Raw genomic sequence first — 42,200 nt, 5'->3', positions numbered from 1 at the left:
CGCCCAGTAATCACACTCGCGATCTGCCAGCAGCTCAGGGATGCGGCTCTCCCAGAAACCATGTATACCATGTTGCCCTGTAAGCTGACCATTGTGATTGGAGCTTACATGCAGGGGTACATGCGCATCTGCGACATAATGCCCCAGCTCTGCAGATACCTGCAGAATACGCTGTTGATCCTTATCACGGAAGGCCCGTGTAAGTATCGCCAGCATTTTTTCCAGGTGCCAGGGCAATATGCCGTTCCGGTTCAGTGAGTCTGCACCATACTTGTCAAGCGCCTCCTGCCAGCTGTGTGGAATATTGCTGTAAGGGGGCGTGTCGAAAATATCAATATCGATGTAATGTCTTGCGCCTTCCGCTGCCACCACATATCTTCTTTTATCGGGATCTGTGGCATGCACGGTTATATACTCCAGGTGAGGCTTATACAGCTGCATCATCTCCGGAGGGAGACAAAACACTGCCAGTCTGTTGATTCGCTGATGGGCAAAAAATCCCCATCCGTGAACATCTTCGCTTATAAGTATAAATGCAAGAAATACGAAAATTCGTATGTGGGTTCGGGTTAACATGACATATATTTTTTGGGGACGATGAATCTACGAATATTTAGGGATTTTTTTATGTAGTTATTTTTTTATTTAAAATGCAGCGGAGATCAGCAGGTGTTGCAGTACATAATCTGCATTGACTGGTCTCCGCTGCATTTTAAATAAAAAAATAACTACATAAAAAAATCCCTAAATATTTGTGACTCCACCGCTGACAGCAAACTTCATAGCTTCGCCTGCTGATATATTCTCCAGTGGTTTTACTCTCTCTTTGGGAACCATAAATACTTTACCGGTGATAGCATAAGCATGCGGTACATATACAGCCATATAACCCTCCAGTCCGAAATTGCTCACATCAGCCTGCGTGATAAATCCCATTTCCCAGACATCCACGCCATAGACCTGCACCAGTACAGGGTGATCAAACTTTTTCTTTTCACCCACAAACGCATCAAAAACATCCTTGATGGAAGTGTAAATGTATTTAATGAATGGTGTGCGCTCCAGCAAACGGTCGAACATATCAAAAATACGACCGATGATAAACGAAGAGCTCAGGTACCCAACCGCAACAACCAACAGCAATACCAGCAGAAATCCTACGCCCTTATATTTTAAAAAATTGAAAGAATTATCTGAGGGGATCAGCTCCTTCGGGATCAGGTTGTCTATTGTAACAAATGCCCAATACAGCGTAAATGCTGTAATGCCAATAGGGGCAAGGATTAGCAGACCCTGGAAGAAATACCGCAGCACGCGGGAAGCAAACGCTTTGAATTTAAGCTTAGGCGACATGGTATATGTATATAAGAATGCAAATTACTCAATGTTTCGCGTTTCTCGCAGGATACATGGGATTGCCGGTGTATATCGGGATTTATTTTGTTGAATGATACTTGCTTAAAGCGATTTTAAGTTTTAATTTAACCTTAAAACAATATTGAAAAACCAGGCGCGAGATTCTTCACATCCGTCCAGACAGTTTTCTACATAAAATACATGTTCCTACATGTAAAAAAATATTACTGGAAACTTTGGTGGTTTAAAAAGTTTCCATAGTTTTGTTGTCGTATAGCAAACAATGTTATAGCTGAAAACCATATGGAACCACAGGAACGTATTATGGACACGGCTTTCGGACTGTTTCGCCAATATGGAACGCGGTCGATTACTATGGACGACATAGCTGAAAGAATGGGCGTTTCAAAGAAAACACTCTACGCGCATTTCACCGACAAAGATGATATGGTATTGCATACCATGACCCGCTTTGTGAACCTGGTGCATGCGGAGTGTCAGGCTGATCACGCTAAATCCCGCGATGCCATAGAAGAACTGTTCCTGGTAATGGAGATGCTGGACAGGAGGATGAGGAACATGAATCCCGTTATGCTCCTGGATCTTCAGAAATTTCACCAGAAGGCGTACCAGGTATTCATGGAATACAGGAATACACACCTTGCCAATATGATCCGCGAAAACCTGGAGCGTGGCATCAAAGAAGGACTTTACCGACCGGATATCGACATCAAAATCTTAACACTGTACCGCGTTTACGGATGTATGCTGTGCTTTCAGCCAGAAGCCTTCCCGGGTGTCTCAGATATGCCAAAAGTGCAGAATGTATTGCTAGAAAATTTTTTATATGGGGTGGCCTCGGCAAAGGGATACAAACTCATAGAAAAATATAAACAACTATCGCAAAACAGGTAATATTATGCAACTAATCAGACAGCTCACCGGAGTAACCTTAACGGTAGGGCTGCTTTCACTGGCCGGAGTATCCCGTGCCCAGCAAACGGCTGTGCAGGAACCTATCCGGCTTTCGGCCAGAGAAGCAGTGAACTACGCATTGGCTAACCAGGCTGCCGTAAAATCAGCCAAACTGGATGAGCTCATCCAGCTGGCGAAAAACAAGGAAGTAAGTGGACTGGCGCTGCCTTCTGTGAACGGTACCGGCTCCTATCAGTATAATCCTATTCTTCAAAAGCAGATGTTCAACATGAGGAACTTTGGCTTGCCCAAAGATTCCTTTACAGTTGTTACATTCCAGCTGCCACATAATCTCGTGGGGGAGGTAAAGGTCACACAAACGCTCTTCGATCCGAGCGTACTCGTTGCTTTACAAGCCCGCAAAACACTGGAAGAGCTGGCAGCGCAGAGTGTCGCCAAAACTGAGGTAGATGTAAAAGTCAATGTATATAAAGCGTACTACAACGTACTCTCTGCGCGAAAAGCCCTGACCATACTCGATGGTAACATCTCCACTATGGAGAAGCTGCTCAGCGATACCAAAGAGATTTATAAAAATGGCCTTGTGGAAAAGCTTGATGTAGACAGGCTTACTGTACAATACACCAACCTTCAGTCAGAACAGACGAAGCTCCGGAACCTCATTGAGGTGGGATTGGCGGCCCTCAAATACCAGATGGGTATGCCGCTCCGGCAGGGTGTAACGTTAACGGATACACTCTCTACTGCGGAAATCGCTTCCAATGTATTGGACCTGGACAAATTTGACTACGCACAGCGTATAGAATACAGGTTGTTACAATCAAAAAAGAAGGCCAACGAATACGACCTGAAAAGATATAAACTGAAAGGATTGCCTTCTCTCCAGATCTTTGGCTCTACGGGAGCGCTGAGAGGAAGTGATCGTTTCGATTATTTCAAAACCCAGATGTGGTACGGCTATGTGAACACAGGATTGAACCTCTCTCTCCCTATCTTCACCGGATTCCAGCGCAAACGCCAGGTGGATCAAGCGTTTCTCGCTGTGAAGAAAAGCGAGATAGAACTCGAAAATCTCAAGTTGGGTATAGATGTTGAAAGAGAACAATCAGCCTCCACTTTCAAAAACAACGTACTGACGCTTGAAGCGCAGGAGAAGAATATGCAGCTGGCACAGGATGTACACAATCTCACACAGGTGAAATACAAAGAGGGTGTGGGCTCCAGCCTGGAGATGTCTACCGCTGAAAATGATCTGCTCACTGCTCAGAACAATTATTTCACAGCACTATATAATGCTATCGTCGCCAAGATTGATCTGCTTAAAGCATACGGCAAATTATAGTGTAAAAAATTCCAATCACCATTCACTGCTATTTATATGAATAAAAGATATTTCATCATTCCTGCATTCACTGTATTATTCGCTGCCTGCGGTGGCGGCGGCGGAAACAAATCCGAACAGCTGCAAAAACTCAAACAGGAGAAAGCCAAGTATAATGAAGATGCCGACAAAAAAATAGCTGCGCTGGAAAAAGAACTGGGCAAAACAGATTCTACAGCCGCCAAGATGAAAGATGTAACAGTAGCGGAAGTGAGGGATACTGTATTCGAACATTACATTGATGTACAGGGAAGTGTGGATGCCCGCGAAAATGTAAACGTATCTGCCCGCGTGCCAGGTGTAGTAACTGCTATCTATGTGAAGGAAGGTCAGCATGTAAGCCAGGGACAAACACTGGCGCAGGTGGAAGACCAGGTGCTGAAAGCTAACGTAGCAGAGCTACGCACACAGATGGATCTCGCCAATACGCTCTTTGAAAAACAGAAAAACCTATGGTCTCAGAAAATAGGATCTGAAGTACAATACCTGAATGCCAAAAACCAGAAGGAAAGCCTGGAAAGAAAGACGGCTACCCTGCAGGATCAGCTGGCCCAGACCCGAATCATCTCTCCGATCAGCGGCACAGTAGATGCTGTGATTGTGAAGCTGGGGGACAATGCTATGCCAGGTTTTCCAGCCTTCCGTGTGGTAAATGCCAACAACCTGAAGGTAACGGCGAATATAGCTGAAACCTATGCCGGGCTGGTGAAAACAGGGGATCGCGTGCTGATCGCTTTCCCGGATATCAATCGCCAGATTATTGCCAACATCAGCTTCGCTTCCCGCACTATCGATCCGCTTAGTCGTACCATCAAGGTCGAAGTGCCGCTGAAGGCAGACAATGCGCTGCGCCCGAACATGATCGCACATATCAAAATAGTGGATTACACAGCCAGCAATGCTATCGTGATCCCCGTAAATGTAATACAGTACTCTTCCGGTAAACCCTACGTGCTGGTTGCTCAGAATGCTAACGGCAAACAGGTGGCTGTAAGAAAAACCGTTGAGCTCGGACGCACGTACAACGACAGGGCAGAAATCAAAAGCGGCCTGCAAAAAGGCGACGTCATCATTACTACCGGATTTCAGGGACTGAATGATAATGATCTGATCAAATCGTAAGGCTTTCAGCAAAAGCTAACAGCTAAAATCAAGATTATGCAAGACAATCTCAATAAAGAGTTTAAGCCTACCAGTTGGTCCATCGATAATAAAGTGAGCATATATGTAGCCACTCTTATCGTGGCTATTGCAGGTATACTTTCCTATATCAATCTGCCCAAGGAACAGTTTCCGGAAGTAGTGTTCCCACAATTCTATATCAATACGATCTACGCCGGTACTTCCCCGGAAGATATGGAAACACTGGTGACCAAGCCGATTGAAAAACAGCTCAACGGTATCTCCGGTGTGAAGAAGATCAAGAGCACGTCCATGCAGGACTTCTCTGCTATCACGATAGAGTTCAACGCCAATGAGGATATTGAAGCAGCCAGGCAACAGGTGCGTGAAAAAGTGGATGATGCGAAGAAAGACCTGCCGAAAGATCTCACTCAGGAGCCGCAGATCGTGAAGATAGACGTATCACAGATACCCATCATGAACGTGAATCTCTCCGGCGACTTCGACCTGCAGACGCTGAAACGCTATGCAGATGATATGAAGGACCGTATCGAGGCGCTCAATGAAATCACTCGTGTGGACTTAGTTGGAGAGCTGGAGCGCGAGATCCAGATTAATGTCGACAAATACAAGATGGATGCCGCCAAAATCAGCTTCGAGGATATCATCGGTGCTATCCAGGGTGAAAATATTACCATCTCCGGCGGTCTGGTATCTATGGACGGGCAGAAACGCACGCTCAGTGTGAAAGGTGAGTACAAGGATCCTTCCCGCATCGGTAATATCATTGTACGCGGCCAGTCTGGCGCCACTGTTTACCTCAAGGATATCGCCAATGTGGTGGATGGCTTCCTGGAACAGGAAAGCTATGCACGTCTGGCTGGAAAGAATGTAATCACGCTCAACGTTATCAAACAGAGTGGTAAAAACCTGATCGACGCATCCGATAAGATACAAGCCATCAAAGATGACATGGTGGCTAACTATTTCCCGAAAGGGCTGAATGTTACCATTACTGCGGATCAGTCTAAATCCACACGCGTTACCCTGCATGACCTCATCAATACCATTATCATCGGATTTATCCTGGTAACCCTGATCCTGATGTTCTTCATGGGGGCTGTGAACGCCATATTCGTGGCGCTTTCAGTTCCAATATCCATGTTCATTGCCTTCCTCCTGATGCCGATGTACGGCTTCACACTGAATATGATGGTGTTGTTCTCTTTCCTGCTGGCCCTGGGTATTGTGGTGGATGATGCGATTGTGGTGATAGAGAACGTGCATCGTATTTTTAATGAGCGAAGGGACCTGGGTATCGTGAAGGCCGCGAAAATAGCAGCGGGAGAAGTGTTTCTGCCGGTGTTGTCGGGAACGCTCACCGTGTTGGCGCCGTTTGTGCCATTGCTGTTCTGGCCCGGTGTGATTGGTAAATTCATGTTCTATCTGCCGGTAACACTGATTACAACACTGGGTGCTTCGTTGCTGGTGGCCTATATCATCAACCCGGTATTTGCTGTGGATTTCATGGACAGACATGAAGGCGAACATCATCCCAAACCTAAGTTTGACAAGAAATTTAAAATACTTACAGCAGCATTCGCGCTGCTGGCGCTGATTGGTTATGCCAATGGCAGCAGAGGTGTGGGCAACTTTGTGATATTCCTTTACCTCCTGATCGTGCTGGAACGTTTCTGGCTGGGTGGCGTGGCCCGCCGTTTCCAGCTTGGATTCTGGCCTAAAGTGCAGGAGCGTTACAAGCTGGTGCTGAAATGGTGTCTTGTTGGCTGGCGCCCGATATGGATTCTGGTGGCCACTTTCGTTCTGCTCATTTTCAGTATCGTACTTACCGGTATCAGGAATCCGAAAGTGGTGTTCTTCCCGACAGCGGATCCCAACTTCATCTATACTTACATCGAACTGCCTAACGGTACGGATCAAAAGTATACAGATTCTATCACGCACATCGTGGAAAACCGCATCACCAAAGTGGTTGGCGCTAATAATCCGATTGTGGAATCCATCATCTCCAATGTGGCCAAAGGTGCCGGCGACCCATCACAGATGGATCTGAGTACACAGCCGCAGAAGGGTAAGGTAACTGTTGCCTTTGTAGAATTTGGTGCCAGGAATGGGCAATCAACGGTACTGTACCTCGAGAAGATCAGGAATGCTGTGAAAGGAATCCCGGGTACCAATATTACTGTTGAACAGGAGCAGGGTGGCCCCCCAACAGGTAAGCCGATTAACATCGAGATTACTGGCGATAATTTTGATGACCTTACCAATTCTTCTTTCGGCCTGAAACGTTATCTCGATTCACTGCAGATAGGAGGCGTGGAAGAGCTGAAGAGTGATTTTGAAGCTAATAAGCCGGAGATCGTAGTGAATATCGACAGGGAGAGGGCCAATAATGAGGGTATCTCCACCCGCCAGATCGGTGGTGCGCTGCGTACCGCGCTCTTCGGGTTTGAAGCCTCAAAGATCCGCGATGCGAAAGATGAATACAAAATCATGGTGCGACTGAATGAAGATCAGCGCAATAATATTGATAATCTGATGAACCTGAACCTGGTGTACAGGGATATGAACATGGGTGGCGCAATCCGTCAGGTGCCGTTGTCGGCCGTTGCTGATATTCATTACTCAAACACCTATGCCGGTATCAAACGTATCGACCAGAAACGTGTAATCACATTGTATTCCAACGTATTGACGGGATATAATGCCAACGAGGTGGTGCAAAATATCGAAGGTGCCATCCGCAATTTCTCTCATCCAAATTCAGTGACGATCAAAATGACCGGAGAGCAGGAAGACCAGCAGGAGACAATGAATTTCCTGTTAGTAGCCATGCTTGGGGCATTTGGATTGATCTTAATGATCATGGTTACCCAGTTTAACTCCATAGGGCGTCCGCTGGTTATTTTCATGGAGATCCTCTTCAGTATTATTGGGGTGTTCCTTGGATTTGCCACTTTCAAAATGGACATCTCCATTGTGATGACGGGTGTGGGTATTATGGCGTTGGCGGGTATTGTGGTGAGAAATGGCATCGTGCTGGTGGAATTCACTGACCTGCTGATAAAACAGAATATGCCAGTTTATGATGCTGTGGTGGAAGCAGGCAAAACCCGTATGACACCTGTGTTACTGACTGCGATAGCCGCTATCCTTGGTCTGATCCCGCTGGCAGTGGGGCTGAATATAGATTTCGCCACCCTTTTCAGCGATTTTCAGCCGCATATCTTCTTCGGAGGCGACAGTGTTGCCTTCTGGGGACCACTGGCCTGGACCATGGTGTTTGGTTTGATCTTCGCTACCTTCCTCACGCTGATCCTGGTACCTGTGATGTACGCTATGAACAAGCGTTCCATCGATGTGCTGGATAGGTATGGCTGGCCCCGTGGGCTGAAGTATGTGCCTTTCCTGGTGCTGGTCCTGAAACTGTTTATGAAGAGGGACGCGGTCAGGAAACTCCACGATCCGGAATATGTATCGCCCAAACCGTATGAGTTCTTCCCGGAGCCTGGGCAGGAAAATAACGGGGTGGTGCATGCAGGAAGGAAAGTTGAAGGGGTAGGCGTCAATTAAGGGGTCAACAAGAAAACTTCAAGTTTTTACTTATACAGTGTAACAGTTGTAGGTTAACAGTCTCCGTCCCGATTCTTCGGGACGGATTTTTTTTGTATATTGTGGACGAAACCATATTTTTAATTGCATTAACAAATTTTAACAAACAAGATGCTGGGCATTTGAGTAGCCTTTATTACTTTTGATTCTTCAGATAGTTCACGTTACTAACCATATACAGCCTTAGTCTTATATGCCTTATGATATAGAGAAGTAATTTTAGAATAAAACAATCTGATTTAAACAGTTATATAGGTTTGCCTGTTTTATAGTTATGAGGAAATAAGAATTACAGCAGTTAACAGGAGGTGCCATTAAAAGAAAAGTCAGGCAATTGATTGGAAGACCATGGAGTACGTAGCAACACTAGCGTTTGCTAAAGAGCAGGACCAACAGGATCCACTAAATAAATTCAGGGAGCAGTTTTATTTTCCACAGAGAAAAGGGAAGGATGCAATTTATTTATGCGGCAATTCACTTGGATTACAGCCTAAAAATGTTAAGGCAGCCATCGAGCAGGAGTTAGCAGATTGGCAGCAATGTGCAGTGGAGGGATATTGGGCAGCTAAAAATCCCTGGCTGTATTACCAGCAATACTGCAGTAAACCCCTGACAGCTATTCTGGGCGCAAGCCAGCAGGAGCTAACGGTAATGAATACACTTACCGTGAACCTGCACCTGATGATGTTAAGCTTTTACAAGCCAACCAAACAACGGTTTAAAGTGTTAATGGAGGCAGGAGCATTTCCCAGCGATCAGTATGCAGTTGAGACGCAGGTTAAATTTCATGGTTTTAATCCGGAAGATGCGATCATAGAGGTTTCCCCAAGAACCGGCGAAAATTTGATAAGAATAGAAGATATTTTAGAGATAATTAACAGAGAAAGTGATAGCTTAGCATTAGTTTTATTCGGAGGGATTAATTACTATACCGGACAGTTTTTTGATATACCAGCTATTACTGCTGCAACACACAGTGTAGGCGCTTATGCAGGTTTTGACCTGGCGCACGTGGCAGGAAATATTCCGGTAAGTTTGCACAATTGGGAAGTAGATTTTGCCGTTTGGTGCTCATATAAGTACCTGAATGGCGGTCCCGGCGCGGTAGGAGGCGCATTTGTGCATGAAAAGCATGCCAGCAACCGCGGATTTCTCCGCTTGGGTGGCTGGTGGGGGAACGAAGAGAGTGCACGTTTTAAAATGGAAAAAGGGTTTGTGCCTAAAAAAGAAGCCGAAGGTTGGCAGCAAAGCACCGCTCAGGTGTTTAACATGGTAAGCCTGAAAGCATCCCTTGAATTATTTGAGGCCGCCGGTATCGGCGCTTTACGTAGTAAAAGCATGGCGCTGACCAACTACCTGGAATTCCTGCTACAACAGGTGAAAGGTATTGACTTTGAAATTATTACACCTAAAAATTGTAATGAACGTGGTGCTCAGCTATCTTTGCGATTTTTTAACAGAGGTAAGGAGATACATCAGCAAATGACGGATGCCGGTATAATCGTTGATTGGAGAGAACCCGGAGTCATCAGGGTTTCACCGGCACCCTTGTATAACTCTTATCAGGACGTATTTCATTTTTATGAAATCATAGCAAATATTGCTTCAAACGCTTAATTAAGTAAGATGAATTTTGAGAGAAACGAACGCCCCCGCAGGCCCTACTCTTCTGATACCAACAAAGAGAACGATCCCAGTAAGGAGAGAGGTGACTTTAAACCCAACTTAAACAGTGAGCGGGAGGGTGGAAAACCCGACTACAACAGTGGAGACCGGGAAGGTCGTCCAGCTTACAACAGAGATCGTGAAGGCGGATATCGCCCACGTACAGACTATAACCGTGATGGAGGCTATGACCGCGGCAGCGGTGGTGGTTATGACCGCGGCGGCGGTGGTGGCTACGACCGTGGCGGTGGTGGTGGTTATGACCGCGGCGGCGGTGGTGGTGGTTACGACCGTGGCAGCGGTGGTGGTGGTTACGACCGCGGAGGCGGTGGTGGTTACGACCGTGGCGGCGGTGGTGGTTACGACCGCGGTAGCGGCGGTGGTTACGACCGTGGCGGTGGCGGCTATGACCGCGGCGGCGGTGGTGGTGGCTACAATCGCGGTGGCGGTGGTGGTGGTTATGACCGTGGTGGCGGTGGTGGTTACGACCGTGGCGGCGGCGGTGGCGGCTATGACCGTGGTGGCGGCGGTGGTTACAATCGCGGCGGCGGCGGTGGTGGTTATGACCGTGGCGGTGGCGGCGGCGGTTACAATCGCGGCGGTGGTGGTGGTGGCTACAATCGCGGTGGCGGTGGTGGCGGCTATAACCGCGGAGGTGGACGCCCTAGCCCAGGACGTAGACCCGGACGCATGGAACCCAAGCCTGACAACAAAATTTACTTTATCGCGCTGCTGCCTACCGCAGAAGTGGGTAAGGAAATCATAAAGATCAAACAGGAATTTGCTGAACAATACGGACCAATGTATGCATTGAAAGTATTGCCTCACATTACCCTGCAGGTTCCGTTCACAGCTGATCCGGCGCTGGAAAAGGCCTTCTGCGATGAGCTTACAGAGTTCGCAAAAACACAGGCTCCTTTCGAAGTATCCCTGAACGGATTCGGAACCTTCCCGAACAAACAAAACCGTGTACTGTTCATTAACGTGGAAAAGAGCGAAACCATGTCTACAATGCATCGTCAGCTGATCAACTTCCTGCGTAAGGAATTTGGCTTCAGTACTATGCTGGCACGCACAGGCTTCACTCCACACGTTACCGTGGCCTTCAAAGACCTGGAAGATGATCAGTTCAATAAGGCATGGCCTGAGTACGAAAACAAAGAGTACACAGCTACCTTTAAGGTAAATAACCTGTACTTCCTCCGCCATAATGGCAAGTCATGGGAAGTGCTGCAGAAATGCAAACTGGGCGGCGCCTGATAACGCACGCTTATAAAATACCGAAAGGCCGCCTGCATTCCGCGGGCGGCCTTTACATTTGAAATATAAAACACAGAACAACAGTGTAGATTATACGAAAACCCGTAGTATCATATCTTTATCAGTCTCCCCGTCCCTCTGATTTCACTATGCAGCTCGGGATTTCCCGAATACGTCACATTACCACTGCCATAGATACCAACATTCAGCAGCTTATCCACATGAAGCGAATGACCGCCTGTGCCACGGATAGTAATATCGGCACGCTGCACTGACATCTCTGTACCATAAACAGCACCATTGCCGTTTATATCGCTGTCAATTGTATCACTGTGCCCCTTGATGAAAATATTGCCTGAACCGTTGATCGTCGTTTTCAGGGTACCTGATGATAACAGTAGTGAGGCATCTCCACTACCATTCTGTTCATATGTAAGCAGTGGGCATAGTAAGGTGTCCTTACTATATAAATCTCCGGTGCCATAGAAGGCGATCCGCTGAAAAATACGACTGTGCACATATACCTGTATAGGCATATGCCTACTGAGTTCCACGTCTTTTTTGATGCGTATGCATAATGTATTTCGCCGCGTATCCGTTTCAACTGCATCAATGATATTGTCCTCCGCCATTATCTCCACCAGACCGCTGAGATCCTGTGCCAGATGCACTTCAAACGGACCTGATATCTCCACATCTGTGAATGGGGAAATGCTACGTTTCACCGCGATCACATTGCCGGAGCCTGAAAGTTTCTCCTTGGTACAGCTGCCAAGAATAAGGCTGAAAATAACAAGCATGAGTAACAGCCATCCAACGCTCAGGCTCGTATACGTGATTACAACTTGCTTCTTCTTCATGGTCATTTCATGGGATGGTTCATGAAGATGACGGCTCCAAAAGAAGTTACCCCTATATAGTTGATAAATTGAAATGAAAAAATAAGGTGGGAAAAGCACAGTACTAACAGGAATAAGAGCCCGCATAAAAAAATAAGCCGGCCGTACAGACGTACGGAACCGGCTTTTGATTAACCCCTATGAAAACCAACTATTGCGCTTATTTAATGTGTCAATTTAATTTCTCCAAGATCAGTAGATCTTCCATCTTCCACTTTAACATCTGTAACAGTTGCAGGCTTAAATGGAACTTTCGCTCCTATTATAACGGTATAAATACCTGCTTTCGCATTTTGGAAACTGAATGCACCATCAGAAACCGGAACTTTCAATGTATCGGTTCCCTGAACAGCCCATGCTTCAGTGGCACCATCTGCAGGTGTTACTTTCCCTGTTATAATGCCTCCGTCGATGTTTCTGAATGCAAGGGCGGCAGACATAACGGCCGCAAGCGCCAATATACTTACCCTCATCTTTTTCATAGCATTCGTTTTATACGGTTTACAACAAAATTTATGACAGATAATGAGTCAGCATCCGTTTCAGATATCAATTCAATAACAAAAGAACTTTCTCTTTTTCTGATGGATGATTTTGCAATTACGGTGCCATAAAACTTCGGCATACAATGCTTTAACAATTATTTGGGAAGACGTTAACAAAATAAAAAAGCCGCCTCCGGAGAAGCGGCCTTTCATAAAACTATATCAGTAGTTATCTTTTGTTCAGTTTACTTAACAGACGCAGTATTTCGAGGTACAGCCATACCAGTGTTACCAGCAGACCAAAAGAACCATACCATTCAAAATATTTGGGCGCACCCTGTGCTGCTCCCTGCTCGATCATATCAAAATCCAGAATCAGGTTCAGCGCAGCAATACACACCACTACCAGCGAGAAACCAATACCAATAATACCACCACCATTGATGAATGGTATATCAATGTGGAATAAACGCAGTACCAATGTAATTAAGTAGAAAACACCAATACCCAGTGTTGCTGTCATTACGATGGATTTAAAGCGCTCTGTTGCGCGGATCACACCAGCACGGTATAATACCAGCATTGCAATGAAAGTACCGAAAGTAAGCCCCACAGCCTGGATCACAATGCCCTGGTACTTCGCATTGAACATCGCAGAAATAGCGCCCAGAAACAGACCTTCCGCAATAGCGTAAGCTGGCGTCAGGTATGGAGACCATTCCTTCTTAAAGATGATCACCAACGCCAGTATAAATCCGCCAATCGCACCGCCAAAAACCAGCGGTACCACAGTGGAGTTGCCTTTCAGAAATTCACCGTAAGAAAAAATTGCGGCTGCCATCAGCATCACCAGCAGAAAAGCCATTTTGTTAACAGTACCACGGATGGTCATGGTTTCGCCAGAAGTCTGGGCCACTTTGTCAAAAACACTTTGTTTCAGTACAGGGTTGTTCGATTGAAATAGTGCCATAAAGTATAGTTTAAAAAATTCGGCTTAAAAATACGATTTGATTTGACACAAAGCTATTACCCGCCTGCTTTTTGTATTAAAATTAGCATTTACCTTTGAATAACTTCAGGTTATGACCTATAACCAGAAGTAATAAGAATAAGGCTTTGAACCGATAATAGTCTACTTACTTTGTGTACTTTTGTGCGGGATAATAATCAATCTGGCAGCGAAATAATGTTACTACCTGCTGATTGACTAAATTTACACCCTGAACAAGATTATCTTACAGAACAATAATAAATAATAGATGCCTAATACTTCGATACAACAGCTGGAAGATGTAGTGATAAAATTTGCAGGCGACAGTGGAGACGGGATGCAGTTAACAGGCAGCCAGTTTTCCAATAATACCGCCCTGATAGGTAATGACCTTAGTACTTTCCCTGACTTCCCCGCCGAAATACGCGCACCCCAGGGTACTTTGCCCGGTGTGAGCGGGTTTCAGCTGCACTTTTCCTCTAACAGGATATTTACTCCCGGTGATGCCTGCGATGTACTGGTGGCTATGAACGCCGCCGCTCTCAAAGCCAACCTGAAAGGACTCAAGAAAGGCGGTATTATCATCGCCAATACTGACGGCTTCGATGCCAAAAACCTCCGTCTTGCTAACTATCCGGAAGGCATAAACCCACTGGAAGACGGTTCCCTGGCTAATTATCAGCTGCATACTATGGATGTCACCAAAATGACCCGTGAAGCGCTGAAAGACATCAACATGGGTATGAAAGAGAAAGACCGTGCAAAAAATATGTTTGTACTGGGCTTCCTCTACTGGCTCTATGACCGCAACATGGAGAACACCGAAAACTTCCTGAAAGACAAATTCGGTAAGAAACCAGAGATACTTGAAAGTAACCTGAAAGCATTACATGCTGGTTATAACTTTGCTGACACGGTGGAAGCATTCACTACCCGTTTCCGTGTGGAAACAGCACGCATGGAACCAGGTACTTACCGCAGCATCACCGGCAATACTGCCCTGTCATATGGTCTGGTGGCCGCTTCACAGAAGGCCAACCTGCCGATTTTCCTGGGTACCTACCCAATCACACCTGCTTCCGACATACTACATGAACTGAGCCGCCTTAAGAACTTCGGCATCCGCACCTTCCAGGCGGAAGATGAGATTGCTGGTATCACATCAGCTATAGGTGCTTCCTACGGCGGATTTATGGGTATCACCACTACATCCGGCCCCGGTATGGCGTTGAAGGGTGAGGCAATGGGACTGGCTGTAATGCTGGAAATTCCACTGCTGATAGTGGATATTCAGCGTGGAGGACCTTCTACAGGTCTGCCTACGAAAACAGAACAATCTGATCTCCTGCAGGCTTACTATGGCCGTAACGGGGAATGCCCCATGCCGGTTATATCTGCTTCTACTCCGGCAGACTGTTTCGAGGCTGTATTTGAGGCGTTCCGCATCGCTGTGAAACATATGACACCGGTTATATTCCTGAGTGACGGCTACATTGCCAATGGTGCAGAGCCCTGGCGTTTCCCTAAGAGCACTGACCTGCCAACCATTGAAGTGAAATTCAAAAAAGGTCTCGATGAAGGCGAAGAACAATTCCTGCCATATCATCGTGATGAAAACCTGGTACGCCCTTGGGCAGTGCCTGGTACTCCAGGTCTGGAACACCGCATCGGTGGCCTGGAAAAGCAAAATATCACCGGTAACGTAAGCTACGATCCGGAGAACCATCAGTTGATGGTGAAGATCCGCCAGGAGAAAGTAGATAAGATCGCGGAGCATATTCCGCAGCAGAAAATAGAAGTAGGTCCTGAAAAAGGTAAGGTATTGGTACTTGGCTGGGGCTCTACCTATGGCGCAATCAAGAGTGCTGTACTGGAGCTGTTGGCAGAAGGTCACGAAGTGGCACATGCCCACATCCGCCACCTCAGGCCCTTCCCGAAAAATCTCGGCGAGATCCTGCACAGCTACGATAAAGTGCTGATCCCTGAAATCAATAACGGTCAGCTGATCAAGATAATCCGTGATCAGTTCCTTATTGATGCCAAAGGTTACCATAAAATAATGGGTGTACCCATCACCAAAGGTGAGCTGGTAACGCATATCAGAGAGATGCTGGCATAATGCAGTACATCAATATGATTTTGTTAAACAATAAAAAAACCTGTCCACTGTGACAGGTTTTTTCGTACTTTCCCTATACGGGGACTATTACAGCTACCTCCCCGTGTGTTTAACATTATCTAGTTTTAAGTCAGCTATTATGAGCCTTTTTCGAGTATTGTTTAGCTTGCTAACGGTTGCTGTATTGTTTGTGCAGGCAAACGCCCAGACCAACACATTTGAAGTAAGGGTAGCCAATCATGCCATCGGCACAATCGAAGCACAACGAAAAATCAATGGAGCAGCCAAGAGCATTATTATCAAAACACGTATTCAGACCATTCTGTCGAAAGTAAACAGTGACATCATCAACGAATACAACAATAATGTATTGACCATGGCTCGTTCCACCCGCATTTCCGGGAAGAACGGCGACGACAAGGAAACAACTACGAGTCGTAACGGTAACAACTATATGATTGTACTGAATGGTACCCGTTCCGTAATAGATAATACTGAAATCAGTCATTGTGTAGGCGATCTCTATTTCGCAGAGCCTAAGCAGGTGACGCGTATCTTTTCTGAAACGCTGGGGCGCTTCCTGGCCCTGAAGCCGATTGGTAACGGAGCATATGAGCTGTTACTGCCTGAAGGGAAAAAGAATATCTATAAATATGAGAACGGTACGCTGGTACAGGTGGAAGTAAATCATACACTGGGGAAAGCGATTTTTGTTAAAAACGGATAACGATGGCAGCAGACCTCTCCGCTATCTACAGCACACTACATGGGCTCATTAGCAGCTATACGCCTCCGCTCACCGCCAAGATTGAAGAGGATAGCCGTTATGAGGTATATTCTCTCAAGCCGGTGGAATTGGCAGGCAGACCAATCCCTGAGCTTTTCTTTGCGGGATTGGGACGCCGCAGCAATTATGTAGGGCTGTACTTTTTCCCGATATACACACATCCGGAAGAATTCACAGGTATATCTGCCATATTGAAAAAATGTCTCAAAGGCAAGTCGTGTTTTCATATTAAAACGCTGGAAGGCGCTATGCTGAAGGATATAGAGAAGATGTTGCGGGATGGATATGATTTTTATAAAGAGAAAAAATTGATTTAAAATAAAAAGAAAAACGGTCCCATCACGGGACCGTTTTTCTTTCCATAAAATAATCAATACAAAAATAGGATCCACCTGTCGGCATCATCAGGAAATCCACATAATCACAGTGTCTTTTCAATGATCTGACCGGACACTTTATCTTTCAGGATAAGTTTCTTCGCGCCAAAGTGCGTCATCTCTTCTTTTACCAGATAATATTGATCGTCATAATCATTCAGTGTTTTGGCTTTGGCAACGCCTTCCTGCCCACGCCAGATCTCGAGTTGCACCGGCTCCCACTGCTTACTGGCAGCACTCTTGTAAGCAGCGTCAAGAATAGCATTTACTACATACCCATCATAGAATGTTTCGCGTGCAGCTTTGCCGCTTTCCATCGCATTGAACATATCGGTGAACATGTGGTTGTAACCCAGTTCGTTGAGCTCATCGCCAACGGGGAAGAGCCAACCGGTGTTGCTTTCTGCTTTTTCAGCAACATAGTCAGCGCCTTTGCCAGTAGTGAACATATCAAAGCCGGTACGCAGGAAGCTATTGAGCCAGATGGTACCTTCAGTGCCCATTACTTCGTCGCGGAGATCGAGGCCACCGCGGAAAGTCCAGCTTACTTCAAACTGGCCGATAGCACCGTTTTCATACTTCACAAGGCCAATAGCGTGATCCTCTGCGTCGATAGGTTTCACCTGGGTGTCAGCCCAGCACATTACTTCCACTGGTTTGATATCCTTGCCGATGAAGCTGCGTGCTATTTCCACACAATGGCAGCCAAGGTCGAGGATACAGCCGCCGCCGGCTTGCTCTTTGTCCCAAAACCATTCACTGTGCGGGCCAGGGTGGGTTTCGCGGGACTTGGCCCAGAGGATCCGACCTAATGCACCCGCCTGTACACTATCGAGCGCTTTCAGAAATTTGGGCGTATATACCAGGTCTTCCAGGTAACCGTGGAAGATGCCGGCTTTTTCTACCGCTTCCAGCATGCGTTTAGCCTCCTGGGCATTGCGGCCCAATGGCTTCGTGCAGATCACCGCTTTCTTGTGTTTACAGCACAGATTAACGGCAGCTTCATGCAGGTTATTCGGGAGGGACACGCATACCACTTCCACTTCCGGGTGCGATACAGCAGCTTCTATGTCTGTAGTCCAGTGCGCCACGTTATAATCGGCTGCAAAACTGGTTGCGCTTTCTTCACGACGCGAATAAATACTTACGATCTTGTCACGGCTTCTTTGTCCCTGCAGAGAATCTGCGTAGAACCGGCCAATGAAGCCAGAGCCGAGCATTGCAATCTTTGCCATACAAAACAGGTTAATAAACTAAAAAATAAAAGCTTAATTGGTGGCAGCTTTTGTGGTTCCGTTCGTATCCTTGAACAATAACAGAAACAGTACCAGCACTACTGCGGCAATGCCGGCAGGAATGAGCCAGATGCTGTGCCAGTTATGAAGTTGATCTGCGGTTTTGTAAGATTCAACAATGGGACCAGATATCAGGAATCCTATCAACATACCCACACCATAGGTGGCCAGCGTAACAAAGCCCTGTGCAGAGCTTTTGAATTCTTCGCCTGCGAGTTTATCGGTGTAGATCTGTCCTGTTACGAAGAAGAAGTCGTAACAGATACCATGAAGTATAATACCTGCTATCAGCATCCAGTAATTGCTGTCCACATTACCATACGCAAACAGTACATATCTCAGTACCCATGCAAACATGCCCAGTGCCAGCATTTTCTTTACACCCAGTCTGGCGAAGAACAGGGGCATTACCAGCATGAAAATAAACTCTGACATCTGTCCCAGTGATTGTTTACCAGCGGCAGCGGTCATACCTATTTCGTTGAGGAAGGGGTTAGTGAAGTTATAATAGAACGCCAGTGGTATACAGATAGCGATAGAAGCGAGGAAGAACAGGAGATAAGACCTGTTTTTCAGCATCCTGATAGCATCCAGGCCAAGGATTTCCTTTACAGAAATCTGTGTGCCTTTTTTCAGTGGTGGTGTTTTAGGCAGTGTAAAGCTGAAGACACCCAGTAGGAGAGAGGCAGCAGCGGCCATTTTAAAGGTGAGATCCAGCGAGTTGCTTTTTTCCCAGTTCAGCCAGCCGATCAGGAGTCCCGCAATGATCCAGCCTATGGTACCAAATACACGGATAGAAGAGAAGTCTTTGCTGGGGTCGCTCATCTGCCGGAAGGAGATCGAGTTTACCAGTGCCAGTGTCGGCATATATAGGATCATGTAAACCAGCAGCACCGGATAGAAGCTGTCGAAACTGGTCATGCCGGAGCAGGTCCACAGTAATGCTGCGCCTATGAGGTGAATAGCGCCCAGGATGACCTGTGCGGAAATAAAACGATCTGCAATGATTCCTACAATAAACGGTGCGATCACTGCGCCTATGGATTGTGTAAGGAATGCCACACTCACCTGGTTGGCATTGGTATTCTGCAGGTTTTTCAGAACAAAGGTACCTAACGTCACAAACCATGCTCCCCAAATGAAGAATTCCAGGAACATCATGAATGACAATTGTACTCTAACGGCTGCTTTCATAACGGTAGTTAAATTGCTTTATAAATTGAATCTTAAAGAACTGTTTAAGATAATAAAATTTAATAAATGCAAATGAAATTAATGATGGAAGAAATAAACTTCCCTGGTTCTACCGGTACAGCCGTAATGTTTTAATTCTCTTTGATCAGCTTCGCATAATACTTGCAGGCAGGCCGCAGGCTGCATTCTCCGCATTTGGGACTACGTGCCACGCAGATATATCTTCCATGTAATATCAGCCAGTGATGAGCGATATGAACCTTTTCTGTGGGAATATGCTTTAGTAGTTGCTGCTCTGTTTGCAGTGGTGTTTTTGCATTGGTGGTAAGGCCAATGCGGGCTGAAACCCTGAATACATGTGTGTCTACGGCCATATTGGGTTGCTGGTGTACTACAGATGTGATCACATTGGCAGTCTTACGGCCTACTCCGGGTAGCTTCACCAACTCCTGCACAGTGGAAGGAATTTCGCCATTGAATTCTTCCACTACCTGCTCCGCCATCCCAATGAGATGTTTGGTTTTGTTGTTAGGATAACTGATACTGCGAATGAGCGGGAAAAGGTCGTCGAATGTAGCTTTGCTCAGTGCATAAACATCGGGATATTTTTCGAAGATGACCGGAGTGGTCATGTTCACCCTTTTGTCTGTGCATTGCGCAGAGAGTATCACCGCTACCAGCAACTGGTATGGATTATCGTAAATCAGTTCTGTTTCTGCATTCGGTGCGTGCTTCTCAAAATAATTGAGCACAAACGCATAGCGCTCTTTTATGGTCATACCGTAAAGATAATAAAAGAGTGCTTCCGCAGTCCGTTGTCAGTAATGGAATTTATTCAGACGGTTGCCTGTTGGAGGCGTAGTCGAAGATCAGCTGCAGTGTGGCTTTCCGGGGAGACTGACGTAGCAGGTCAAGGGCTGCTTTGGTATCCTCCAGGCAAGCCTGCTCTTCCTTGTTTAAAGAAAGCTCTTCCTGAAGAGGTTTGATGTCGCTACCAGTAACAAGACACAGTGTAGAAAGAGAAGTTAGTGTAAAATTACCCATGCAAGGACGGTTTAATGAAAAAGAATTGTGTTCAGGAATATAACGACGGAAAGGTCATATGTATTGTTAAATTAACATAAATTTTTGATAACAGCAAGGGGGCTACTGTTGTGGGGCAGGGGCTACAATGAAGAGGTCTTCATTATCTTTTTTCATATAATACTTTTCCCGGGCGAATTTCTCCAGTTTCTCGGGACTGGACAGCAGCTCCTGCTGTTCTTCGCGGGTTTGCCTGATCTCTTTGATAAAGAATTCCTTCTGGTTTTCCAGCTTGTTCACTTCAGACTGGAACTGGTACTGGTACATCAGGTTGGTCTTGTCCAGGAATGCGAGCCATATTACGAACGCAACGCTGGCAATAAAGAACTTGTTCTTTACAAAAGCGGGCAGTTTTATGGATCTCAGTGATGGCATACTGCAAATTACGAATTAACCGGTAAAAACAAAACCCATTCCTGGCAGTGGAATGGGTTTTGTTTTATGATATTATCAGCGGATTATTTCTTTACATTGATGGCGTTGGTAGGATAGATCGCTACTTCGCCCAGTTCTTCCTCGATACGGAGCAGCTGGTTGTATTTGGCCATACGGTCAGTGCGGGAAGCCGAACCGGTTTTGATCTGGCCGCAGTTCAGTGCTACAGCGAGGTCAGCGATGGTAGTATCCTCAGTTTCGCCGGAGCGGTGGCTCATGATGGAAGTATAACCGGCTTTGTGTGCCATGTTTACGGCATCGATGGTTTCAGTTACAGTACCGATCTGGTTTACTTTGATCAGGATGCTGTTACCAATGTGCTGGTCAATACCCTGTTTCAGGCGTTTTACGTTGGTTACGAACAGATCGTCGCCAACCAGCTGTACGCGGTCGCCAACAGCTTCGGTGAGCTTTTTCCAGCCAGCCCAGTCATCTTCAGCCATACCGTCTTCAATAGAAACGATAGGGTATTTATTGCACCACTCAGCCCAGAACGCAACCATTTCATCGCTGCTGATTACTTTCTGTGAGCTTTTGTAGAATTTGTAAGTGTTGTCTTTTTCGTTGTACATTTCGCTGCTGGCAGCATCCAGTGCGATAGCAATCTGTTCGCCTGGTTTGTAACCTGCTGCGGAAATGGCTTCCAGTACAGTTTCGATAGCCTCTTCGTTGCTCTGGATTTCAGGAGCGAATCCGCCTTCGTCACCCACGTTGGTGCTGTAACCTTTCTTTTTCAGTACTGATTTCAGGTGGTGGAACACTTCCACACCCCAACGCAGTGCTTCAGAAAAAGTAGACGCGCCTACAGGAACGATCATGAATTCCTGGAAATCGATCTTGTTATCAGCGTGCACACCACCGTTGATGATGTTCATCAGGGGAATAGGCAGTGTGAATGCGTTTACGCCACCCAGATAGCGATACAGCGGCTGGTTGCTCTGCTCAGCGGCAGCTTTGGCCACGGCCATGCTCACAGCCAGGGTTGCGTTAGCTCCCAGTTTGGCTTTATTCGGAGTTCCGTCGAGCGCAATCAGGTGTTTATCTATGCCGGCCTGGTCAGTAACTTCCCAGCCTATCAGTTCTTCTGAAATAATTTCATTTACATTTTTAACGGCTTCCAGTACGCCTTTACCCATGTAAACGCTCTTGTCGTTGTCGCGCAGCTCTACTGCTTCGTGCTTGCCTGTAGAGGCACCGGAAGGAACAGCGGCACGACCGAAATGACCATCTTCTGTGGTAACATCTACTTCAATAGTAGGATTCCCGCGGCTGTCGAGGATCTGTCTGGCATGGATCTCTGAAATTGTACTCATAATTCGAAATGTTATAATTGTTAGCTGTTAGCAGTGGAGCCCTTCGTTATTTCCCTGAAAATAGTTTCCAGGCTTTGCGAATTGCTCTGCAAAGAAAGTATGTTCCGGTTATTAATCAAAGCAAATTGTAACAGGTTTTTTCTGACCTGATCTACCTCATTGGTATACAATTGCCAACTGTTATTGTCAACGGCCGATACGCGGGTGACACCGTCTATTGCCAGCAGCTCGCTTTCAACGGCAGGCTCTCCGAATGTAACCTGGATATAGCCGTTGCCGGTACTGTGCTGCTGTAGGTGCGACAGCTGGTCGTCTGCGACTATTTTGCCTTTATTGATGATGATCACCCTGCTGCAGAGGGCTTCCACCTCCTGCATGATGTGGGTAGACAGAATAACGGTCTTATCGGTGCCCAGGCCTTTTATCAGCTGCCGTATATCGGCAAGCTGGTTAGGGTCTAGCCCGGTGGTAGGCTCATCAAGGATCAGCACCTCCGGATTGTGCAGCAGCGCCTGCGCCAGCCCAACACGTTGTTTGTATCCGTTAGACAAAGCCCCGATCTTCTTTTTCCGCTCAGGTTCCAACCCTGTAATACTGATTACCTCTGTGATCCGCCTTGAGCTTGCCTTTCCAAGCTGGTGTATCCCTGCAATGAATTCCAGGAACTCTTTTATATACATGTCGTAATACAGCGGATTGGATTCCGGCAGGTATCCTACTCTTTTACGTACTTCGAGCGATTGCTTCACAATATCGTATCCACATACGCTTGCCTGTCCGCTGGTGGGGGGAAGGAAGCCGGTAATCATTTTCATGGTAGTGGATTTTCCCGCTCCGTTGGGTCCCAGAAAGCCAGTGATCTCTCCCTTCTTTAATTCAAAGGAAATAGCATCAACAGCCTTTTGTTCTCCATATACTTTACTCAGTTGCGATACCTGGATAGACATGTATGATTTCTCATTTTGCGTGGCTAATGTAAGGAGTATTTTGGGATTTTGTTATGTGGTTATTTAGTTATTTAAAATGCGGCGAAGATTAAAATTGGTTAAAGGAACAAAATACCATCTTCGCTGCATTTTAAATAACTAAATAACCACATAACAAAATCCCAAAATATTCAGAAACCTTACATTTGCATATTATGAAGAGAGTCATTGGATTACTTTGCTTACTACCACAGTTGTTACAGGCGCAATCGATCCCGGAGAAGAATTATCCACAGGGCTATTTCAGGAACCCATTGAATATTCCTATAGAGCTGGCTGGCAATTTTGGGGAATTACGGCCCAATCACTTCCATTCCGGACTGGATATTAAGACCCAGCAGCGGGAGAATCTCGCAGTTCATGCTGCTGCAGATGGATATGTGAGCCGTGTAGGCGTGTCTCATACCGGTTTTGGCAACGTGCTTTATATTACTCACCCCAACGGCTATACTACCGTATATGCACATCTGAACAGTTTCTTTCCTGCATTGCAGAGCTATGTGAAGAAACAGCAATATGCAGCTGAAAGCTGGGCCAGTGATCTCACCATTCCGCCTGATCTCTTTCCGGTGAAGAAGGGCGATTTCGTTGCCTGGAGTGGTAATACAGGAGGCTCCGCAGGCCCGCACCTGCATTTTGAGATCAGAAATACCCAGACCGAAAAGCCGCTGAACGGGTTGCTCTTCGGTTTCGATATTAGTGATAACCGCGCACCAGATGTTTATCGTATAGCCGTTTACGATAGAGACAGAAGTCTCTACGAACAGCAACCGCTGATGATCCCCGTAAAGAAAGCAGGGGGCGAATACATTACCACCCAGCCGGTAATCAAAGTGAGAGCAAATAAAGCAGGACTGGCTATCCAGGCGGTAGACAGAATGAACACTGCGCCCAATACTTATGGCATCTATGAAGTGACGATGCTGCAGAACGGCACGAAGGATATTAGTTTCCAGCTAGATAATATAGGTTACGAAGAAACACGTTACCTGAATGCCCATATCGACTATAAAGTGAAGAAAGGCGGTGGCCCTTATCTACAGCTGCTTTTTCCGCTTCCAGGCAATGAACTGGACATCTATCATGAAGATAAAGGAGATGGTACGGTGAACCTCGGAGATGGACAGGTACATGATGTAAAGTTGCTTGTGAAAGATGCATACGGTAATACATCCACGGTGAAGCTCGCATTGCAGCAAAGCACGGTTCCTGCTGACGACAGATCCTGCGCCAATACCATGTATCCGAACTCCCGTAATATCTTCGAAAATAACCAGGTGGAATTCTTCCTTGATGAAGCTGCCTTGTATGATCATATCTGCTTCAACTATGTGGAGATCCCGGCCACCAGCCCTAAGGGATACTCCAACACCTACAGGCTGCATACTGCGTTGGTACCGGTTCACGACTATTTCAGTGTGCGCCTGAAGCCTTCCCGTAATGTACCTTCTTATCTGCAATCAAAAATTGTGATGATGCGTGAAGGTGAGGGAAGCAGCGTATCTGGCACCACACTGGAAGATGGCTGGTACAAAGGCACCTTCAGGGATTTCGGCAACTTCCACCTCGAAGTGGATACCACTGCGCCCAAGGTGACTCCGTTGGGAGCAAAGCCTGGCGCCAATCTGGGCAAGGCTGCAAAAATCTCTTTTGCGATGAATGATCAGAGTGGTATCAAAGATTTCCGCGGCGAGCTGGATGGTAAATGGTTGATGTTCTCCCGCAAAGGAAATGTACTCACCTATACATTTGATGAGCATTGCGGTCCGGGCAGGCATGTACTGGTAATGAAGGTAACGGATGTTGCCGGCAACGAAGGACAATACAGACTGGTGTTCAACCGCTGATAATACAAAGCATCTAAAAAAAATATTATAATGACCCAATTACAGGAAGGTGATAAAGCCCCGGTGTTCAAGGCCAGGGATCAGCACGGCAGAGAAGTGTCGCTGAAGGATTACAAAGGTAAACGCGTGGTATTGTATTTCTATCCGAAAGATAATACGCCAACATGTACTACACAGGCATGTAATCTGCGTGATAACTATCAGGCGCTTACCAGGAAAGGATATGTGGTGATTGGCGTGAGTAACGACACAGAAAAGAGTCACAAAAAATTCACAGACAAGTTTGATCTGCCCTTTACACTGCTGGCCGATGAGGATAAAACGATCGTTAACCAGTATGGGGTATATGGAGAGAAGCAGTTTATGGGAAGAACATTTGATGGTATCCATCGGACCACTTTCCTGATCAATGAAAAGGGGGTAATCGATCATATCATCCGTAAGCCTCACAGTAAAACGCATACGGAAGAGATCCTTGAGCTCTGGAAATAATCTGATCCGGATCATCCCCGGATCAAGTCCACCTATACTCCTGTATTCCTGTACTGATCGGGGCTGTAGCCTGGTGATATTTCAGGGGAATACGCCTTTCCTAACCCAGGATGACCTCAGACGATAAGTTTATTACCCGGTATAAAAAGGCCGCCCCTGCAACAGCAGGGGCGGCCTTTTTAAATTATAATTACAAGTGGACCATTAACGTTTCTGGCGCTGTTTCTTAAACAGGTTACCTGTTTTGAACTTGTTACCTTCAGGGCTGCCCACACGGTCCATCGCGCAACGGAAGCCTACAGTATTGGTAGCCATATCTTCCTGCATATAGCGGCGGGTGCCGGGTGAAAGCCAGTAGGCACGGTCGTTCCAGCTACCACCTTTAATCACGTGTGATTTATCGTTGATAAGAGAGGTAATACCGTAACCATACTCTACCTGTGAGAGCGTGTCACCATCGAGGTAGTTGATCACATCACCTTTCTGGTAGTTGAGACGGTTGGCGCTTTCTTCATCTGTTACATCGCGCATTTTCAGGTGACCAAGACTGTCTTTTTCAAACTCTTTGTTTTCGTTTTGATAAACAGTCTGGAATTTATTACCACGGAAGTAGTTGAAGTCTTCCCCATCAATCGGGTTGAGCGGTCTGTAAACGTCCAGTACCCATTCTGCTACGTTACCGGACATGTTATAGATGCCGAATGTGTTGGGGTAGAAGGAGCGGGTAGGACCAGGGATAGACGCACGGTCGTTCAGACCACCGGCCACACCCATGTTATCACCAGATCCACGCTTGAAGTTGGCGAGGAACTGACCCTGCATGGTACCGCGACGGATATCACGCAGACCGCTGGTGTTGGTGCCCCATGAATAAACCTGTTTATTCATGATCAGCTCTTCCCCGTGTTTACCTTCTTTCTTGGAAGGACCAGGGTTCTGACCGATGTAACCCAGGGCAGCATATTCCCATTCTGCTTCTGTCGGGAGACGGTAGTTTGGTAACATCACACCATCTTCAAACTGGGCAGGACGGGGAGTACCGTCAGCATTTTTAAACTGGTCTTTGGCTCCTTTTGACATTTTGCCCGGAGTACCTTCATAAAGGCCGGCACTGTAGGCTTTGGTATCAAAGGTATTATCGTCTGACTGGGTGGTGATATCTGCTTTGGAGAGCAGCCCCTTGTCCATCAGCATTTTTTCGTTTACGCGGTTGGAACGCCATTTACAGTAATCTACCGCCTGTTTCCAGGTAACGCCTACCACCGGATAGTCGTTATATGCCGGGTGACGGAAGTAGTATTCTACCAGGGGCTCATTATAGGCCAGCTCGCTACGCCATACCAGGGTATCCGGTAATGCATTGCGGTAAACATCAGGGAAGGACTCGTTATATACACGGGCCAGCCAGTAAAGATATTCACGGTAATGTACGTTGGCTACTTCAGATTCGTCAATGTAGAAGGAAGAAACTGTAATACGACGTGGAATGTTGTTCCAGTCGCCCATTACATCCTGCTCGGTAGCACCCATGGCAAAAGTACCACCCTGTACAAACACAAGGCCGGGACCGGTTGTCTGGTTCCTGTTTTTGGCCACACTAAACCCGCCCATCTTCTGGTCGTTATAGTTCCAGCCAGTAGCGGAAGAGGCCTCTTTCTTTTTTCCGAAGAGTCCTCCGCCATCTTTGTGGCAGGCAGTCATGGATAGCATTATGCCGGCACCTGCGAGCAATGATAAAGAGGTTAATCTACGCATGCGATACAGCTTTAGTCGATTATATTTACAGTAAACGCAAATGTAATCTTTTTTATTTTATGGCAAAAAAAATTAATCTGTAATTGTCACATCACAACTCCTGTCTCTCATGACAATCCCTCACCCCGTCAAGACAAAGAAAGTAATATATTTTAATTATTTATGTTATATTTTTTCTACTTTGCACGGGTACCTTTGAATGCCATTCAGAAGGGCAACCAAGATAATGAAACCAACTTATATTTTTCTTGCTGTCCTGCAAATTTTCCTGGTAACCCGTCAGGAAGCCGCAGCACAGAAGGGACAAAGAAAATACAGTCAGCACTCCGTTTTACAGCAAGGCAGCTGGTATAAGCTGCTCACCGCTGCTCCCGGTATATACCGGATTGATGTACCCCTGCTGAACAGTCTTGGCATCAACACACAACAACTTCCTACTTCAGCAATACATCTGCATGGAACCGGTGGCCGCATGCTACCGGAACCCAATGAAGCGCCCCGCTACGACGATCTGCCGGAAGTGGCGCTCTTTGCAGACGACGGGGGAGACGGCTATTTTAACGGAAACGACTATATATTGTTTTATGCCCCTGGCCCACATCAATGGACCTATAACCCTTTGCTGCCCGGATATTCTCACCAGCGCAACCTCTATAGTGACAGTGCTTGTTATTTTATTACAACAGGCAGTAATGGTGCAAGGATAGAGCAGGATAACGCCGATCTGATACCCGATACCCGTGAAGATGCCTTTGATTTTCTGGCCTTCCATGAACGGGACAGTATTAATTTCCTGAACAGCGGTAAACAGTGGTGGGGACAGGAGTTCAGTAAGGTATTGGGTAACAGCCGTACCTATGGATTTAGCCTGCCAGCTCCGGCGGCCGGGCCGGTGACTATCGGCATCCGGGCGGCTGCCCGCAGTGCTACAGGCTGCAATTTTAATGTAAGCATCAATAAGGCTGCCGCCGCCAGCGTATACCTGTTGCCGGTGGGTGGAAGCATATTTGAAGATGTGGCTACCGCTGCATCAGCCACAGGAGCTGTAAATGCCGGACAACAGGCGCTGGATGTGCAGGTGGATTTTGCCCCCGGCGACATCAACTCCCGCGGGTGGCTTGATTATCTGGAAGTACAGGCCCGCTGCCGCCTGGTGAAGCCTGCTACCGCTCCGTTGATTTTTCGTAGTATCGCTGCCGTTAGTAAGGGAAAGAGTATTCAATATGCGTTGTATAACGTACAGGGACAAACGCAGCTATGGGATGTGACAAATCCGCTGCGCCCGGTGGCTGTAAAGAAGAGCCAGCAGGGCGATTCCCTGCTGTTTACACGTCCTGGCGATCAGCTTCGGGAGTTTGTAGCGTTCAACAGCGGAGAAGCGTTACGGCCACTTCCTGGCGGCATGGTGCGCAACCAGGATCTTCACGGAGCCGGCAGTGCTGATCTGATCATTGTTACTGTAACTAGCCTGCGCGGGCAGGCGGAAAGACTGGCATCCTGGCATCGTTCACATGATCAGCTCACTGTACTGGTAGCTACCATGGAGCAGATATACAATGAATTTTCCTCCGGATCTCCTGATCCCACAGCGTTGCGTGATTTTGTAAAGATGTATTTCGACCGTGAACCTGAGCCCCGTTACCTGCTGCTCTTTGGGGCTGCCTCTTATGATTACCGTGACCGTGTAAAGAATAATACCAATTATGTTCCATCCTGGCAGAGTGAGGCTTCGCTGGATGCCATTCATTCCTATGTGTCTGACGATTATTTTGGCTTCCTGGACGACAAGGAAGATATTACACGCAATGATATTCCGAACCTGCTGGATATAGGCATCGGCCGGCTGCCGGTACGCAGTAACGCAGAGGCGGTACAGGCCGTTGATAAGATTATCCGTTACAGTCAGCCACCGTCGTTCGGTACCTGGCGCAACCAGTTTACCTTCCTGGCAGATGATGAAGACAATAATCTCCACTTTAATGATGCAGAATACCTCAGTGGTATCCTCGCGGGTATGGATCGTCATCCCGAGATCAACAAAATTTATGTGGATGCCTATCCGCAGGAAACAACTGGTACCGGTCAGAAATCTCCACAAGTGAATAAGGCAATAGCAGAGCGGATCAATAAAGGTACGCTGGTGCTGAACTACACAGGGCATGGCAGTACATTGCGCCTGGCGGATGAAACGGTGATGGATGCCGCATCTATTGCAGACTGGCGCAATGAGAACAGATTACCGCTGTTTATAACAGCTACCTGTGACTTTGCCCCCTTCGACGATCCTGCAGTGAACTCACTGGGACAGCAGGTGCTGCTGCAACATAGCAACGGGGCCATTGCGCTGATGACCACCACGCGCGCAGTATTCGCCAATGCCAACCGTATCAGCAACAGCAATTACCTCAAAGTTGCCTTTACACCGCAGGCTGATGGCAGCCGGCTTTCGCTGGGCGCGGCTGCACAACAGGCTAAGAACAATACTTACCGCACTTCGGGTGATATCATTAATAACCGCAAGTTCCAGCTACTTGGTGATCCGGCCCTCACACTGGCGTTTCCCCGCTATCGCGTTATAACTGATAGTATAAATGGAAAGGCCGCTATAACGGAAACGGATACACTGAAGTCGCTGCAGCAATGTATCATCAAGGGGCATATTGCAGATGCGCAGGGCCGTCCCCTGAAGGATTACAGCGGTACGCTCTCAACAGTGGTATATGATAAACCAGCTACATTCAGAACCAGGGGCAATGACCCCGGCAGCCAGCCGGCCGCTTATACACTGCAGCAGAACATTTTGTTTAAGGGGCAGCAGTCAGTGGCTAACGGGCAATTCACTGTTACATTCACTGTGCCGCAGGACATAGCAACAGGTACTGCTGCAGGGCGTATCAGCTATTATGTGTATAGTGATCAGACAGACGGGAACGGAGCTTTCGAAGGCTTCACTGCTACGGGACAGCGCATAGATGCGCCTGCAGATAAAACCGGCCCGGATGTAAAAGCATGGCTCGACAGCCGGAGCTTCAGCAATGGCAATATTACAAGTCCGGATCCCTTGCTGATACTGGATCTGGCAGATAGCAGCGGTATCAATATCTCCGGAAATAACCCTGCACATAATCTTACTGCAAGATTGGATGATGGTGATTATTTCATATTAAATGATTATTTTGAAGCAACTTTGAACAGTTATAGGAAAGGAAACGTATCTTTCCTATTGAGGGGGTTATCTGTCGGAGATCATAAGATTACTGTAGAGGCTTGGGACACCTACAATAATTCCACTGTAACGAGCATTTATTTTAAGGTCGCCGAGTCGGGAGATCTTGCCGTTGAAGAGGTAGTGAATTACCCTAACCCATTCCGGGGCGCCACAAAGTTTTCATTTGTGCATAATCAACCAGAACAGCAGCTGGATGTGGATCTGCAGGTTTTTACGACTGATGGCAGGTTAGTGAAGACAATGCGGAACACAATATTTCCCGGAACGGGCCGTTTTGAAGGAATCCCCTGGGATGGACATGGAGATACTGGCGCAAGGTTACCGGCAGGCATTTACTTTTACAGGTTAATTATTAAAAGCAATGGTAAGACCAGGGTGAAGGGTGGAAAAATGGTACTATTATGACCTATGCATAGAGCAGATTTTACTGTTGTCCCATATCGACCCCTTACTGATATTGATAATTAAGCTTATTTTTACACCCTATCAAAACACGTACATTGCATGATCCGAAAGGTGATATTGAGCTTCGCGCTCATTTCTGGTACTTTCATTAGTTTAGAAACCTCAGCCCAAGTTTCTACCGGTCAGCTCGATGGTCGTAGGAATATCATTAACACAGCTGTTCCCTTCCTCAGAATAACGCCCGATGCCCGCAGTGGTGCTATGGGAGATGTTGGTGTGGCGATATCGCCGGATGCCAACTCTATTTACTGGAACCTCTCCAAACTGCCGTTTGCTGACAGTAAAGCCGGTATCTCTGCTACCTATACCCCATGGTTGAAAGAACTGGTCAACGATGTATTCCTGGCTAATGTAAGTGGATATGTGAAACTGGATGAATTCCAGGCTATCGGGGCGTCTCTCCGTTATTTTTCACTGGGCACAATAAATTTCCGTGATTTCGATAATACCAACCTGGGTGATTTCCGTCCCCGTGAATTCGCGATAGATGCGGGTTACGCGCGTAAATTGTCTGAACATTTCTCTGTAGGTCTTACCGGTAGGTATATCTATTCCAACCTCGCTGGAGGCCAGACCAGCGGTGGAGTGGTAATCAGGCCTGGTAAGGCATTTGCCGCAGACATCTCTGCTTTCTATACCAAAGATTATGAAAAGGACAATGGTACAGCCAACAAGTTGAACCTGGGTATGTCTATCTCCAATATTGGCACAAAAATTTCCTACACCAGCTCTGCGCAGAATAAAGACTTTCTGCCTACCAACCTGGCGCTGGGAGGCGCTTATACCTTTGCACTGGACGAAAGCAACCAGCTCACTTTTGCACTGGACATCAACAAGCTGCTGGTGCCTACTCCGGACAGCAATGGTAACTATAAGACCAAAAGCGCGCTGGAAGGAATGTTTAGCTCCTTCGGAGACGCACCTGGTGGATTTAAGGAAGAGTTACAGGAGCTGATGTTCTCAGTTGGCAGTGAATACTGGTATAACCAGATGTTTGCAGTAAGAGCAGGTTATTTCTACGAGAACAAGAATAAGGGCAACCGCAAATACTTTACAGCCGGTATCGGTATCAAATATGATATTTACGGTCTCAACTTCTCGTACCTGGTGCCTTCTGGTTCAGGAACACAGCGTAACCCGCTGTCCAACACGCTCCGCTTCTCTGTAACCTTTGACCTGGGCGGCAGCAAAAATGATGAAAACAGAACAGGGTTTTAAGTAAGCATAACTACATCTCTTCACGACCGTTTAAATAATTTCCGTAAAGTCCCTCCGTATTTTCACGGAGGGATTTTATATTTAATAAGTACCTTGCGGCTTGGCAAAAAAAGTTTAAAAGAAATTAAGATATGAGCAGTATACGTATTGGCCTGGGAGTGGATTTCCATCAACTGGTTGAAGGACGCGAATTCTGGTTGGGAGGCGTACTGGTGCCGCACCATAAGGGAGCACTGGGACACAGTGATGCTGATGTGCTGTTGCATGCAATATGCGATGCCATGCTGGGGGCCCTGGCACTGGGAGACATCGGTGTTCATTTTCCTGATACAGACAATGCCTATAAGAATATTGACAGCAAGATACTGCTGTCGCGTTGCGCACAGTTGATTGGAGAGAAGGGCTACCATGTAGTGAACGTAGACAGCACACTCTGCCTGGAAGCGCCGAAAATAAAGCCCTATGTACCGCAGATGCAAGAGGTAATAGCAGAGCGGTTGAGGATAGGTGTGGAAGATGTATCTGTGAAGGCCACTACCACTGAGAAGATGGGTTTTGTAGGCCGCCAGGAAGGCGTAATGGCTTATGCCACAGTTTTATTGGAGAAAATAAAGCAATAACGCATTTTTAAAAATATCTTTGTTTAATGGCTGAAGTTATTGTAAAAGTTATCAATAAGTCCGGGAATGAACTACCGGCATACGCAACACCACAATCCGCCGGTATGGACCTGCGCGCACATCTGGAAACTGCTGTTACGATGCAACCAATGGAAAGAACGCTTGTGCCAACCGGATTATTTATGGAGCTGCCAGTTGGTTATGAAGCTCAGGTGCGTCCGAGGAGTGGGCTGGCATTGAAACAGGGGCTCACCCTGCTCAATACGCCTGGCACGATAGATGCGGATTACAGAGGAGAAATCAAGGTGTTGTTGATTAACTTATCCAACGAACCACAAACTATACAACCCGGTGACCGGATCGCACAGATGATCATCGCGCCTTATATTCAGGCGGTGATGGAGCCCGTGGAGATACTGTCTGATACAGAACGAGGCAGCGGAGGTTTCGGTCATACCGGTAAATCATAATAAATGCGTATACACTTCACCGTTATAGGACTAGCTGGTTTATTTTTGATGGGAGCATGCAACGGTGCGAAAAATTCAGCAACGAGGAAAGGCACTACTGTCAAAGATCCCGTTGTTCTCGAACAGCGGGCCGATAGCCTTTTCTTTGCCGCCCAGCGCTCCAAGATGATGGGCGATTATCGCACTGCCCTGACCCAGTATTCAGACTACCTACGGCTGAATAAGAACAACGCTACCGTTTATTATGAGATGGCCCGACTGTTTTTGGAAGGCCAGAACCTGCCATTAACGCTAAGTTTCGCCCGCCGTGCTGCTGCTATGGACACCAGTAACCGTTGGTTTCAGGTAACCCTCGCAGACGCTTATGCAGTGAATGCGCAGTTCGATAGTGCTGCTATTGTTTTTGGTAAGCTCAGCACTAAATACCCGGATAACGATGATTATCTTTTCAACAGGGCGATTTTATTGTCGAAGGCTAATAAACCGGCTGCAGCACTGGTCGTATTGAACCAGCTGGAAGATAAAATTGGCGTGGTAGAAGAGCTGGTATACCAGAAACAGAAACTGCTGCTGAAGATGAGCCTGGTGGATGAAGCTGCTGCTGAGATACAAAAGCTTATCAATACCAACCCGCAGGAAACCCGTTACTATCATCTCCTTGCGGAGGTGTATGACGCCAACGACCGCATTCCGGAAGCAAAAGCAATATATGATACCATACTCGCACGGGATCCTGACAATCCACGTGCATTGATAGCACTGGCTGGTTATGAAAAGAAGGCCGGCAATACGGCAGGGTACTGGCAGTATCTGACGAGATCTTTCGCCAATTCGACTTACAGCATTGACGAAAAGATCGCCTATGTGTATCCGTACCTGCAAATGACACAGCTGGACTCCACCAAGCTTCATGACGGTTTGCAGCTGACTTCCCTCATTGTGAAGGCGCATCCCGATGACGCCAAAGGTTATGCTCTGAGAGGCGACATGTACTCGCAGGCTGATATGCTGGACAGTGCACAACAGAATTATAAAAAAGCACTGAGCCTTGATTCTACCCGCTTCTCTGTATGGTATCAGATGATGTGGATCTATTCCCGCAAAGAAGATCCCAAAGCATTGCTGGCACTCAGTAATACTGTGACGGAGCGGTTCCCGAAAGAGTTTATGGGCTACTATTTCAAAGGAGTGGCCAGCTTCCTGTTACAGCAATACTCTGCTGCTATCAGTTCGCTGAATACTGCCCTGGAAATAGGCAATGGCGAAAGGAAGTTCAACGCAGACATCTACTCTCTGCTGGGAGATGCATATCATGCAATAGGCCAGCACGCGCAGTCTGACAGCAGTTATGAGCATGCTTTGCTGATACGCCCGAAAGATGCACTGGTACTGAATAATTACAGTTATTACTTATCGTTACGCGGAGAGAATCTGGAACGTGCCGCTCAGATGTCGAAGGAATCCCTGGAGATAGAGCCAGAAAGCCCTACCTACATGGATACTTATGCATGGGTACTGTTCCGGCAGGACAAATTCGAGGAAGCAAAGCAATGGATCGAGAAAGCACTTCAGTATCCGGAAGCACAGCAGAATCCTAATGTATTGGAACATTATGGAGACATTCTCTTCAATCTTAAAGATGTAACGAAAGCTGTACAATACTGGCAACTGGCCAAAGAAAAGGGCGCTACGTCTGTAGGCCTTACCCGCAAGATCGCGGAGAAAAAGTATATTCAATAGAGCCGCAGGATCTTTTAATCGCTGGGTCCTGTCTGCTAAAAGCTGAAAGATGAAACAAACACTGGTTTTTTTTATAGGCATAATCGGCATGGCTATGGTCGCCTGCCATCATCCCAAACAACTGGCACGTAATACTTTTCCGGCAACGGATACCACCAGGGTAGCCGCCCATCGCGACTCTACTACTGATGAAGAAAGAACAAGAATGGTAGGAGAGATGCTGAAAGGAATCAAAGAGCATAACATCGATTTCAAATCTTTCTCCGGCCGCATGAAACTGGCTTTCGAGAATGATAAAAAAAGCCATAACAATCTTACCGCTAACATCCGTATCCGGAAAGACAGTATCATCTGGATTTCTGTGAGCGCTCCCATCATTGATGAAGTGGTACGTGCAGTGATTACACCAGACAGCCTGAAGTTGTATAACCGTCTTGATAAGGAATTATTTTTACGGAAGATGTCTGACGCAGAACAGCTACTCAATATCCCTTTTGATTTCAAAACCCTGCAGGACCTCCTGATCGGGAATCCTGTATATCTTACGGACTCTGTGTTTCAGGTGGTGAAAACACCATCCATCATATCTTTCAGCTGTGAACAGGATAAATTTATCAGCTTGTTTAATGTGTTTGCAGATGACTATGGTCTGCAGCAGAGTAAAGTGATGGATAAAGACAGCACCAATCCTAACAAGCGCTCCTGCGAGCTCACTTATGGCGATTATGCACAGGTAGCTGGTCATAAGTTTCCCACTATACGCCGCATATTTATTGAAGAAAAAAGTGTAACCCGGATAGCGCTGGATTTTACAAGGTATGATTTTGATGTGCCTGTAAACTTCCCGTTTAGTATGCCTTCCAGCTACAAACGGATGTAATGGTATTTCCAAATGTCATCTTCATTAAACTAATAAACGTTGTATATTTATCGTTTATATAGAGATCTGATATTTAATTGCAATCACCGAAAATAGTCATGTTGTATTTGAAGAAGATTATCCCGTTGATATTGATCGTTTGGTTGCTGCCGGTAACACTGGCTGCACAGAACGCTGGCCAGCAGTCGCGGGAAGAGCTGGAACGCAGAAAAAAGGAATTGCAGAAAGAGATTGAAGAAGCCAACCAGCAGCTGAAAGAAACAAAGAAAACTACCAGGGAAAACCTGGGACAGTTGCGCGCATTGCGTGATAAGATTAACCTGCGTACCCGCCTGATCAATAATATCAACGAAGAGATCATCTTTATCAACGGGGATATTAATACCGCCTACCGTGATGTAAAAACCCTCCAGAAAGACCTGGATACCCTCAAAGCGCAATATGCGCAGCTTATCGTGTATGCATACAAGAATCGCTCTGCCTATGATATGATGAACTTCGTGTTCTCCTCACAGAACTTCAACGATGCGGTGAAACGGTTCCAGTATCTGAAGCAGTATCGTGAGTACCGTCGCAGACAGGCAGATAACATCGTTTCTACACAAGACCAGCTGAATAAAAAGATCCAGAACCTGGAAACGCAGCGCACCAAACGTTCAGACGTGCTGAAAACGGAGCAGGAACAACGTTCCATACTGGAAACAGATAAAAAGGAAAAAGACGAAGTACTCAATAAACTGAAAGGCCGCGAAAAGGAACTGGTGACTGATATTAACCAGCGCAACAAAGATGCACAGAAAGTGCAGGCGGCGATCCGTGCGGTAATCCGTCGTGAGATTGAGGAAGCAAGACGTAAGGCTATGGAAGAAGAGGCTGCACGCAGAAAAGCTGCAGAAGAGAAACGCCGCAGGGAAGAAGAAGCCCGTAAAGCCGCCGCTCTGGCCGCTGCTGCGGAAAGAGCCAAAGCTGCCGCTGCTGCTGCTGCGAAGAACAACAATAGCAATGCTACCCCGGCGCCGGAAAAAACTACGCCGCCTCCTGTACCTGAACCGTCGAAGCCAGCACCGGAACCAGAAAAACCGGTAACCCGTACTGAAAACGTACTGGAAGCCACTCCGGAAGCGCTGGCCCTGTCTGAGAGCTTTGAAGCCAACCGCGGTAAACTACCCTGGCCAGTAGACGCCGGTAATATTATTGAACACTTCGGTATTCACCAACACGCAGTAATGGAGCATATCACTGTTCCGTCTGATGGTATCGTGATTGCCACCAATAAGGGTGGTGCTGTTAAATCCATCTTTGACGGAGAAGTGAAATCTGTAGTAGTGATGCCCGGATCAGGATATGTGATTATTATCCGCCACGGACAATACTTTACCACCTATGTACGTTTGCAAACAACCCGTGTGAAAAAAGGAGACAATGTGAAGACCGGACAGGTAATAGGCACCGCCAGTGTCAATGATCTGGAAAACACCGGCGAAGTGGAATTACAGATCTGGAAAGGTGTGAATAAACAGAACCCGGAACAGTGGATACGGAGAAGATAAACAAGGAATCAGTTATTAGCTGTTAGCTGCTGACAGCTAGTAACTGATTCTCCAGCATACTAACCTAATTACCATTTTCTTGATAAAGCTGATCCCCATTTTATTGCTGCTATGGCTGCTGCCATCCGTGTTGTTTGCACAACGCAGCAATGGCCAGTCGCGCGCAGCGCTTGAGAAGCGAAAGCAGGAACTGATGAAAGAGATTGAGGAAGCCACGCGCTCATTGCAGGCTACCAAGAAATCCACCCGCCAGAACATCGGACTGCAAAAACAGCTGGAGCAAAAGATTGCAGACCGCACTGCGCTTATCGGCAATATCAACAAAGAAATAAACCTCATCGAGGGAGATATCAGCAATACTAACAGTAACGTACAAACGCTGGAGAAGGAAGTTGATTCGCTCCGCGCACGATATGCGCAACTCATTGTATATGCCTATAAAACCAGCGGCTCCTACGATGTAATGAATTTTCTGTTTTCCGCTACCAGTTTCAATGACGCCCTGCGCCGTTATCAATACCTGCGCCAATACCGGGAGAGCAGGCGGCGTCAGGCTGAGAACCTGTTGTCGACAAAAGCGCTGCTGGGACAGAAGCTGCAAAGCCTGGAAGCACAGCGTGCCCTAAAAGCTGGTGCATTGCATTCAGAACAACGGCAACGGGTTGTATTGCTGGCAGATAAAAAAGAAACAGATCAGGCGATCGAGCAGCTGCAGGAAAAAGAAAAAGCGCTGCAGCAGAATATCAATAAAAGCAGGGCAGAAGCAAGGCAGGTGGACAGAGCCATACAGGATGCTATCCGCCGTGAGATAGAGGCCGCGCGGCAAAGAGAGCTGGCAGCAGCGCGTGCCCGCAAGAAGCAGGCGGAGATCAAACGGCGCCAGCAGCAGGAGGCTGCCCGTAAAAGGGCTCTGGCAGCGGCGAAGAAAGCTGCGCATGGTAAAAAAGTACCCCAGCCCAAAGTAAAAGAAAAAGAAGAAGAACCTGAAGATGAGCCGGAAACAAAAACCGTATCTAACGAAGATGTGCTGGTAGCCACGCCAGAAGCGCTCTCCTTGTCAAGAGATTTTGAGTCAAACCGTGGCAGGCTGCCCTGGCCGGTGGACGCTGGCCGCATTACCGGCCGCTTCGGCACCAGTAACATCGGCAAGATTGAAGTGGAACATAACGGTATTATCATCGCTACCTCCAAAGGTGCGGCGGTAAAAGCAATTTTCGACGGAGAAGTGATTATGACGTTTATGGTACCGGGCGCAGGATATATGGTTACCCTGCGCCACGGAAAATATTTTACCAACTACGTACGCCTGCTGGATATTAAGGTGAGAAAGGGCCTTGCTGTGAAACGCGGTCAGGTATTGGGTTACGCAGCATCAGGTCCTGGCAGCAGTAATGGCGAAATAGAGTTACAGATCTATCGCAACATGACGAAGCAAAACCCTGAAAGATGGATCAGGGGGCGTTAAAGCAACTGCGCCTGTTTCTGCAACACCTGCTCATATAAAGCTTCATATTGTGGAATAATATTATCAATATGGAAGCGTTGCGCCTGTGCCAGCGCGCCTTTACGAACCTTCGCCAGCAGCGCATCATCCTGCAGTAATCTGATGGCATGGGCTGCCATACCATCTACATCGCCAACAGGGCTCATATAACCGGTTTCACCAGGAATATTGATTTCAGGCAAACCACCAGCATTGGAGGAGATCACCGGAACCTGTGCAGCCATGGCTTCCAGGGCAGCGAGACCAAAACTCTCGTAGTCGGATGGCAGCAGGAAAAGGTCGCTGATAGACATTACATCTTCCAGTTGTTCCTGTTTACCTACAAATCTTACATCTTCACAGATCTTCAGTTCACGGCACAAGCACTCGATAGTAGGTCTGTCCGGTCCATCGCCAACCAGCAACAGTTTAGCGGGCATTTCTTCCCGTACTTTAGCAAATACCTTTACTACATCAGGAACTCTTTTCACCTTACGGAAGTTTGAGACATGCAGTAATATCTTTTCGCCGTTGGGGGCGATAGCATTTCTGAAGTGTGGCATCTCGCGGCGGCGGAAGCGCTGTGTATCCACAAAGTTGTAGATCACAGAGATGTCTTTCTCTATCTGGAAATACTTGTACGTTTCATCGCGCAGGTTTTCTGATACAGCCGTGATGGCATCCGACTCATTGATGGAGAAGGTAACCACCGGTGCATAGGTTTTGTCCTTACCTACCAGGGTAATATCTGTACCATGGAGGGTGGTGATAAAAGGAACCACTCTGCCTTGCTTGCTTACGATCTGCTTGGCCATATACGCCGTAGAAGCGTGTGGTATAGCATAGTGTACGTGCAGCAGGTCAAGTTTCTGGTTGATGATTACATCCACCATCGTGCTACTGAGCGCTGATTCGTAAGGCGGAAAATCAAAAAGAGGGTAGGTCGGCACCTGTACTTCGTGATAATATATGTTCGCGTGAAACGCATTGAGTCTTACAGGTTGCTGGTAAGTAATGAAGTGCACCATATGGCCTTTGTCTGCGAGGGCTTTGCCCAGTTCTGTGGCCAGTACACCACTACCACCGTATGTAGGATAACATACTATTCCAATACGCATGTGTTATTTTTTAGCAAAAACGGAAAGTGTAAAGTAAAAAGCAATTTTCGGATTGCCATTGCCAGCTTAATTACTTTACCACAACGAAGGTAACTACGAATTTCGGAATTGCAGAAAACCAGCATCATTTATTTGTTATTTGTATTAACACTGCCAATTAGTTAGTTTTATTTCCAAATTTAACCGCTTATATGAGAAATTTCCTCTTGCCAATTGTACTTGCCTGTTCCCTGCCAACAGTCACTATCGCTCAACAACAGGACTCCCTGGCTTTAAGGCACCTTGCTGATGAAGTGCTGACGCACAGCACTGCTTATGAAAACCTCCGTACACTCACTAAACAGGTGGGGGCCCGCCTGGCAGGCTCTCCCCAGATGGTAAAGGCAGAACAATGGGGTTTTAAGGCCCTGAAAGCCGCCGGAGCCGACACCGTATATCTGCAGGAATGCCTTGTACCCCACTGGGTACGTGGCGCCAAAGAAGAAGCGCGTATTATCTCCAACCGCAGAGATTTTATACCGCCGCTTAATATATTAGCGCTGGGTAACTCTGTAGGAAGCGGTTCTGCAGGCGTTACCGCTCCGGTGCTGGAAGTAGCTTCCTTCGATGATCTGGAAGCAAAGAAAGATCAGGTGAAAGGAAAGATCGTTTTCTACAATTATCATTTCAATCCTACATACGTTAAAACATTTCACTCTTACAGGGATGCCTTCATATACCGCGCATTTGGTGCCAGCAGGGCTGCCAAATATGGCGCACTGGCTGTGATTGTGCGTTCCATGTCTCATGGTGCCAACAACAATCCGCACACCGGTGCCATGGCTTATGACAGCGCCTACCCGAAAATCCCGGCCGTTGCTATCGGACTTCAGGATGCTGACCGCCTGAGTGACCGTGTAAAGAATGATCCAAGTGCAAAAGTGTTTCTCCGTACCAATTGCCGTATGCTGCAGGACACCATTGGCCATAACGTAATCGGTGAACTGAGAGGTACTAAGAATCCCGGTCAGTTTATTACCGTAGGTGGTCACCTGGACTCCTGGGATGTATGCGAAGGCGCACAGGATGATGGTGCAGGCTGCGTGCAGTCAATTGAGGTACTGCGTGCCCTGAAAGCCATAGGAATGCGCCCCACACGGACGCTCAGAGTTGTACTGTTTGCTAATGAAGAAAATGGGACACGCGGTGCAAAGAAATATGCAGAGGTGGCAAAGACCAGAGGAGAAAAACATCTCCTGGCACTTGAAAGTGACGGGGGAGGCTTCACACCGCGCGGCTTTACTTCCACGATGGATCCTGCCCTGAAGGCAAAAATGATCAGCTGGAAGCCATTATTTGAACCATATGGGATGCATGATATGGGAGAAGAAGGCGGAGGTACCGATGTTGGCCAGTTGCATGCCGCAATTGGTACGCCGATGCTCGAACTTTATACAGACTCTCAACGTTATTTTGATATTCACCACGCTGCTGGCGATGTGTTCGAAGCGGTGAATAAAAGAGAACTGGAACTGGGGGCATTTGGTATGGCCGGCCTGATCTATATGGCTGATTTGTATTTTTAACTTCAATCCTTAAAATAAAAACATGGGCCGGTTTGTATTTATCGTGATAACAGTTATCCTGCTGATATTAGGAGGAATATTCTTTTATAAATATTACTTCGTATTCGGGCGTGGTGTGAAAGCAGGAGAGCTGAATTATTTTGTCGAGAAGGGCTATATATTTAAAACCTACGAAGGAAAGCTGATTCAGTCTGGCTACAAAGGCAAGGTAGCCGGCACGATTCAGTCGAACGAATTCCAGTTTTCCGTGACCAGTGAAAAAGTTGCACAACAACTCATGAATGCCAGCGGCAAGCAGGTGGAAGTACACTATCAAGAATATCTGGGCGCGATTCCCTGGAGGGGATACAGTCCGTTTATTGTAGATAGTGTGATTTCTATCTCAGACGGCAACAGGCGTGATCTGCCATGATATTCAACTGAAGCAGTCCGGAGCATTTCCGGGCTGTTT

At 47.0% G+C, this 42,200-nt stretch carries 34 protein-coding genes and 1 pseudogene; 21 read left to right on the top strand and 14 right to left on the bottom strand.

What is annotated here, in order from left to right; translation table 11 throughout:
• Positions 1 to 576 (bottom strand): annotated as a pseudogene (locus VM802_RS11835) (zinc dependent phospholipase C family protein); the annotation flags it as partial.
• 168 nt (positions 577 to 744) lie between these two features.
• The gene (locus VM802_RS11830) at positions 745 to 1,353 is read right to left on the bottom strand and encodes a DUF502 domain-containing protein (RefSeq protein WP_325530628.1); all 609 of its coding nucleotides are present in this window, start codon (positions 1,351 to 1,353) and stop codon (positions 745 to 747) included.
• Between the two features lie 306 nt (positions 1,354 to 1,659).
• Between VM802_RS11830 and VM802_RS11825 the strand changes: the two genes are divergently transcribed.
• From VM802_RS11825 to VM802_RS11800, 6 genes are all read left to right on the top strand, one after another.
• The gene (locus tag VM802_RS11825; RefSeq protein ID WP_325530626.1) at positions 1,660 to 2,271 is read left to right on the top strand and encodes a TetR/AcrR family transcriptional regulator; all 612 of its coding nucleotides are present in this window, start codon (positions 1,660 to 1,662) and stop codon (positions 2,269 to 2,271) included.
• Between the two features lie 4 nt (positions 2,272 to 2,275).
• A complete protein-coding gene (locus VM802_RS11820; protein WP_325530624.1) occupies positions 2,276 to 3,634 on the top strand; it encodes a TolC family protein in 1,359 nt (452 codons plus the stop codon).
• 36 nt (positions 3,635 to 3,670) lie between these two features.
• The gene (locus VM802_RS11815) at positions 3,671 to 4,795 is read left to right on the top strand and encodes an efflux RND transporter periplasmic adaptor subunit (protein ID WP_325530622.1); all 1,125 of its coding nucleotides are present in this window, start codon (positions 3,671 to 3,673) and stop codon (positions 4,793 to 4,795) included.
• A gap of 36 nt (positions 4,796 to 4,831) precedes the next feature.
• Positions 4,832 to 8,389: an efflux RND transporter permease subunit gene (locus VM802_RS11810; protein ID WP_325530620.1), complete on the top strand. Its 3,558-nt coding sequence runs from the start codon at positions 4,832 to 4,834 to the stop codon at positions 8,387 to 8,389.
• 387 nt (positions 8,390 to 8,776) lie between these two features.
• Positions 8,777 to 10,045: a kynureninase gene (gene kynU / locus VM802_RS11805; protein WP_325530618.1), complete on the top strand. Its 1,269-nt coding sequence runs from the start codon at positions 8,777 to 8,779 to the stop codon at positions 10,043 to 10,045.
• Between the two features lie 9 nt (positions 10,046 to 10,054).
• Complete coding sequence (locus tag VM802_RS11800; RefSeq protein ID WP_325530616.1) at positions 10,055 to 11,353, top strand: 2'-5' RNA ligase family protein; 1,299 nt, start codon at positions 10,055 to 10,057, stop codon at positions 11,351 to 11,353.
• A 110-nt stretch (positions 11,354 to 11,463) separates the two neighbouring features.
• Here the strand turns inward: VM802_RS11800 and VM802_RS11795 are convergent, their stop codons facing one another.
• From VM802_RS11795 to VM802_RS11785, 3 genes are all read right to left on the bottom strand, one after another.
• Positions 11,464 to 12,213, bottom strand: coding sequence for a head GIN domain-containing protein (locus tag VM802_RS11795; protein WP_325530614.1), 750 nt, complete (start codon positions 12,211 to 12,213; stop codon positions 11,464 to 11,466).
• A 203-nt stretch (positions 12,214 to 12,416) separates the two neighbouring features.
• Positions 12,417 to 12,734 (bottom strand): carboxypeptidase regulatory-like domain-containing protein, encoded by a 318-nt coding sequence (locus VM802_RS11790; protein ID WP_325530612.1) that lies wholly within the window; start codon positions 12,732 to 12,734, stop codon positions 12,417 to 12,419.
• A gap of 232 nt (positions 12,735 to 12,966) precedes the next feature.
• On the bottom strand, positions 12,967 to 13,707 hold the full coding sequence (locus VM802_RS11785) for a Bax inhibitor-1/YccA family protein (RefSeq protein ID WP_325530610.1): 741 nt from the start codon (positions 13,705 to 13,707) through the stop codon (positions 12,967 to 12,969).
• A gap of 289 nt (positions 13,708 to 13,996) precedes the next feature.
• On the opposite strand from VM802_RS11785, the gene VM802_RS11780 reads away from it, so the two are divergent.
• The 3 genes from VM802_RS11780 (at position 13,997) to VM802_RS11770 (ending at position 16,951) form a co-directional block, all read left to right on the top strand.
• Positions 13,997 to 15,847, top strand: a complete 1,851-nt coding sequence (locus VM802_RS11780; RefSeq protein ID WP_325530608.1) for a 2-oxoacid:acceptor oxidoreductase subunit alpha — start codon at positions 13,997 to 13,999, stop codon at positions 15,845 to 15,847.
• A 139-nt stretch (positions 15,848 to 15,986) separates the two neighbouring features.
• A complete protein-coding gene (locus VM802_RS11775; protein WP_325530606.1) occupies positions 15,987 to 16,574 on the top strand; it encodes a DUF6134 family protein in 588 nt (195 codons plus the stop codon).
• Between the two features lie 2 nt (positions 16,575 to 16,576).
• Complete coding sequence (locus tag VM802_RS11770) at positions 16,577 to 16,951, top strand: hypothetical protein (RefSeq protein WP_325530604.1); 375 nt, start codon at positions 16,577 to 16,579, stop codon at positions 16,949 to 16,951.
• Between the two features lie 104 nt (positions 16,952 to 17,055).
• On the opposite strand, the gene VM802_RS11765 is transcribed toward VM802_RS11770, so the two are convergent.
• The 7 genes from VM802_RS11765 to gldA form a co-directional block, all read right to left on the bottom strand.
• Complete coding sequence (locus VM802_RS11765) at positions 17,056 to 18,246, bottom strand: Gfo/Idh/MocA family protein (RefSeq protein WP_325530602.1); 1,191 nt, start codon at positions 18,244 to 18,246, stop codon at positions 17,056 to 17,058.
• Between the two features lie 33 nt (positions 18,247 to 18,279).
• Positions 18,280 to 19,500 (bottom strand): nucleoside permease, encoded by a 1,221-nt coding sequence (locus VM802_RS11760; protein WP_325530600.1) that lies wholly within the window; start codon positions 19,498 to 19,500, stop codon positions 18,280 to 18,282.
• Between the two features lie 131 nt (positions 19,501 to 19,631).
• Positions 19,632 to 20,279 (bottom strand): endonuclease III, encoded by a 648-nt coding sequence (gene nth / locus VM802_RS11755; protein ID WP_325530598.1) that lies wholly within the window; start codon positions 20,277 to 20,279, stop codon positions 19,632 to 19,634.
• A gap of 52 nt (positions 20,280 to 20,331) precedes the next feature.
• Complete coding sequence (locus VM802_RS11750; protein ID WP_325530596.1) at positions 20,332 to 20,544, bottom strand: hypothetical protein; 213 nt, start codon at positions 20,542 to 20,544, stop codon at positions 20,332 to 20,334.
• Positions 20,545 to 20,646: 102 nt separating this feature from the next.
• The gene (locus VM802_RS11745; protein ID WP_325530594.1) at positions 20,647 to 20,958 is read right to left on the bottom strand and encodes an FtsB family cell division protein; all 312 of its coding nucleotides are present in this window, start codon (positions 20,956 to 20,958) and stop codon (positions 20,647 to 20,649) included.
• Between the two features lie 83 nt (positions 20,959 to 21,041).
• Positions 21,042 to 22,331: a phosphopyruvate hydratase gene (gene eno, locus VM802_RS11740; protein ID WP_325530592.1), complete on the bottom strand. Its 1,290-nt coding sequence runs from the start codon at positions 22,329 to 22,331 to the stop codon at positions 21,042 to 21,044.
• 20 nt (positions 22,332 to 22,351) lie between these two features.
• A complete protein-coding gene (gene gldA / locus VM802_RS11735; protein WP_325530590.1) occupies positions 22,352 to 23,278 on the bottom strand; it encodes a gliding motility-associated ABC transporter ATP-binding subunit GldA in 927 nt (308 codons plus the stop codon).
• Between the two features lie 194 nt (positions 23,279 to 23,472).
• Between gldA and VM802_RS11730 the strand changes: the two genes are divergently transcribed.
• The gene (locus VM802_RS11730; protein ID WP_325530588.1) at positions 23,473 to 25,164 is read left to right on the top strand and encodes a M23 family metallopeptidase; all 1,692 of its coding nucleotides are present in this window, start codon (positions 23,473 to 23,475) and stop codon (positions 25,162 to 25,164) included.
• 30 nt (positions 25,165 to 25,194) lie between these two features.
• Positions 25,195 to 25,656 carry a thioredoxin-dependent thiol peroxidase gene (gene bcp / locus VM802_RS11725; protein ID WP_325530586.1) on the top strand — a complete coding sequence of 154 codons (462 nt, stop codon included), beginning with the start codon at positions 25,195 to 25,197 and terminating at the stop codon, positions 25,654 to 25,656.
• A 204-nt stretch (positions 25,657 to 25,860) separates the two neighbouring features.
• On the opposite strand, the gene VM802_RS11720 is transcribed toward bcp, so the two are convergent.
• Complete coding sequence (locus VM802_RS11720) at positions 25,861 to 27,411, bottom strand: SUMF1/EgtB/PvdO family nonheme iron enzyme (protein ID WP_325530584.1); 1,551 nt, start codon at positions 27,409 to 27,411, stop codon at positions 25,861 to 25,863.
• A gap of 226 nt (positions 27,412 to 27,637) precedes the next feature.
• Here VM802_RS11720 and porU point away from each other — a divergent pair, with 226 nt between their 5' ends.
• The 8 genes from porU (at position 27,638) to VM802_RS11680 (ending at position 39,048) form a co-directional block, all read left to right on the top strand.
• Positions 27,638 to 31,045 carry a type IX secretion system sortase PorU gene (porU, locus tag VM802_RS11715; RefSeq protein ID WP_325530582.1) on the top strand — a complete coding sequence of 1,136 codons (3,408 nt, stop codon included), beginning with the start codon at positions 27,638 to 27,640 and terminating at the stop codon, positions 31,043 to 31,045.
• 99 nt (positions 31,046 to 31,144) lie between these two features.
• The gene (porV, locus tag VM802_RS11710; protein WP_325530580.1) at positions 31,145 to 32,323 is read left to right on the top strand and encodes a type IX secretion system outer membrane channel protein PorV; all 1,179 of its coding nucleotides are present in this window, start codon (positions 31,145 to 31,147) and stop codon (positions 32,321 to 32,323) included.
• A 131-nt stretch (positions 32,324 to 32,454) separates the two neighbouring features.
• Complete coding sequence (ispF, locus tag VM802_RS11705) at positions 32,455 to 32,943, top strand: 2-C-methyl-D-erythritol 2,4-cyclodiphosphate synthase (RefSeq protein WP_325530578.1); 489 nt, start codon at positions 32,455 to 32,457, stop codon at positions 32,941 to 32,943.
• Between the two features lie 26 nt (positions 32,944 to 32,969).
• Entirely contained in the window at positions 32,970 to 33,413 is a 444-nt protein-coding gene (dut, locus tag VM802_RS11700; RefSeq protein ID WP_325530576.1) for a dUTP diphosphatase, read from the top strand.
• A gap of 3 nt (positions 33,414 to 33,416) precedes the next feature.
• Positions 33,417 to 35,153 (top strand): tetratricopeptide repeat protein, encoded by a 1,737-nt coding sequence (locus VM802_RS11695; RefSeq protein ID WP_325530574.1) that lies wholly within the window; start codon positions 33,417 to 33,419, stop codon positions 35,151 to 35,153.
• Between the two features lie 49 nt (positions 35,154 to 35,202).
• Entirely contained in the window at positions 35,203 to 36,033 is an 831-nt protein-coding gene (lolB1, locus tag VM802_RS11690; protein WP_325530572.1) for a lipoprotein insertase outer membrane protein LolB1, read from the top strand.
• A 107-nt stretch (positions 36,034 to 36,140) separates the two neighbouring features.
• The gene (locus tag VM802_RS11685) at positions 36,141 to 37,583 is read left to right on the top strand and encodes a murein hydrolase activator EnvC family protein (protein WP_325530570.1); all 1,443 of its coding nucleotides are present in this window, start codon (positions 36,141 to 36,143) and stop codon (positions 37,581 to 37,583) included.
• Between the two features lie 79 nt (positions 37,584 to 37,662).
• Entirely contained in the window at positions 37,663 to 39,048 is a 1,386-nt protein-coding gene (locus VM802_RS11680; RefSeq protein WP_325530568.1) for a murein hydrolase activator EnvC family protein, read from the top strand.
• Here the strand turns inward: VM802_RS11680 and bshA are convergent.
• Positions 39,045 to 40,184 (bottom strand): N-acetyl-alpha-D-glucosaminyl L-malate synthase BshA, encoded by a 1,140-nt coding sequence (gene bshA / locus VM802_RS11675; RefSeq protein WP_325530566.1) that lies wholly within the window; start codon positions 40,182 to 40,184, stop codon positions 39,045 to 39,047. The genes VM802_RS11680 and bshA overlap by 4 nt on opposite strands.
• A gap of 191 nt (positions 40,185 to 40,375) precedes the next feature.
• Here bshA and VM802_RS11670 point away from each other — a divergent pair, with 191 nt between their 5' ends.
• Together VM802_RS11670 and VM802_RS11665 are read left to right on the top strand one after the other, a co-directional pair.
• Positions 40,376 to 41,749 (top strand): M20/M25/M40 family metallo-hydrolase, encoded by a 1,374-nt coding sequence (locus tag VM802_RS11670; protein WP_325530564.1) that lies wholly within the window; start codon positions 40,376 to 40,378, stop codon positions 41,747 to 41,749.
• Positions 41,750 to 41,771: 22 nt separating this feature from the next.
• Complete coding sequence (locus VM802_RS11665; RefSeq protein ID WP_325530562.1) at positions 41,772 to 42,161, top strand: DUF8785 domain-containing protein; 390 nt, start codon at positions 41,772 to 41,774, stop codon at positions 42,159 to 42,161.
• The last annotated feature ends 39 nt before the right edge of the window (positions 42,162 to 42,200 follow it).

It is taken from the genome of Chitinophaga sp. (assembly GCF_035538455.1).
GTDB lineage: Bacteria > Bacteroidota > Bacteroidia > Chitinophagales > Chitinophagaceae > Chitinophaga.
The sequence above is the reverse complement of the archived record's forward strand: the minus strand, read 5'-3'. Positions and strand labels throughout refer to the sequence as shown.

Coding starts and splice junctions, on each gene's coding strand:
- VM802_RS11830 (WP_325530628.1), bottom strand. CDS start 1,353: ATGTCGCCTAAGCTTAAATTCAAAGCGTTTGCTTCCCGCGTGCTGCGG.
- VM802_RS11825 (WP_325530626.1), top strand. CDS start 1,660: ATGGAACCACAGGAACGTATTATGGACACGGCTTTCGGACTGTTTCGC.
- VM802_RS11820 (WP_325530624.1), top strand. CDS start 2,276: ATGCAACTAATCAGACAGCTCACCGGAGTAACCTTAACGGTAGGGCTG.
- VM802_RS11815 (WP_325530622.1), top strand. CDS start 3,671: ATGAATAAAAGATATTTCATCATTCCTGCATTCACTGTATTATTCGCT.
- VM802_RS11810 (WP_325530620.1), top strand. CDS start 4,832: ATGCAAGACAATCTCAATAAAGAGTTTAAGCCTACCAGTTGGTCCATC.
- kynU (WP_325530618.1), top strand. CDS start 8,777: ATGGAGTACGTAGCAACACTAGCGTTTGCTAAAGAGCAGGACCAACAG.
- VM802_RS11800 (WP_325530616.1), top strand. CDS start 10,055: ATGAATTTTGAGAGAAACGAACGCCCCCGCAGGCCCTACTCTTCTGAT.
- VM802_RS11795 (WP_325530614.1), bottom strand. CDS start 12,213: ATGAAGAAGAAGCAAGTTGTAATCACGTATACGAGCCTGAGCGTTGGA.
- VM802_RS11790 (WP_325530612.1), bottom strand. CDS start 12,734: ATGAAAAAGATGAGGGTAAGTATATTGGCGCTTGCGGCCGTTATGTCT.
- VM802_RS11785 (WP_325530610.1), bottom strand. CDS start 13,707: ATGGCACTATTTCAATCGAACAACCCTGTACTGAAACAAAGTGTTTTT.
- VM802_RS11780 (WP_325530608.1), top strand. CDS start 13,997: ATGCCTAATACTTCGATACAACAGCTGGAAGATGTAGTGATAAAATTT.
- VM802_RS11775 (WP_325530606.1), top strand. CDS start 15,987: ATGAGCCTTTTTCGAGTATTGTTTAGCTTGCTAACGGTTGCTGTATTG.
- VM802_RS11770 (WP_325530604.1), top strand. CDS start 16,577: ATGGCAGCAGACCTCTCCGCTATCTACAGCACACTACATGGGCTCATT.
- VM802_RS11765 (WP_325530602.1), bottom strand. CDS start 18,246: ATGGCAAAGATTGCAATGCTCGGCTCTGGCTTCATTGGCCGGTTCTAC.
- VM802_RS11760 (WP_325530600.1), bottom strand. CDS start 19,500: ATGAAAGCAGCCGTTAGAGTACAATTGTCATTCATGATGTTCCTGGAA.
- nth (WP_325530598.1), bottom strand. CDS start 20,279: ATGACCATAAAAGAGCGCTATGCGTTTGTGCTCAATTATTTTGAGAAG.
- VM802_RS11750 (WP_325530596.1), bottom strand. CDS start 20,544: ATGGGTAATTTTACACTAACTTCTCTTTCTACACTGTGTCTTGTTACT.
- VM802_RS11745 (WP_325530594.1), bottom strand. CDS start 20,958: ATGCCATCACTGAGATCCATAAAACTGCCCGCTTTTGTAAAGAACAAG.
- eno (WP_325530592.1), bottom strand. CDS start 22,331: ATGAGTACAATTTCAGAGATCCATGCCAGACAGATCCTCGACAGCCGC.
- gldA (WP_325530590.1), bottom strand. CDS start 23,278: ATGTCTATCCAGGTATCGCAACTGAGTAAAGTATATGGAGAACAAAAG.
- VM802_RS11730 (WP_325530588.1), top strand. CDS start 23,473: ATGAAGAGAGTCATTGGATTACTTTGCTTACTACCACAGTTGTTACAG.
- bcp (WP_325530586.1), top strand. CDS start 25,195: ATGACCCAATTACAGGAAGGTGATAAAGCCCCGGTGTTCAAGGCCAGG.
- VM802_RS11720 (WP_325530584.1), bottom strand. CDS start 27,411: ATGCGTAGATTAACCTCTTTATCATTGCTCGCAGGTGCCGGCATAATG.
- porU (WP_325530582.1), top strand. CDS start 27,638: ATGAAACCAACTTATATTTTTCTTGCTGTCCTGCAAATTTTCCTGGTA.
- porV (WP_325530580.1), top strand. CDS start 31,145: ATGATCCGAAAGGTGATATTGAGCTTCGCGCTCATTTCTGGTACTTTC.
- ispF (WP_325530578.1), top strand. CDS start 32,455: ATGAGCAGTATACGTATTGGCCTGGGAGTGGATTTCCATCAACTGGTT.
- dut (WP_325530576.1), top strand. CDS start 32,970: ATGGCTGAAGTTATTGTAAAAGTTATCAATAAGTCCGGGAATGAACTA.
- VM802_RS11695 (WP_325530574.1), top strand. CDS start 33,417: ATGCGTATACACTTCACCGTTATAGGACTAGCTGGTTTATTTTTGATG.
- lolB1 (WP_325530572.1), top strand. CDS start 35,203: ATGAAACAAACACTGGTTTTTTTTATAGGCATAATCGGCATGGCTATG.
- bshA (WP_325530566.1), bottom strand. CDS start 40,184: ATGCGTATTGGAATAGTATGTTATCCTACATACGGTGGTAGTGGTGTA.
- VM802_RS11670 (WP_325530564.1), top strand. CDS start 40,376: ATGAGAAATTTCCTCTTGCCAATTGTACTTGCCTGTTCCCTGCCAACA.
- VM802_RS11665 (WP_325530562.1), top strand. CDS start 41,772: ATGGGCCGGTTTGTATTTATCGTGATAACAGTTATCCTGCTGATATTA.